General features: G+C 40.3%; 50 protein-coding genes and 1 tRNA gene (2 of these 51 running past the window's edge). 49 read left to right on the plus strand and 2 right to left on the minus strand.

What is annotated here, in order from left to right; genetic code table 11:
* From G596_RS0100460 to G596_RS0100600, 29 genes are all read left to right on the plus strand, one after another.
* Positions 1 to 48 carry the end of an insulinase family protein gene (locus tag G596_RS0100460; RefSeq protein ID WP_022759857.1) on the plus strand. 2,901 nt of this gene lie to the left of the window's left edge, so the window shows 48 of its 2,949 coding nt (coding positions 2,902-2,949); its start codon lies beyond the left edge, outside the window; it ends in the stop codon at positions 46 to 48.
* Positions 26 to 1,108 (plus strand): GTPase Era, encoded by a 1,083-nt coding sequence (gene era, locus G596_RS25440; protein ID WP_022759858.1) that lies wholly within the window; start codon positions 26 to 28, stop codon positions 1,106 to 1,108. The genes G596_RS0100460 and era overlap by 23 nt, the downstream gene beginning before the upstream one ends.
* Positions 1,108 to 1,758 (plus strand): DNA repair protein RecO, encoded by a 651-nt coding sequence (recO, locus tag G596_RS0100470; protein ID WP_022759859.1) that lies wholly within the window; start codon positions 1,108 to 1,110, stop codon positions 1,756 to 1,758. The genes era and recO overlap by 1 nt, the downstream gene beginning before the upstream one ends.
* A gap of 131 nt (positions 1,759 to 1,889) precedes the next feature.
* Positions 1,890 to 2,504: a hypothetical protein gene (locus G596_RS0100475; RefSeq protein ID WP_022759860.1), complete on the plus strand. Its 615-nt coding sequence runs from the start codon at positions 1,890 to 1,892 to the stop codon at positions 2,502 to 2,504.
* A gap of 60 nt (positions 2,505 to 2,564) precedes the next feature.
* Positions 2,565 to 3,974 carry a glycine--tRNA ligase gene (locus G596_RS0100480; RefSeq protein ID WP_022759861.1) on the plus strand — a complete coding sequence of 470 codons (1,410 nt, stop codon included), beginning with the start codon at positions 2,565 to 2,567 and terminating at the stop codon, positions 3,972 to 3,974.
* A gap of 14 nt (positions 3,975 to 3,988) precedes the next feature.
* Positions 3,989 to 6,643 carry an alanine--tRNA ligase gene (gene alaS / locus G596_RS0100485; protein WP_022759862.1) on the plus strand — a complete coding sequence of 885 codons (2,655 nt, stop codon included), beginning with the start codon at positions 3,989 to 3,991 and terminating at the stop codon, positions 6,641 to 6,643.
* 146 nt (positions 6,644 to 6,789) lie between these two features.
* A complete protein-coding gene (rpsU, locus tag G596_RS0100490) occupies positions 6,790 to 6,966 on the plus strand; it encodes a 30S ribosomal protein S21 (protein ID WP_022755619.1) in 177 nt (58 codons plus the stop codon).
* A 150-nt stretch (positions 6,967 to 7,116) separates the two neighbouring features.
* Entirely contained in the window at positions 7,117 to 7,917 is an 801-nt protein-coding gene (locus G596_RS0100495; protein WP_196805169.1) for a metallophosphoesterase, read from the plus strand.
* Between the two features lie 17 nt (positions 7,918 to 7,934).
* Positions 7,935 to 8,684, plus strand: coding sequence for a segregation and condensation protein A (locus G596_RS0100500; protein ID WP_022759864.1), 750 nt, complete (start codon positions 7,935 to 7,937; stop codon positions 8,682 to 8,684).
* A 7-nt stretch (positions 8,685 to 8,691) separates the two neighbouring features.
* Positions 8,692 to 9,261: an SMC-Scp complex subunit ScpB gene (gene scpB, locus G596_RS0100505; RefSeq protein WP_022759865.1), complete on the plus strand. Its 570-nt coding sequence runs from the start codon at positions 8,692 to 8,694 to the stop codon at positions 9,259 to 9,261.
* Positions 9,262 to 9,426: 165 nt separating this feature from the next.
* Positions 9,427 to 10,857 carry an acyl-CoA carboxylase subunit beta gene (locus tag G596_RS0100510; RefSeq protein WP_022759866.1) on the plus strand — a complete coding sequence of 477 codons (1,431 nt, stop codon included), beginning with the start codon at positions 9,427 to 9,429 and terminating at the stop codon, positions 10,855 to 10,857.
* A gap of 13 nt (positions 10,858 to 10,870) precedes the next feature.
* Positions 10,871 to 11,707, plus strand: a complete 837-nt coding sequence (locus tag G596_RS23325; protein WP_022759867.1) for an OadG family protein — start codon at positions 10,871 to 10,873, stop codon at positions 11,705 to 11,707.
* A 26-nt stretch (positions 11,708 to 11,733) separates the two neighbouring features.
* The gene (locus G596_RS0100520) at positions 11,734 to 12,093 is read left to right on the plus strand and encodes a biotin/lipoyl-containing protein (protein ID WP_022759868.1); all 360 of its coding nucleotides are present in this window, start codon (positions 11,734 to 11,736) and stop codon (positions 12,091 to 12,093) included.
* A gap of 29 nt (positions 12,094 to 12,122) precedes the next feature.
* Positions 12,123 to 13,274 (plus strand): sodium ion-translocating decarboxylase subunit beta, encoded by a 1,152-nt coding sequence (locus G596_RS0100525; protein WP_022759869.1) that lies wholly within the window; start codon positions 12,123 to 12,125, stop codon positions 13,272 to 13,274.
* A 21-nt stretch (positions 13,275 to 13,295) separates the two neighbouring features.
* Entirely contained in the window at positions 13,296 to 14,696 is a 1,401-nt protein-coding gene (locus G596_RS0100530; protein WP_022759870.1) for an oxaloacetate decarboxylase subunit alpha, read from the plus strand.
* 159 nt (positions 14,697 to 14,855) lie between these two features.
* Complete coding sequence (gene glgX / locus G596_RS0100535) at positions 14,856 to 17,027, plus strand: glycogen debranching protein GlgX (RefSeq protein ID WP_022759871.1); 2,172 nt, start codon at positions 14,856 to 14,858, stop codon at positions 17,025 to 17,027.
* On the plus strand, positions 17,017 to 17,682 hold the full coding sequence (locus tag G596_RS0100540) for a hypothetical protein (protein WP_022759872.1): 666 nt from the start codon (positions 17,017 to 17,019) through the stop codon (positions 17,680 to 17,682). The genes glgX and G596_RS0100540 overlap by 11 nt, the downstream gene beginning before the upstream one ends.
* Positions 17,683 to 17,737: 55 nt before the next feature.
* Positions 17,738 to 18,412 (plus strand): response regulator transcription factor, encoded by a 675-nt coding sequence (locus G596_RS0100545; protein WP_022759873.1) that lies wholly within the window; start codon positions 17,738 to 17,740, stop codon positions 18,410 to 18,412.
* A 67-nt stretch (positions 18,413 to 18,479) separates the two neighbouring features.
* Positions 18,480 to 19,976 carry a sensor histidine kinase gene (locus tag G596_RS0100550; RefSeq protein ID WP_330361210.1) on the plus strand — a complete coding sequence of 499 codons (1,497 nt, stop codon included), beginning with the start codon at positions 18,480 to 18,482 and terminating at the stop codon, positions 19,974 to 19,976.
* 18 nt (positions 19,977 to 19,994) lie between these two features.
* A complete protein-coding gene (locus G596_RS0100555) occupies positions 19,995 to 21,071 on the plus strand; it encodes a hypothetical protein (RefSeq protein ID WP_022759875.1) in 1,077 nt (358 codons plus the stop codon).
* Between the two features lie 184 nt (positions 21,072 to 21,255).
* On the plus strand, positions 21,256 to 21,780 hold the full coding sequence (locus tag G596_RS0100560) for an adenine phosphoribosyltransferase (RefSeq protein WP_022759876.1): 525 nt from the start codon (positions 21,256 to 21,258) through the stop codon (positions 21,778 to 21,780).
* 22 nt (positions 21,781 to 21,802) lie between these two features.
* Positions 21,803 to 24,082 (plus strand): RelA/SpoT family protein, encoded by a 2,280-nt coding sequence (locus tag G596_RS0100565; protein WP_022759877.1) that lies wholly within the window; start codon positions 21,803 to 21,805, stop codon positions 24,080 to 24,082.
* 60 nt (positions 24,083 to 24,142) lie between these two features.
* A complete protein-coding gene (locus tag G596_RS0100570; protein WP_026497560.1) occupies positions 24,143 to 24,832 on the plus strand; it encodes an MBL fold metallo-hydrolase in 690 nt (229 codons plus the stop codon).
* Between the two features lie 15 nt (positions 24,833 to 24,847).
* Positions 24,848 to 26,383 (plus strand): coproporphyrinogen dehydrogenase HemZ, encoded by a 1,536-nt coding sequence (hemZ, locus tag G596_RS0100575; protein ID WP_026671136.1) that lies wholly within the window; start codon positions 24,848 to 24,850, stop codon positions 26,381 to 26,383.
* A gap of 77 nt (positions 26,384 to 26,460) precedes the next feature.
* Positions 26,461 to 27,795, plus strand: coding sequence for an MATE family efflux transporter (locus G596_RS0100580; protein ID WP_026671137.1), 1,335 nt, complete (start codon positions 26,461 to 26,463; stop codon positions 27,793 to 27,795).
* Between the two features lie 24 nt (positions 27,796 to 27,819).
* Positions 27,820 to 28,485: a TVP38/TMEM64 family protein gene (locus tag G596_RS0100585; RefSeq protein ID WP_139176152.1), complete on the plus strand. Its 666-nt coding sequence runs from the start codon at positions 27,820 to 27,822 to the stop codon at positions 28,483 to 28,485.
* Positions 28,486 to 28,612: 127 nt separating this feature from the next.
* Complete coding sequence (locus tag G596_RS0100590) at positions 28,613 to 29,251, plus strand: orotate phosphoribosyltransferase (RefSeq protein ID WP_022759880.1); 639 nt, start codon at positions 28,613 to 28,615, stop codon at positions 29,249 to 29,251.
* Positions 29,252 to 29,537: 286 nt separating this feature from the next.
* Positions 29,538 to 30,218 carry a DUF6553 family protein gene (locus G596_RS0100595; protein ID WP_022759881.1) on the plus strand — a complete coding sequence of 227 codons (681 nt, stop codon included), beginning with the start codon at positions 29,538 to 29,540 and terminating at the stop codon, positions 30,216 to 30,218.
* Between the two features lie 6 nt (positions 30,219 to 30,224).
* Positions 30,225 to 30,602, plus strand: coding sequence for a hypothetical protein (locus tag G596_RS0100600; protein ID WP_022759882.1), 378 nt, complete (start codon positions 30,225 to 30,227; stop codon positions 30,600 to 30,602).
* A 32-nt stretch (positions 30,603 to 30,634) separates the two neighbouring features.
* Here G596_RS0100600 and G596_RS0100605 read toward each other — a convergent pair whose 3' ends face one another.
* Complete coding sequence (locus G596_RS0100605) at positions 30,635 to 31,222, minus strand: hypothetical protein (protein WP_022759883.1); 588 nt, start codon at positions 31,220 to 31,222, stop codon at positions 30,635 to 30,637.
* Between the two features lie 196 nt (positions 31,223 to 31,418).
* Here G596_RS0100605 and G596_RS0100610 point away from each other — a divergent pair, with 196 nt between their 5' ends.
* From G596_RS0100610 to G596_RS0100685, 15 genes are all read left to right on the plus strand, one after another.
* On the plus strand, positions 31,419 to 31,736 hold the full coding sequence (locus G596_RS0100610; RefSeq protein WP_022759884.1) for an ArsR/SmtB family transcription factor: 318 nt from the start codon (positions 31,419 to 31,421) through the stop codon (positions 31,734 to 31,736).
* Positions 31,737 to 31,757: 21 nt separating this feature from the next.
* Positions 31,758 to 31,973, plus strand: coding sequence for a cation transporter (locus tag G596_RS0100615; protein WP_022759885.1), 216 nt, complete (start codon positions 31,758 to 31,760; stop codon positions 31,971 to 31,973).
* 31 nt (positions 31,974 to 32,004) lie between these two features.
* On the plus strand, positions 32,005 to 33,927 hold the full coding sequence (locus tag G596_RS0100620; protein WP_022759886.1) for a heavy metal translocating P-type ATPase: 1,923 nt from the start codon (positions 32,005 to 32,007) through the stop codon (positions 33,925 to 33,927).
* Complete coding sequence (locus G596_RS20380) at positions 33,908 to 35,863, plus strand: serine hydrolase domain-containing protein (RefSeq protein WP_022759887.1); 1,956 nt, start codon at positions 33,908 to 33,910, stop codon at positions 35,861 to 35,863. The genes G596_RS0100620 and G596_RS20380 overlap by 20 nt, the downstream gene beginning before the upstream one ends.
* 2 nt (positions 35,864 to 35,865) lie before the next feature.
* A complete protein-coding gene (locus G596_RS0100630) occupies positions 35,866 to 36,690 on the plus strand; it encodes a purine-nucleoside phosphorylase (RefSeq protein ID WP_022759888.1) in 825 nt (274 codons plus the stop codon).
* A 167-nt stretch (positions 36,691 to 36,857) separates the two neighbouring features.
* A complete protein-coding gene (locus G596_RS0100640) occupies positions 36,858 to 38,165 on the plus strand; it encodes an amidohydrolase family protein (RefSeq protein ID WP_022759889.1) in 1,308 nt (435 codons plus the stop codon).
* Positions 38,166 to 38,177: 12 nt separating this feature from the next.
* Positions 38,178 to 39,869, plus strand: coding sequence for a MutS-related protein (locus G596_RS0100645; protein ID WP_022759890.1), 1,692 nt, complete (start codon positions 38,178 to 38,180; stop codon positions 39,867 to 39,869).
* Positions 39,870 to 39,904: 35 nt separating this feature from the next.
* Positions 39,905 to 40,393 (plus strand): ribonuclease HI, encoded by a 489-nt coding sequence (gene rnhA, locus G596_RS0100650; RefSeq protein WP_022759891.1) that lies wholly within the window; start codon positions 39,905 to 39,907, stop codon positions 40,391 to 40,393.
* Positions 40,394 to 40,572: 179 nt separating this feature from the next.
* Entirely contained in the window at positions 40,573 to 41,226 is a 654-nt protein-coding gene (gene fsa, locus G596_RS0100655) for a fructose-6-phosphate aldolase (protein WP_022759892.1), read from the plus strand.
* Positions 41,227 to 41,397: 171 nt separating this feature from the next.
* Positions 41,398 to 44,517, plus strand: a complete 3,120-nt coding sequence (locus G596_RS0100660; protein WP_022759893.1) for a bifunctional diguanylate cyclase/phosphodiesterase — start codon at positions 41,398 to 41,400, stop codon at positions 44,515 to 44,517.
* A 4-nt stretch (positions 44,518 to 44,521) separates the two neighbouring features.
* Positions 44,522 to 45,481, plus strand: coding sequence for an ROK family protein (locus G596_RS0100665; protein ID WP_022759894.1), 960 nt, complete (start codon positions 44,522 to 44,524; stop codon positions 45,479 to 45,481).
* A gap of 4 nt (positions 45,482 to 45,485) precedes the next feature.
* A complete protein-coding gene (locus G596_RS0100670) occupies positions 45,486 to 46,793 on the plus strand; it encodes an alpha-amylase family glycosyl hydrolase (protein ID WP_022759895.1) in 1,308 nt (435 codons plus the stop codon).
* A 51-nt stretch (positions 46,794 to 46,844) separates the two neighbouring features.
* On the plus strand, positions 46,845 to 47,282 hold the full coding sequence (dut, locus tag G596_RS0100675) for a dUTP diphosphatase (protein ID WP_026671139.1): 438 nt from the start codon (positions 46,845 to 46,847) through the stop codon (positions 47,280 to 47,282).
* Between the two features lie 143 nt (positions 47,283 to 47,425).
* Complete coding sequence (gene glgB, locus G596_RS20385) at positions 47,426 to 49,996, plus strand: 1,4-alpha-glucan branching protein GlgB (protein WP_022759897.1); 2,571 nt, start codon at positions 47,426 to 47,428, stop codon at positions 49,994 to 49,996.
* Complete coding sequence (locus G596_RS0100685; RefSeq protein ID WP_022759898.1) at positions 49,996 to 50,904, plus strand: mechanosensitive ion channel family protein; 909 nt, start codon at positions 49,996 to 49,998, stop codon at positions 50,902 to 50,904. Before glgB ends, G596_RS0100685 begins: the two co-directional genes overlap by 1 nt.
* A gap of 47 nt (positions 50,905 to 50,951) precedes the next feature.
* On the opposite strand, the gene G596_RS0100690 is transcribed toward G596_RS0100685, so the two are convergent.
* Positions 50,952 to 51,024 (minus strand) — tRNA-Thr (locus G596_RS0100690).
* Between the two features lie 145 nt (positions 51,025 to 51,169).
* Between G596_RS0100690 and argH the strand changes: the two genes are divergently transcribed.
* From argH to G596_RS0100715, 5 genes are all read left to right on the plus strand, one after another.
* Complete coding sequence (gene argH / locus G596_RS20390; RefSeq protein WP_022759899.1) at positions 51,170 to 52,585, plus strand: argininosuccinate lyase; 1,416 nt, start codon at positions 51,170 to 51,172, stop codon at positions 52,583 to 52,585.
* 47 nt (positions 52,586 to 52,632) lie between these two features.
* The gene (gene asd / locus G596_RS0100700) at positions 52,633 to 53,718 is read left to right on the plus strand and encodes an aspartate-semialdehyde dehydrogenase (RefSeq protein WP_022759900.1); all 1,086 of its coding nucleotides are present in this window, start codon (positions 52,633 to 52,635) and stop codon (positions 53,716 to 53,718) included.
* Positions 53,719 to 53,758: 40 nt separating this feature from the next.
* A complete protein-coding gene (locus tag G596_RS0100705) occupies positions 53,759 to 55,138 on the plus strand; it encodes an ATP-binding protein (RefSeq protein WP_022759901.1) in 1,380 nt (459 codons plus the stop codon).
* Complete coding sequence (locus tag G596_RS0100710) at positions 55,131 to 57,188, plus strand: DNA topoisomerase (protein ID WP_022759902.1); 2,058 nt, start codon at positions 55,131 to 55,133, stop codon at positions 57,186 to 57,188. Before G596_RS0100705 ends, G596_RS0100710 begins: the two co-directional genes overlap by 8 nt.
* A gap of 66 nt (positions 57,189 to 57,254) precedes the next feature.
* Positions 57,255 to 57,671: the 5' portion of a UDP-N-acetylglucosamine pyrophosphorylase gene (locus tag G596_RS0100715; protein WP_022759903.1), read on the plus strand. It continues 261 nt past the right edge of the window; only the first 417 of its 678 coding nucleotides appear in the window; the start codon lies at positions 57,255 to 57,257; its stop codon lies off the right edge, out of view.

A 57,671-nucleotide genomic window follows, 5' to 3' on the forward strand; every position in this document is an offset into this window, starting at 1 on the left:
TTCGGGAAAGTGGAGCAGCTTATTTATGCAGGAAAATCAAATGAATAATTGTATGAAGTGTGGCTATGTAACTCTTATAGGAAGACCGAATGTTGGAAAGTCTACACTTATGAATCATCTCATAGGACAGAAGATAGCCATAACTTCGCATAAGCCTCAGACAACAAGAGGAAGGATTCAGACGGTTTATACTGATGACCGCGGACAGATAGTTTTTCTTGATACTCCCGGTATTCATGAATCCAAGAATAAGCTTGGGGAATATATGGTCAAGGTCGCGACCAAGACTATAGAAGAAGTTGATCTTATTTTGTGGCTTGTGGAACCGAGTACTTTTATCGGTGCAGGGGAGCATATGATAATTGATCAGCTCAGGGAGTGCAGTAAACAGGTTATCCTTGTTATTAACAAGATTGATACTGTATCTGCTAATGAGCTTCAAAGTTTTATCGATGCTTATAAAAAGGAGATGGATTATGCGGATATAATTACCGTCTCAGCTTTAAAGAGCGATAATCTTGAGGAGCTTATGCAGACGATTTTTGACAGACTTCCCTACGGAGATCCTTTCTATGATGAGGAGACACTTACGGATCAGTCAGAAAGAGATATTGTAGGAGAAATTATTAGAGAAAAAGCACTTAGACTTCTATCGGATGAAGTTCCTCATGGCATAGCGGTAACTGTCGTGACTATGAAGACAAGAAAAGCTGCATCTCCATTAAAAAAGAAGAAGTCAAAGCATGTGCATCCGCCAAAGAAGAATAAAGCTGCCGAGAATGTACAGGACACTGCGGATGGTGCGCCTGATCTCGAAGCTATGTTAGCGGCATTAAAGGGCGGAGAAACTGATGCTGCCGATGTGTCAAATGAAACAGAAATCATGGATATAGAAGCCTCCATCATTTGTGAGCGTGATTCTCACAAAGGAATAATTATTGGCAAAGGCGGTTCTATGCTGAAAAAAATCGGTTCTCAGGCAAGAACCGATATCGAGAAGATGGTGGGCTGCAGAGTTAATCTTCAGTTATTTGTAAAGGTGAGGAAGGACTGGAGAAACGATACAGTACAGATGAAAAATTTTGGTTATAAGGATTCAAAGAAATAATGGTAGAATTAACCACTGTGAACGGAATTATTATTAAGAGGTCGCCTGTCGGAGAATACGACTGGGTGGTAACAATTTTAACTTCCGAACGTGGTAAGATTTCTGCTTTTGCAAAAGGTTCAAGACGTCTGGGAAATCCACTTTCGGGCGAGGTTGAACCTTTTTCCTTTGGCGAATTTAAGTTATATGAAGGGCGAACCTCATACAACATACAGGAAGCAAATATCAGAAACTATTTTGAATACTTCAGACAGGATTTTAATGCTTCTCTTTATGGTATGTATTTCATGGAGCTGGCGGATTATTACACAAGAGAGAATAATGACGAGCGAGAGGTATTAAAACTTCTATATCAGTCTCTTCGTGCGCTTGAATCAGATAAACTTGATAACAGACTCGTCAAATGTGTCTATGAAATAAAGGCGCTGGTAGTTAACGGAGAGTTCCCCGGAATACCCACAGACAGAGATTATGTGCAATCAACTGCATATACTCTGGAGTACATTAGGAATACGAACGTTGAGAAGCTGTTTTCTTTTGCTGTAACCGATGAGGTATTGCATGAACTTGAGCATATATGCGATATTTACAGGAAGCGATTTATAGACAGAAAACTAAACAGTCTTGAAATGATAAATATGATTACATAAATACGAACAGGCTTCATGAAAAGAATTAATTATAGAAATTGAAAAACAAGAAAATGCGGTATATAATCTAAAAAGTATGCGCACATATATCGTGCGCCTACAAAGTTTCATATTTATAAGGGGAAAAATAAGTGAATAAAGTGATGTGTAGAAAAATCCTTATTTTATCGCTTACGACTGTTATACTTTTTGCTTTTTCCGGATGTGGCAAAAAAAGTGATGTGTCAAAGCTTGATAAGTCATCTGTTCAGGTGAATAAGGATGGATCTGTAGTAAGTACTATGATTGAGGATTTTTCCGAGAGCTACTACAGCGTTGATGAACTGCGAGAAATGACTGAGAATGAAGTCAATGCTTTTGTTGTGAAGAACGGTGAAGGCACTGCAGAACTTAAGTATGTTGATGCAGAGTCCGGGAAAATAAAGATGGTCATGAGTTTTGGCAATTCCGATAATTTTTCGGATTTTAACAGTGAGAAACTCATTTATGAGACTGTTGCAGATGCAAAATTGAACGGCCATATCGAAACCGGTTTGCTTGTTGATGCAGACGGTAATCCGATAGAGAGTGACAAAGCGTCAGATCTGTCGGATGAACATATTGTAGTTACGGCTATGAAGAATATTGTAGCAGCTCCGTATAAGATAAAATATGTCTCCAGGGGAGTGAAGATAATTGATAATTACCTCGCGGATTTATCTGAAATTGCGGATGACAGTATGGCTTGTATAGTTTTGAGTAAGTAAAAAATGAGCATTTGCTCTTAAAAATACTTGGGCGTAATGCTCGGAAAGAGGTTTTGTATTATGAAAGCTAGAGAGAAGACAATGGACAAAATAATTGCTCTTGCGAAGGGGAGAGGCTTTATCTATCCCGGAAGTGAGATTTACGGCGGTCTTGCCAACACATGGGATTACGGAAATCTCGGTGTTGAGTTTAAGAATAATGTAAAAAAGGCTTGGTGGCAGAAGTTTGTTCAGGAGTGCCCGTACAATGTCGGCGTTGACTGTGCAATTCTTATGAATCCTCAGACATGGGTTGCATCAGGACATCTTGGAAGCTTTTCAGATCCGCTTATGGATTGTAAGGAATGTCATGAGAGATTCCGCGCAGATAAGATTATTGAGGATTTTGCGGCTGAGAATGGAATCACTCTTGAGTCTTCAGTCGATGGTTGGTCTCATGAAGAGATGGAGAAATTTATAAATGATCACAATGTTCCTTGTCCTTCCTGTGGTAAACACAACTTTACAGGAATCAGAGAATTCAACCTGATGTTCAAGACCTTCCAGGGTGTTACCGAGGACGCAAAGGACACTGTATATCTCAGACCTGAGACAGCGCAGGGTATCTTTGTTAATTTCAAGAACGTACAGAGAACTTCACGTAAAAAGCTTCCTTTCGGTATCTGCCAGATCGGTAAGAGCTTCCGAAATGAGATAACTCCCGGAAACTTTACATTCCGTACAAGAGAGTTTGAGCAGATGGAGCTTGAGTTCTTCTGCAAACCCGGAACACAGACTGAGTGGTTCACATACTGGAGAAAATTCTGCTATGAATGGCTTCTTTCTCTTGGCATAAACGAAGAGAATCTCCGCCTTCGTGATCATGATCCTGAAGAACTTTCATTCTACAGTGATCATACAACTGATATTGAGTATGCATTCCCCTTCACAGAGTGGGGTGAGCTCTGGGGTATCGCTTCCAGAACTGACTACGACCTTACAAGGCATCAGGAGACTTCCGGCGAGCCTATGGAGTACTTTGACGATGAGACTAAGGAAAAATATATTCCTTACGTTGTTGAGCCTTCACTCGGTGCTGACCGTGTAGTTCTTGCATTCCTTTGTGAAGCATATGATGAGGAGAATCTTGGTACCGAAGAGGCACCTGATATGCGTACAGTACTTCGTTTCCATCCTGCACTTGCACCTATTAAGATTGGTGTTCTCCCTCTTTCAAAGAAGCTTAACGAGGGCGCAGAGAAGATTTATGCAACTCTTTCAAAGAAGTATAACTGTGAGTTCGATGACAGAGGTAATATCGGTAAGAGATATAGAAGACAGGATGAAATCGGTACTCCTTTCTGCGTAACGTATGACTTTGATTCAGAGACAGACGGAAAGGTTACGGTTCGCTTCCGTGACAGCATGGAACAGGAGAGAATCGCTATCGACGAGCTTGAGGCATTCTTCGCTGATAAGTTTGAATTTTAAGAGGAGTTTTAATTATGAAACAGTTTACAGCTAATGAACTGCGTAAAGCGTGGAAGCAGTTCTATATAGACAGAGGCCATGTGGATTGTGGCGCAGTATCACTGGTATCAGACGGTTCAACCGGTGTTATGTTCAACGTTGCAGGTATGCAGCCGCTTATGCCGTATCTTCTTGGTAAGAAGCATCCTATGGGAACAAGACTTTGCAATGTTCAGGGATGTGTTCGTACAAATGATATAGATTCAGTCGGAGATAAGAGCCACGGAACATTTTTTGAGATGATGGGAAGCTGGTCTCTTGGGGATTATTTCAAGAAAGAACGTTGCCAGTGGAGCTTTGAGCTATTGACAGAGCTTTTCGGATTTGACGCAGATCATCTTGCAGCTACTGTTTTTGCAGGTGACGAAAACGCACCAAGAGATGAAGAAGGCGCAAAATATCGTATAGAATCCGGCTTTAAGCCCGAAAACATATTTTATCTTCCTGCCGAGGATAACTGGTGGGGACTTGAATATGGCCCCTGTGGTCCTGACAGTGAGATGTTCTATGTGAAGGATATCCCGGATTGTGGCCCTGATTGCGGCCCCGGATGCCATTGCGGTAAGTATACCGAGATCGGCAACGATGTATTTATGCAGTATGAGAAGCATCATGATGGCAATCTTACACCTCTTTCTCAGAAGAACGTTGATACAGGCTGGGGTCTTGAGCGTATTCTTGCTTTCCTTAATGGCGTAGATGATGTCTATAAGATTGATCTTCATGCACCGGTTATTGCATATATTGAGAAAGAAAGCGGAATAAAGTACGAAGCAGATGACAAGACCACAAAATCAATGCGTATTCTTGCTGATCACACACGTACAGCCGTTATGCTGATCGGTGACGAGGCTAAGCTTCTTCCCTCTAATACAGGTGCCGGATATATTCTCAGAAGACTTATCCGTCGTGCCGTAAGACATGCGAGAACACTTGGCCTAAACAAGGATCAGATACTTGGCGTTGCTAAGATTTACATTGATGAGTACAAAGAGAGCTATGAGCATCTTAACAAAAATCAGAAGTTTGTACTTACTGAGCTCGAAAGAGAAATAGTCCGTTTTGAGTCTACACTTGAAAATGGAATGAAGGAGTTCAAAAAGATTCTTGATAAGACTTCTTCAGACGGTAAGAAACAGATTGAAGGTAAGGATACATTCTTCCTTTATGATACATTCGGTTTCCCTGTTGAGCTTACAATTGAGCTTGCAGAAGAAGAAGGCTTTAGTGTTGATGAGGAGGGCTTCAAGGCTTCGATGGAAGAACAGAAGCAGAAGGCAAGGGAGAACCAGAATTTCTCAGCCAACCTCACCACAGGCGCCGGAGTATTTGACAGCCTTGATGAATCTGTAAACACAGAGTTCCTTGGCTATGACGCGATTAACTGCGAGGGCACTGTTGTTGCAATGGCAGATGCAGAGGCTCTTACAGATGAGCTTAAGGAAGGTGAGCAGGGAACAATCATCACAGATAAAACTACTTTCTATGGCACAATGGGTGGCCAGGTAGGCGATATCGGTGAAATCGTTGGTTCCGAGGGCTCTAAGTTTGTTGTTTCTGAAGCTATTAAGGTTTCAGGCGGAAGAACAGCTCATGTCGGTAAGGTTGTAAGCGGAAACTTCAAGACTTCAGATAAGGTTACTCTTAATGTTGATGCTGAGAATCGTGCTAAGACATGCCGTAACCACTCAGCTACACACCTTCTTCAGAAGGCACTGCAGGAAGTTCTTGGAGATGGCGTAGAGCAGGCAGGTTCATATCAGGATCCCGATAAGACCAGATTTGACTTTAGTTATCATCAGGCTATGACTGCTGAGGAGATTCAGAAGGTTGAAGAGATTGTTAATGCTAAGATTTTAGAAGCACTTCCTGTTGTTACTAAGGAAATGTCTATTGAAGAAGCTAAGAAGACCGGAGCAATGGCTCTTTTTGGTGAGAAATACGGCGAGACAGTAAGAGTCGTTAATATGGGAGACTTCTCAATCGAGCTTTGCGGCGGTACTCATGTTGCAAACACAAGTCACATCGGAGTATTCAAGATCCTTTCAGAGAGCGGTGTGGCTGCAGGTGTTCGCCGTATTGAGGCTCTTACAGGAAACAATGCAAGAGCATATTATAAAAATGTAGAGACAAATCTTGGAGAGGCTGCAAAGGCTCTTAAGACAAATCCTTCTGATATCGTTGAGCATATCAAGAAACTCCAGGAAGAGCTCAAGGCTCTTAGGAGCGAGAATGAGTCCTTAAAGAGTAAGGAAGCTCAGGCAGCTCTCGGTGATGTTATGGACAGCGTTTTAGATGTCAAAGGCGTTAAGCTTATCGCTCAGAGCGTTAAGGGCGTTGATATGAACGGCCTTAGAGATCTTGGTGATCAGCTTAAAGCTAAGCTCGGTGAGGGCGTAGTTGTTCTTGTTTCGGAGAATGATGGTAAAGTTAATCTTATGGCCATGGCTACTGACGGTGCTATCGCATCCGGTGCTCATGCAGGTAATCTGGTAAAAGCTATTGCAGGTAAAGTCGGTGGCGGCGGCGGTGGTCGTCCCAACATGGCTCAGGCAGGCGGTAAGAATCCTGCCGGCATTCCTGATGCTATTGCTGAAGCAGCAAAGGCTTTGGAGTCACAAATAAAATAAAAATATAAACCTTTAAAATTTTTGCTTGACGGTGTGGAAATATATGGTATAATCTATAGATGTTATGTGGGTGAAAGCCTAGAGACATAACAAATAACCCTGGTCACCCGTTAAGGAAGGGTCTGAAGGGAGGGTGAGAGTAAAGAATGTCAACAGTTATTGTAAAAGAAAATGAAACTTTAGACAGCGCGCTTCGTCGCTTCAAGAGAAGCTGTGCCAAGGCTGGCATCCAGCAGGAGATTCGTAAAAGAGAACATTACGAGAAGCCAAGCGTAAAGCGTAAGAAAAAGTCTGAAGCAGCTAGAAAACGTAAATATAATTAATAAAAACAGGTCCTTGGTTTTATAAATCAAGGACTATTTTTATTTCATAGAAAAACTATGAGATAAAAAATGGGATAAGATATGCATATTTTCTTGGTAGTAGCCGCTATTTTGATAATAATTCTTATAGTATTGGTTATTCATCATGATATGAATAACTTTGTTATAAGAAACTATGAGATACATTCGGACAAACTAAAAAAAGATGGTGTTTTCTGCCTGCTTTCGGATCTTCATGAGAATAGTTTTGGGGAAGGAAACAGCAGACTGATACAAGCTATAGATGATATATCTCCTGACGTAATTCTTCTTGCAGGTGATATGCTGACTGCTTATCAGGAACTGGGGAAAGAGCGATACGATGAGATAGCTGACTTCATATCGCAGTTGTGCTCAAGATACCCTGTGTATGCCGCAAATGGTAATCATGAGAATAAAATGGATATTCTCGGAGGCGACAGGAAGCAGGCGTATGATAAATATGATAAAAAAATCAGAGATGCAGGATGTGTTGTGCTGCGAAATCAGGGGACGTATCTTGAAGACTACAATATGGAGATTCATGGACTCGAGATTGGGCGTGAATTTTTCAGAAAGTTTATCAGACGCGAGTTGCCTGATGGATACATTGAGGATTTCTTCGGTGTACCCTGCGCAGAAAGATTTCAGCTTTTAATAGCTCATAATCCTATATATTTTGACAGATATAAGGCATGGGGAGCTGATCTTACCGTATCAGGACATGTTCATGGCGGAATTATTCGACTTCCGTTGCTTGGAGGCGTAATATCTCCCGCACTGGTTCCATTTCCGAAATATGATGGCGGTCTCTATGAGATTGAAGGCTCAAAGATGATTCTCAGCAGAGGACTTTCAACTCATTCCATAAGAGTGAGATTCAATAATCCCGGGGAATTGTGCGTGATACATCTTATCTCAGACAAAAACTAAACACACGAGGAATAATAATGGCGCTTGAAGTTAAACTGCAGGTTTTTGAGGGGCCTCTGGATCTGCTTCTTCACCTTATAGATAAAAATAAAATAGATATTTATGATATTCCGATTGCTGTGATCACTGAGCAATATATGGATTACATTAGAGCCATGCAGAAGGATGACATGGAAGTTACCAGCGAGTTTTTGGTAATGGCAGCAACTCTTGTGGATATAAAATGCAAAATGCTTCTTCCTAAGGAAGTAAACGAAGAGGGAGAAGAGGAAGATCCCAGAGCTGAACTTGTTGAAAAGCTTTTGGAATACAAGATGTATAAATATATGGCGGATGAACTCAGAGACCGCCAGATGGATGCTGATACTCATATGTATCGCAAAAAGAATGTTCCGGATGAAGTAATGTCTTATGAAGAGCCTATAGATTATGATGCACTTTTGGGAGATGCGAATCTTTCGAAGCTTAACGAAATTTTCCAGGCCCTTCTTAGGAGACAGGAGGATAAAGTCGATCCGATAAGAAGTAAATTCGGAAAGATTGAAAAGGAATCGGTTGATCTTGATCAGAAGACACTGTATGTGAAGGCTTATATCAGAGAACATGACAGATTCAGTTTTAAGCAGCTTCTTGAAAAGCAGGGAAGCAAGGTTGAGATTATTGTTACATTTCTGGTTATTTTGGAAGCTATGAAAGTCGGGGACATTCAGATTGAGCAGGATGAGACTTTCGGCGATATTATGATTACTTCCAATAGAGCAAAGTGAGGATGAGATGACAAGAGAAGAGGGAGCGGCAGCTATCGAAGCAATCCTTTTTACAATGGGAGATTCAGTAAGCGTAGCATCTATATGCAATGCTACTGATCAGGACCTTAAGGATGTAAGGGATGAAATAAGCTATCTGAAAGAAAAATATGAAAAGAGCGACAGCGGAATAGGCCTTATTGAACTTGAAGATTCTATTCAGCTTTGTACGAAAAGTGAGATGTATGAGTATCTGATAAAGGTGGCTAAAACACCTAAGAAGATAACACTTACGGATGCACTTATGGAAACGCTTTCAATAATAGCGTACAAACAGCCTATTACAAGACTTGATGTGGAAAGAATAAGAGGCGTAAACAGCGATCATGCTGTGAATCGTCTTGTTGAATTCAATCTTGTTCAGGAACTTGGAAGACTTGATGCACCGGGAAGGCCGCTGCTTTTTGGCACAACCGAGCAGTTTCTTAGAAGCTTTGGTGTTAAGTCTCTGGAGGAACTTCCTTCTCTTGATGCGGTTAGAGTTGAGGAGTTCAAACAGGAGGCTGAACAGGAAATCAGTGTCAAGCTTGATATCTAAAAATGGCAGGTTTAATTTGCAATTTTTGCCCGCTGATAAAAAATGTATAAAAAGCGCAGAAAATAAGGGTATGGAGTATTCTCCATGCCCTTATTTTGTGTTATACTTTAACATGACTTAAGTTGTGGTTTTATACACTTAATAATAAATTACGGAGGTGAAGAAATGAGTAGTTCTTCTCAGGCAAGCCAGAGAATCTTTTCTCTGCTTGATGAAAACAGTTTCGTTGAAATCGGCGCTCAGGTTAAGGCCAGAAGCACAGATTTCAATCTGAAGCAGACAGAGACACCCTCTGATGGTGTAGTAACCGGCTATGGCGTTATCGGCGGTAAGCTTGTATACGTATATGCTCAGGATGCATCAGTTCTTGGTGGCTCTGTAGGAGAGATGCATGCTAAGAAAATAGCTGGTCTCTATGATATGGCTCTTAAGATGGGAGCACCTGTAATCGGCCTTATTGATTCTGCAGGTCTTCGTCTTCAGGAGGCAACTGATGCGCTTAATGCATTCGGCGAGATCTATCGCAGACAGGTTAGCGCTTCAGGAGTGGTTCCGCAGATCACAGCTATTCTTGGATCATGCGGTGGCGGTCTTGCACTTTTCCCCACAATGACAGATTTCACATTTATGGAAGAAAAGAGTGGAAAGCTCTTTGTTAATTCTCCCAATGTACTTGAAGGTAACAGCAAGGAGAAGTGTGATACTTCAGCAGCTGCATGGCAGGGCAGTGAAGTAGGAAACGTTGATGTAATAGGTGACGAACAGACACTTTATGCTCAGATTAGAGAACTCGTTTCAATTCTTCCTTCCAATAATGAAGACACAGAGAATTTTGATGAGTGCGCAGATGATCTTAACCGCGCATGTGAGAACCTTGAAGGTTCTGTTAATGATCCTGCTCTTATGTTCAGACAGATTTCCGATAACGGAATCTTCTTTGAGACAAAGAGAGATTTTGCTAAAGAGATGGTTACAGGATTCATCAAGCTCAATGGCGCTACTGTTGGCGTTATCGGTAACAGAAGCGAACTCTACGATGAAAAGGGTGAAGTAGCTGAGAAGTTTGATAATGTTCTTACTGCTCATGCTTGTGATAAGGCTGCTGACCTTGTAAGCTTCTGTGATGCTTTTGAGATTCCGGTTCTTTCTCTTACAAATGTAAATGGATTCGGTGCAACAAAGTGTGATGAGAGACATGTAGCTAAGGCTGCTGCTAAGCTTGTGGCTGCTCTTGCCGCAGCTACAGTTCCGAAAGTAAACGTAGTAACAGGTAAGGCTTTCGGAAGCGCTTATGTAATCATGAACTCTAAGGCAGTTGGTGCTGATATGACATTTGCTTGGCCTGATGCCGAGATCGGTACCATGAACGCTGAGCATGCAGCTAAGATCATTGCTGACGGCAAGGATTCAAGCACAGTTGCAGACACAGCTGCTGCATATGAGAAACTCCAGAATAATGTTGAAAGTGCTGCAGCAAGAGGATATGTTGATACAATTATCAATGCTGCAGATACAAGAAAATACGTAATAGGAGCTTTCGAAATGCTTTACAGCAAGCGTGAAGAACGCCCTGTAAGGAAGCACACTACAGTATAAGGAGGAGCGGACAGTGAAGCATAAGATTTTAGCTTTAGGTGTTACGCTGATCTGCATGCTGTCTCTTGCAGCCTGTGGTAATAGTATTCAATATAATACAGTTGCCGGTAGCAGGTATGACGAGAATGTATTTTCAAAAGATGGTTTGATGCAGTACGCACAGACTATTGAAGATTCTTATTTTGAGACCATGTATTTACAGGGTATTACACCTGAAAATTTTGAAGAGCAATTAGAGGACAGCTTTGATGAGTCTACTTATGATGTTTTCTATGCCGGATATAAAAACTGGTATGATGCCATTGATGAGCTTGGCTTCCAGAGCAAAGAGACTATTGCTGAAGACATAAGTGTTAAGGACCTTACATATTATGTCAATAAAGATGGTGAACTTATGGTAGACGCTACCATACAGGGAACAGGAAGCAATGCTCATACTGCAGTCCTTGAGTACAGCCTTGACAGAAAGGGCGTACCGACACTTATCTCTGTAAATGTAAATCATACACTCGGAGAGAAGCTTAGAAGTGCCGGACTTAATACTCTTCTCGGAATGGGTATGGCATTCACCGTACTTATTATCATTGCTCTTGTTATTTCAGCTTTCCCGCTTATTAACAAGATTACTGAGAAGAAGCCCGAGAGCGCTAAAGAAATAGCTCAGAAGTCAATGGATAATGTGACATCTCAGATTGCTGAAAAAGAAGAGCTTTCAGATGATGCAGAGCTTATAGCAGTTATTTCTGCTGCAATTGCTGCATATGAAGGCAGTAGCAGTGCAGGCGGAGACGGATTTGTTGTGAGATCTGTTCGTAAAGTCGGCAAGGCAAGTAATTGGAAAAAGGCTTAAGGCTAATATTTAGGAGGATATAGATAATGAAAAATTATACAATTACCGTTAACGGAAACGTATATGATGTAACCGTAGAAGAAGGCGCAGGCGGTGCTGCTCCTGCAGCAGCTCCCGTAGCAGCTCCCAAGGCTCCCGCAGCACCTGCAAAGAAGGCAAGCGCTGGCGCAGGCGGCGTTAAGGTAACTGCCGGTGCAGCAGGTAAGGTTCTTAAGATTGAGGCATCTGTAGGCCAGGCTGTTAAGAAGGGTGATGCTGTTGTTGTTATGGAATCTATGAAGATGGAGATTCCTATGGTAGCTCCTCAGGATGGAACTATCGCAAGTATCGACGTTGCAGTAGGCGATGCAGTTGAGGCCGGCGGCGTTGTTGCAACAATGAACTAATTTTAGGAGAGACTCACGGAGGTCGTTAAATGGATTACATTGTAAACACATTATCGAATCTCTGGCAGCAAACTGCATTTACAACAATGACTCCCGGTAACTATATAATGGTTGTCGTAGCATTGATTTTTATGTATCTTGCAATTGCCAAAGACTTCGAACCACTTCTTTTGGTGCCTATCTCCTTCGGTATGCTTTTGGTTAATATCTATCCGGATATTATGCTTTCTATTGATAAGTCATCCAATGGTGTAGGCGGACTTTTGTACTATTTCTACCTGCTTGATGAGTGGGCAATCATGCCGTCACTTATCTTCATGGGTGTTGGTGCGATGACAGACTTCGGTCCCCTCATTGCCAACCCTAAGAGCTTCCTTATGGGAGCAGCTGCTCAGTTTGGTATCTTTTCAGCTTACTTTATGGCTATTGCTATGGGCTTTAACGATCAGCAGGCTGCAGCTATTTCAATCATCGGAGGAGCAGATGGCCCTACATCTATCTTCCTTGCTACAAAGCTTAATCAGACCACAATCCTTGGTCCGATTGCCGTGGCTGCATATTCGTACATGTCACTTGTGCCGATTATTCAGCCCCCTGTTATGAAGCTTCTTACAACTGAGAAGGAGAGAAAGATCCGCATGCAGCAGCTGCGTCCGGTATCAAAGCTTGAGAAGATTCTCTTCCCTATCATCGTTACAATAGTTGTAAGTATGATTCTTCCTACAACAGCACCCCTTATCGGTATGCTTATGCTTGGTAACCTTTTCCGCGAGAGTGGCGTTGTTCGTCAGCTCCAGGAGACGGCTTCCAATGCTCTTATGTATATCGTAGTTATTATGCTGGGTACTTCAGTAGGTGCTACAACAAGTGCTGAGGCATTCCTTAATATCACAACAATTAAGATCGTTGTTCTTGGTCTTATTGCATTCGTTATCGGTACTGCCGCAGGATGTCTGTTTGGTAAGCTGATGTGCGTTCTTACAGGTGGTAAGGTTAATCCTCTTGTAGGTTCTGCCGGAGTTTCAGCTGTTCCGATGGCAGCCAGAGTTTCACAGAAGGTTGGTGCAGAGTATGATCCCAGCAACTTCCTTCTCATGCATGCTATGGGTCCCAACGTTGCAGGTGTCGTAGGTACCGCAGTCGTTGCCGGAACATTTATGGCGGTATTTGGAGTATTCTAATTCGGAAAAGGAGAACTAATTATGGCAAAGCCAATTAAGATTACAGAGACAGTTCTGCGTGATGCACATCAGTCACTGATTGCAACCAGAATGCCTACAGAGCTTATGCTTCCCATTATCCCTACGATGGATAAGATTGGTTATAACTCAGTTGAGTGCTGGGGAGGCGCAACATTTGATGCTTCCATGAGATTCCTTAAAGAGGACCCGTGGGAGAGACTTCGTAAACTCAGAGATGGTTTCAAGAACACAAAGCTTCAGATGCTTCTTCGTGGTCAGAATATCCTTGGTTACAAGCATTATCCTGATGACGTAGTTGAATATTTCGTACAAAAGTCAATCGCTAACGGTATTGATATTATACGTATTTTTGACTGTCTGAATGACCTTCGTAACCTTGAGACATCAGTTAAGGCTACAAAGAAAGAGGGCGGCCACGCTCAGATCGCTCTTGCTTATACACTTGGTGATGCTTATACAGAAGAGTACTGGATGAACATCGCTAAAGAAATCGAGTCAATGGGTGCAGATTCCATCTGTATCAAGGATATGGCAGGACTTCTTCTTCCTTACGAGGCAGAGAAGCTTGTTAAGGCTCTCAAGAGCGCTACAAGCCTTCCTATCGATCTTCATACTCATTACACTTCCGGTGTTGCAAGTATGACATATATGAAGGCTGCAGAGGCAGGGGTTGATATCATCGACTGCGCTATTTCACCTTTCGCACTTGGTACATCACAGCCTGCAACAGAGGTTATGGTTGAGGCCTTCAAGGGTCAGGAATTCGACACAGGTCTTGATCAGAAGCTTCTTGCTGAGGTTGCTGATTACTTCAGACCTTACAGAGAAGAGTGCCTCCAGAGCGGACTTATGGATGCTAAGGTTCTCGGTGTAAACATTAAGACTCTTATGTATCAGGTTCCCGGCGGTATGCTTTCCAACATGGTTAGCCAGCTTAAAGAGCAGAACGCAAGCGATAAGTACAATACTGTGCTTGAGGAGATTCCTCAGGTTCGTAAGGACTTCGGTGAGCCTCCGCTTGTTACACCTTCTTCACAGATCGTTGGTACTCAGGCCGTTATGAATGTGCTTATGGGTGAGAGATATAAGGTTGCTACTGACCAGACTAAAGACCTTCTTGCAGGTGAGTATGGTAAGACAATCAAGCCTTTCAATCCTGAAGTTCAGAAGAAGATCATCGGCGACAGAGAAGTTATCACATGCAGACCTGCAGATAAGCTTGCTCCCGGACTTCCTAAGTTCGAAGAGGATGTTAAGCAGTGGAAGCAGCAGGATGAGGACGTTCTGTCCTATGCTCTGTTCCCTCAGGTTGCTACTGATTTCTTCAAGTATCGTCTTGCACAGCAGGAAAAGGTTGACCTTTCAGCTGCCGACACTAAGAACGGTGCATATCCTGCATAAACCTTAAAAACTTAGCGAGGTTTTTAATGGACAGATATTCATTATCGAATATCTGTCCATTTTTTTGTTTTTTATGGTAAAATTAAGATAGTATTTTATTGGAATTTTTAGATTCTATGAAAATGAGGGGTTCGGAGCGTTTGCTTCATACAATTTTATATGGCTGAATTTAGAAGACAAAGACCAAAACAGAATAATTTTGGATATGTTCATATCAGGGACAATAGAAAATCCAGCGAGAACAGACAGTTAGTAGCTTCTGATACTATTAACGGCTTCAGGGTCCGTCCCGGATACTATGATATAAATGGCGCCACAATTATGCCTGATGGCGTTAATTTTACTGTATACTCAAACGGAGCTACTAAGGTAACGCTCCTTCTTTATCACAGAGGCGAAGAAAGACCCTTCGTTTCTCTTAATTTTCCGGACAATTACAGAATAGGAAAGGTTCATTCAATGCTCGTTTTCGGCCTTCAGGTTGAAAATATGGAATATGCGTACCGTATAGATGGACCCTGGGATGAGGAAAAAGGGCTATTATTTGATTACAACCATGTTCTTCTTGATCCCTATGCGAAAGCTGTTGCCGGGCAAAGAGTATGGGGACAGACAATAAAATTTGAGGAGGCCTACAGAGCGAGAGTTGTAAGAAATGACTTTGATTGGGGCGAAACAAGCTGGCTTAAGACTCCAATGAGTGATTCTATTATATATGAGATGCATGTAAGAGGATTCACCATGGACGAATCTTCGGGCATTAAGTGCAGAGGTTCATTTGCCGGTATCATGGAAAAGGTTGATTACCTGAAAAGACTTGGGGTAACAGCCCTTGAGCTTATGCCTATTTTTGAATTTGATGAAACAAGAGATAAGAGAGTTGTAAATGGAAGGACTTTGCTTGATTACTGGGGATATAATACCGTAAGTTTTTTTGCTCCCAACACAAGCTATGCTTCGACAGAGGAATATAACAAGGAAGGCTTTGAATTAAGGGAGATGATAAAGCTCCTTAAGGAAAACGGCATTGAAGTAATACTTGATGTTGTTTTCAATCATACCGCAGAGGGCAATAAGAACGGTCCATTCATTTCCTTTAAAGGATTTGACAATAATATCTATTACATGCTTACTCCCGATGGTGATTATTATAATTTCAGTGGATGCGGAAATACCTTGAACTGTAATCACCCTATGGTACAGCAGATGATAGTTGAGTGCCTGCATTATTGGGTCGAGGAATATAAGGTTGATGGTTTTAGATTTGACCTTGCAAGTATTCTCGGAAGAGATCAAAACGGAGCACCTATGGAGGCGCCTCCGCTTTTGCAGCGCCTTGCATTCGATCCGATTCTCGGTGACGTAAAGCTTATAGCCGAGGCCTGGGATGCAGGAGGTATGTACCAGGTTGGTTCGTTCCCTTCCTGGGGCAGATGGGCTGAGTGGAATGGAAGATACAGGGACAGTATCAGATCATTCCTTAAAGGTGAATACTGGGCTGCTCCGGAGGCTGTTTGCAGAATAACAGGCTCTATGGATATGTATGGCAGAAATTATGCTGGATATGATTCTTCTGTAAACTTTATAACCTGTCATGACGGATTTACTTTATATGACATGTTCGCTTACAACGAAAAACATAACGAAGCGAACGGCTGGAATAATTCTGATGGTGCCAATGATAACAGAAGCTGGAACTGCGGAGTTGAAGGTGAAACAGATGATCCTGCAATAAATGACCTTCGTTTTAAAATGATGAGAAATGCAATAACAGTACTTATGTGCAGCCGCGGCACCCCGATGATTCTTGCCGGTGATGAATTCGGCAATACTCAGTTCGGAAATAATAATGCGTATTGCCAGGATAATGAAGTTTCATGGCTTAACTGGGATCTTTTTACTAAAAACAGACAGTATTTTGACTTTTACAGGGATATGATTCAGTTTAGAAGAAAACACCCCTGTATACGTAAAGATCTGAAGCCGGCAATGTCAGGACTTCCGCATATTTCAGTATTTACGGATCATCCTTATCACACGGATATAAATGATAATACAAAAGTAATAAGCATTATGTTTGCCGGATTTATCAGAAAAAAAGGCCATGATGATGTAGTTCTTATGTCCGTAAATGTATTTTGGGAAGATATACAGATTACGCTTCCGGAACCGCCGGAAGGAGCTTATTGGACACTTGTTGTTGATACGGCAGCCGAGGATAAGAGATATTTTAATAATAGACCTAAGCCGCTGCCGGTACCGAATTGGCGGTTAAAGGCAAGAAGTGTTAGCGTTTTTATAGCTGCGTATGGAGAAGGCTATGGCAGATGAAAAAGTTGACGAAGTAAAAAGCGAAGCGGAGAATGCAGACGTTCCTAAAAAGGAACCGGAAAATCTTGTTGTGGATGGTTACGAATTTCTATCTGCTGAGGATGTAAAAAAGGCTGAACTTGATAAACAGAAGATAGAAATTATCGGGAAAAAGGTTCATTCGACAAAGGTTTCAGATCTTGAAGCCGTTTATGAGAAAGCTATAACAAACAAGATTTTTTCAACGCCTATTGGGTGGTATTACCTTGCAAAATTGCGCGACAAATTGATTGGTGCAGGAGTAAAGGAAGAAGATCTGATACCCATTCCGATCAATTTAAAAATAACCAAGGTTGATTTGAAGGATGAATATCATCCGCGTCAGTATATCACACCGCCACCGCCCAAAAAGAAAAAGAATGTAAAAGCTGTAGCTTTTGTAATGGGTGTTATGAACCTCATTTTGCTTGCTATGGTTATTACAATGTTTTTTATCGCGTTATCAGCTGAAAGCGACAATATTATCAACTACAAGCAGAATGTTACCAACCGCTATGCCGAGTGGGAGGATTCGTTAAAGGAACGTGAGAAAGCTGTAAGGATAAAGGAACGCGATCTTAAAATTCAGGATGATACAGAATACGGAAAAGATATAGATATTGATGAATCCGAATGAAACGGAAACAAAATGGACACAATATGCGTATATCATTATTTCCGGAGGGCTAAAAATGGATAAACTGAAAATATTGGTAGTAGATGATGAAGCAAGAATGAGGAAGCTCGTAAGAGACTTTCTTGTTAAAAATAATTTTGATGTTGTAGAGGCTGAAGACGGACAGAAAGCGCTGGATATTTTTTATGAACAAAAAGATATAGCGCTTATTATTCTTGATGTCATGATGCCTAAGATGGATGGCTGGCAGGTATGTAGGGAAGTCAGGGAATATTCTAAGGTTCCGATAATTATGCTCACAGCAAAGACTGAGGAAAGAGATGAACTTCAGGGCTTTGAGCTTGGGGTTGATGAGTATATAGGAAAACCCTTCAGCCCTAAGATTCTTGTGGCAAGAGTAGAAGCTATACTGCGACGAACTTCACAAGGAAGTGCTGATGAAATTGTTGAGGCAGGCGGAATTGTGATAAATAAAGCAGCACATAGTGTCTCGATTGATGGAAAGGAAATTGAGCTTTCGTTTAAGGAATTTGAGCTTCTTACATTCTTTATCGAAAATAAGGGCATAGCATTATCAAGAGAGAAAATTCTTAATAATGTCTGGAACTATGATTATTTCGGGGATGCCAGAACTATAGATACCCATGTTAAAAAACTTCGCGGAAAAATGGGCGATAAGGGCGATCTTATTAAGACTATCTGGGGCATGGGATATAAGTTTGAAGTGTAATGCTTTCAAGGTACTAAGAACGACAAGAAACGAGATATAAGAATTGACAAATGAAAATGAGAGGAAAGTGAAACTTTCCTTAAGAACAGAGCTTAATATATTATTCCTGCTGGTTATGACCGGTATGATAGTTTTTCTAATAATTATCAATCAGGTCTTTCTTGAGAGAGTATATCTTTCTCATCAGCTTGGAGTTGTAAAGAAAGCTTATAACAGCATAAATGAGGCATCATCGGATGGCAGTTTTGCAACAGAAGAATATGATATTGAGCTGCAATCCATATACGATACTTATGGTATTGAGCTGGTTGTTCTTGATGCGGATTCACAGATGCTAAAATCTTCCTCGAGCGATGCGGATTATATGGCTCGGATTTTATGGGATAACCTTATCGGTGACAGCATTATGGCATCAGATGTCGTAGGGCAAAAGAGAATCATTGAGAAGACTGAGTCCTATACTGTTCAAATAGAGACTGATAAAAGGCTTAATACGGAATATCTTGAAATCTGGGGCGTAATTGATACCGGATATATTGTCATGGTACGAAGTGCGCTCGCAGGAATAAGGGAGAGCGTAGGAATATCCAACAGATTCATGCTGTATGTTGGCCTCATAGCAATTGTTATTGGCTCAATCAGTATTTTGTATTTGAGTAACAGAATTACTAAGCCTATTCTTCAGCTTACACGAATTTCAGACGAGATGAAAAACCTCAATTTTGAAGCAAAATATCAGTCAAAGAGTGGTAAGAAAAATACAAACGAAATAGATATCCTCGGTGATAACATAAATGAATTATCCGAGACTCTTGAAGCCACCATCAAAGAACTTAAGACGGCCAATAATGAATTAAAACAGGATATTGCCCGCAAGGAAGAAATTGATGAGATGCGAAGAGAATTCTTATCGAACGTATCACATGAACTTAAGACTCCGATCGCTCTTATACAGGGCTATGCGGAGGGACTTGATGAAGGAATAACGGATGATCCGGAGAGCATGGCTTTCTACTGCGAGGTAATAAGAGACGAAGCATCGAAGATGGATGTACTTGTTAAGAAGCTTCTGACTCTTAATCAACTTGAATTCGGTAATGATGTAACGCAGATGGAACGCTTTGATATCACTGAAACTATTAAGAATTACGTGAAATCTGCCGATATATTAACGAAGCAGAAAAATGCGACAGTACAAATGTCGGATTATCCTCCGATATATGTATGGGCTGATGAATTTAAGACAGAAGAAGTTTTGATGAACTATTACAGCAATGCTCTTAATCATATCAGCGGTGATTGCATAATTGAAATAAAGCTTACCAGAAAAGATGATAAGGTAAGGATTTCTGTATTCAATACCGGAGAACCGATTCCGGCTGATAGTATTGATCATATCTGGGAGAAATTTTATAAGGTTGATAAGGCCAGAACCCGCGAGTATGGCGGAAGCGGTGTGGGTCTTTCTATTGTAAAAGCTATTATGGAATCCATGCATCAGGAGTATGGTGTTAACAATTACGACAATGGTGTTGAATTCTGGTTTGAGCTTGAAACAAGGTAATACCTTATGGAGGCGTTTATGAAAAAACGTGGTTTAAAAGCTTTAATAACCGGTTGTATAATGGGAATGCTTCTTACGGGTTGCGGATCGGGCTTTCCTGAGATGACTCAGGAAGAACATGATCAGATTGTTCAGTATGCGGTAAGCGTTTTAATGAAAAATTCCAATAACGGAGTTGAAAAGCTTTCATCTTTAAGCTCTCTTGAACTCGAAAAGCAAATGCAAAAAGAGGATAGAGAGGCTAAAAAGGCAGCGCGAGATGCTGAGAATGCTGAAAAGATTGCCAATATGCCTGAGAATCCGGAGGAGGAAGAAGGTAATGATGATTCCGGAGAGGCACTGACAGTAGATGAAAGTCAGACTGCGACTGAGCTTGCACAGACGGAGGAACCATTGCAAAATCCCGAGGTAGATGATGAGGGTGAACAATTAAATAATGATACTGCTCCCGAAACTGATGACGGTAACACTGAAAATAAAGATGATATTGACTCTCTTCTTGAAAAGTTCGGAGATGATCTTGATGAGGGAATAGAAAACGCCGGACTTGAAACAGAAACAAAGCCGGAGGAAGATACTCAGGATATCGCGGAACCTTTGCCTGAAGATAGTAGTAATACCGAAATTACAACTGAGCAAAGTAGCGAAAATGATGCTCCTTCCACAGAAGCCGATAAGACTGTTGATGGTATGAGACAGGAACTGTCAAAGGGAATTTTCCTTACCTATTCAGGCTATAGTGTAGCGGGGACTTATCCTGATAATGATGATATTTTTGTTATAAATGCTACACAGGGTAAGAAACTTCTTATTCTCAAATTTAGACTTGCAAATACGAGCGGTATGGATGTTTCCGTGGATATGGAAAAGGCAAATCCCCATTTCCAGGTCATTTTGAATGGTACAAATGTCGGATATACCAATGTTACTATGCTTGATAATGATCTTAGTTCCTACAAGGGAACAATCCCTTCCGGCGCTAAGCTCAGTATGGTGCTTATAAAGCAGATGGATGCATCAAAGCTAAAAAATGTTGAATCTATTGGGCTTATAGGTGATATGGGAACAGAGACGATTCAGTTTAATCTTGAATAATTTTATAATTTTAAAGAGTAATGAACCCCGAAATATTATATTCTGATATTTGGGGTTCTTTTTATACAAAACAGAGCTTAAAATTTTATGAATATTGTATAAATTTTTCTTCATTACCCCACATTTCGTGATATACTTATTTAGTTATAATAATTTATAATTTTCATTACGATGAGGTGAAAATATGAAACAGTTAAATGATTATGTTAGAACTATACCTGATTTCCCTGAACCGGGAATTATGTTTCGCGATATTACCACAGTAATACAGGATCCTGACGGACTTCAGCTTGCAATAAATGAGATGCAGGATCTTGTAAAGGATCTTGATTTTGATGTAGTTGTAGGTGCTGAGTCCAGAGGATTTATTTTTGGAACAGCTCTTGCATATAATCTTAAAAAAGGATTTGTCATGATTCGCAAAAAGGGTAAGCTTCCTTGCGAGACAATTTCTGAGGATTATGAACTTGAGTATGGCACAGCTACACTTGAGATACATAAGGATGCTATCAAACCCGGCCAGAAGGTAATTATCGTAGATGACCTTATTGCAACAGGCGGTACTGTTAAGGCTATGATCAAAATGATCGAAAGACTTGGCGGTGAAGTTGCCGGCGTTCTTGTATTGTTGGAACTCAAGGGCCTTAATGGAAGAGAAGCTCTTGGCGATTACAAGCTTTATTCAGCACTTGCGTACGAAGGAAAATAATATTTTTTAATGGGATGTAAATATGGGACAGACAGAATTTGATGATGGCAAAATTGAAGCGATAGACGAATTTCAGTCTCCCGAAGCCCTCTACAAAGGGCTTATTTCCCGTGTCCGCAGATATCATCCATCTGATGATATAACTTTGATTGAGAAGGCTTATCAGGCAGCGTTCGAGGCTCACAAGGAGCAGCGACGCAAGTCTGGTGAGCCTTATATTATTCATCCTCTTTGTGTATCAATTATCCTTGCCGATCTCGAAATGGATAAGGAGACAATTGCTGCAGGACTTCTTCATGATGTTGTAGAGGATACCATTTATACCAAGGAACAGGTAGAAGAGCAATTCGGCGCTGATGTAGCACTTCTTGTTGATGGTGTTACAAAGTTGCAGGGATTGGAACTTTCCGGTGACTATGCGACCAAAACTCCGGATCAGATGGAGCTCCAGGCTCAAAATCTCAGAAAAATGTTCCTTGCTATGGCAAAGGATATCCGAGTAATCCTTATTAAGCTTGCAGACAGACTTCATAACATGCGTACCTTAAAGCACATGCCCGAAGTTAAGCAGCAAAGAATCGCACAGGAAACGCTGGACATTTACAGCCCGATTGCCGGACGACTCGGCATAAGTAAGATTAAGATTGAACTGGATGATCTTTCATTAAAATATCTTGAACCTGACATCTACTACGATCTCGTAAAACGTGTTGCTCAAAGGAAAATTGAGAGAGAAAAATATGTAGATGAAATCTGTGCTGAGGTTAGACAGCACATAGCCGACGCAGGAATTCCCGGAGAAGTAAACGGAAGAGTTAAGCACTTTTTCAGTATATATAAAAAGATGCATAATCAGGGCAAATCGTTGGAACAGCTCTACGATCTTTTCGCTGTAAGGATTATAGTTGCTTCCGTTAAGGATTGTTATGCGGCACTTGGTGTTATCCACGAGATGTATAAACCAATTCCGGGAAGATTCAAGGATTATATCGCCATGCCTAAGCCCAATATGTATCAGTCATTGCATACGACACTTATTGGCGCTACCGGCCAGCCCTTCGAGATTCAGATCAGAACATATGAAATGCATCGCGCCGCTGAATACGGTATCGCTGCACATTGGAAATATAAAGAGGCTTCTGACGGAAAACATGTTGAGGGCCAGGAAGAAGAGAAGCTTACGTGGCTCCGTCAGATACTTGAGTGGCAACAGGATATGTCAGACAATCAGGAGTTCATGAACCTCTTAAAGAGCGATCTGAATCTGTTTTCTGAGGATGTATATTGCTTCACGCCGAATGGTGAAGTAAAGAATCTTCCTGCAGGTTCAACTCCTATCGATTTTGCCTACAGCATTCACAGCGCTGTCGGTAATAAGATGATCGGAGCCAAAGTCAACGGAAAGCTTGTGCCCATTGATTACAGAATTCAGAATGGTGACAGAATAGAGATCCTTACCAGCCAGAATTCCAAAGGACCAAGCAGAGACTGGCTCAGCATTGTCGGCAGTACTTCGACAAAAAATAAAATAAATCAGTGGTTCAGACACGAGTTTAAAGAAGAGAATATCAATAAAGGTAAGGAACTTCTTGTTGAATATTGTAAATCCAAAGGTATTGATATTTACAATATCATGAAGCCTGAGTACCAGAATCTTATAGTGAGAAAGTACGGTTTCCACAGCTGGGATGCTGTAATGGCTGCTATCGGACATGGTGGTCTTAAGGAAGGTCAGGTTGTTAATAAGATCCTCGAGCTGTATGAGAAGGATCACAAACAGAACATGACCGACGAAGAAGTTCTTGCGGCTGTTGCTGAGTCCAGTGTCACACCAAGAATCAGCAGCTCAGGAAGTGCCATTATTGTTAAGGGAATCCATGATGTAGCTGTCAGGTTTTCAAAGTGCTGTAATCCTGTTCCGGGAGATCCGATTGTAGGATTTGTTACCAGAGGACGAGGAGTATCAATCCACAGAAAGGATTGTATCAATGTCCGCGCTATGCAGAATGAGGACAGAACAAGACTCATTGAAGCTAAGTGGGAAAGCCATGCTCTCGGCGAAAAGTATGTAGCTACTATCAACATATTTGCCAATAACAGATCAGGACTTCTTGCTGATGTATCCCGAGCTCTCACTGAGAAGAATGTAGATATTCTCTCAATGAATACCAGGACAAGTAAGCAGGGACTAGCTACAATGGAGACTTCATTCCAGGTATCAAGCAGAGAAGAGCTGGGTGAGATTGTTGATAAGATAAGAAATATTGACAGTGTTATTGATATCGAGAGAACCACCGGCTAAGCCTTCCCCCCACTGGGGAAGGTGGCACGAAGTGCCGGATGAGGTTAGAAAGGTAAAAAGATGTCAAATAAAGAAATAGGAACTGCGGCAGTTGGATCAATGTGCCTTGGAATGGTACAGACTAACTGCTATTTTGTTTATAAGGAAGATGGTAAAGATCATAGTGAAAATGCTCCGGTTACAGATGAAAATGATCTTACGCCGGTAGTTTTTTTTGATCCTGCCGATCTCGGAAAACTGATATACGAAAAGTTAAAAAATCATGGATTTAAGGTAGATGCTATCTACCTTACTCATGCACATTTTGACCATATAGGCGGTGTTGATGAACTAAGAAAGCTTTCTGGAGCTAAAGTTTTTATCTATGAAAAAGAAAAGAGACTTTGCGAGGATCCTGATTATAATCTTTCCAGTCAATTCGGAGAAAATTTAACTGTTAAACCTGACAAGTATCTATGTGACGGGGATGAGTGTGAGGCTGCCGGTTTACGATTTAAACTTATTGCTACGCCCGGACATACAGAAGGCAGTTGCTGCTATTATTTTGAAGAAGACCATATTCTGATTAGCGGTGATACGCTATTTGAAGGCTCTGTCGGAAGAACGGATTTCCCCGGAGGATCTATGTCTACACTTGTCCGTTCATGTCATGAAAGGTTATGGGGGCTTCCGGATGATACAGAAGTGTTCCCCGGACATGGACCTTCAACAACAATAGGTTATGAAAAAATGAATAATATGTATTTATAAGGTTTTAGGTTAGTTATGATTCAGGTTTTGATAAATAAAGATAAATTTAAATACGATATACATTCACTGGTTAAGGCTTTCTATCCAAAAGAGGATGTGAGTGTTCTTACTTTTGATGAGCTGAGTTCTAAGGGTGATAATGAAAATATTCTTTTCAAAATTGAGATTATTCTGGAAGAGGAAGCCGGAAAAATCTCGATGAAGATTATTCATAGTGATGGAGTTTGTAAGGAAGCAGAAACAGTATGCGATATTGCTTCGAATGGTGTAAGCGGCAACGAAGAAAGCGCTGAGGTTAGCAGTGAAAGCTCTACAAACGGAAGCACGGCTTCTCTATCAACACCCAAGAATTCATTAAAGCAGATGATGTATAGGGAGCTTTCCCATGAAATAGGTCATGAGCTTCCCTGGGGATCACTTACCGGAATAAGACCTACAAGAATTCCGATGCAGATGCTTGAATCCGGAAAGAATGAAGCTGAGATTAGAAAATATATGCAGGAGACATTCTTTGTATCTGATGAAAAGACTGATCTGGCCTATAATATTGCACTCAGAGAAAAGAAAATCCTTGATGATATCAACTATGAAAATGGATACAGCATATATCTTGGAATTCCCTTTTGCCCTACCACTTGTCTTTACTGTTCATTTACTTCTTTTCCTATAGTTACATGGAAAAAGAAGGTAAGTGATTATATAAGGTGTCTCGAAAAAGAGATTGATTATGTGGCAGAGACCTTTCAAGGAAAGGTTGTTAATTCCGTCTATATCGGAGGCGGTACACCTACAACTCTTGAACCTGATGAGATGACAAGACTAATCACTTATCTCAGAGAAAAGATAGACCTATGCGAGTGCAGAGAGTTTACCGTTGAATCCGGCAGACCTGATTCCATTACCAGAGAGAAGCTTCGTGCAATGAAAGAGTGCGGAGTTGACAGAATATCCGTTAATCCCCAAACGATGAGCGATGAGACTCTTAAACGTATCGGAAGACAGCATACCGTTGAGCAGTTCATAAATGCATATAACATGGCCAGAGAAGAAGGCTTCGACAATATAAATATGGATATCATACTTGGGCTTCCGGGTGAAACTGAAGCTGACGTTGAACATACAATGCAGGAAATCATAAAGCTTAATCCGGATGATCTTACTGTACACAGTTTATCTGTGAAAAGAGGTTCAAGGCTTGCTGAGCATATAAGAAACAATGGCTTCTTTGTTGCAGGCGATACCGGAAGAATGATGGAGATAGCAAAAGAAGGTGCTGCAAATATGGGGCTTACACCTTACTATCTTTATAGGCAGAAAAATATATCAGGAAATCTTGAAAATACCGGATATGCTCGTGAAGGTAAAGCCGGGATTTACAATATTCTTATGATGGAGGAAGTGCAATCAATAGTAGCTCTCGGTGCGGGAACTGTAACCAAGAGGGTTTACGGTGATGGTAGAATTGAGCGTTGTGACAACGTCAAGGACGTCACACTCTACATGAATAACATCAATGACATGATTGAGAGAAAAAAGAGTTTGTTTACATAGTAATGCCTTCCCCCTATGGGGGAAGGTGGCACGAAGTGCCGGATGAGGGGGTATAAGAAAAGGAGCGTTTCATTAAAGTGCAACAGAACAGATACGAGATGATGACAACAACACCGGTTCCAAAGCTTATTCTGAAAATGGCTGTTCCGACCATTATAAGCATGTTGGTAACCGGTATATATAACACTGCTGATACCTTTTTTGTAGGAAAAATATCAACACAGGCGACCGCTGCAGTTGGAATAGTTTTTACGGTTATGGCACTTGTTCAGGCTACAGGCTTTTTCTGCGGACATGGTTCAGGAAATTTTCTATCCAGAATGCTTGGTGCAGGGAAGACCAAGGAAGCAAATGAAATGGCATCAACAGGATTTGCTCTTGCTATAATTCTCGGAATTATAATTGCCATTGTTGGTAATATTTTTGTTGATGATATAGCAATGATGATTGGTTCTACACCGACAACCCTTGAGGACACCAGAAAGTATATGAGAATCATTCTTATCGGTGCTCCTTTTATGACAGGACAGTTTGTTATAAACAATCAGCTCAGGTTTCAGGGTAGTGCTGTGTATGCCATGGTAGGACTGATGTGCGGCGCCGCTATGAATATGGTACTGGATCCCCTTCTTATTTTTGTATTTAACATGGGAGTGACTGGTGCGGCGGTTGCAACAATTATGGGACAGATTACCAGCTTTATAGTTCTACTTGTCGGAAGCAGCAAGGGCGAAAATATAAGACTAAGCTTTAAAAATATTCATATTAACAGCTATTACATTAAAGAGATAACCAATGGTGGTGCGCCATCGCTTTTCAGACAGGCTCTGGCGGCAATTGCGTCTCTGTTGATGAACAAGGCGGCAGGAACCTTCGGCGGGGATGCAGCTATTGCAGGAATGTCAGTGAATACAAGAGTTATGATGATGATGTCCTCAGCGCTTATTGGATTTGGACAGGGTTACCAGCCTGTATGCTCATTTAATTATGGAGCAGGGCTAAAAAAGCGTGTTAAGGAAGGGTATTTTTTCTGCGTGAAGTATTCCACAATCTTTTTATGTATAGTCGGAGCTGTCTGCTTTTATTTTGCTCCGCAGATTATAGCTGTTTTCAGGGATGATCCCGAAGTTATAGCAGTAGGATCCGTGGCCCTTAAATGGACTTCGGCAACAATCCCTCTTAGCGGATGTATAGTAATGACAAACATGATGCTTCAGTCCATAGGACGAGGTGTAAAGGCTTCAATTATGGCCTCCTGCAGAAATGGAATATTCTTTATTCCCATGATTTTATTACTACCACAACTGTTTGGCCTTTTCGGAGTAGAAATCACACAGGCAGTTGCTGATATTTTTTCGATTTTAGTGTCGATTCCCATGGCCTATTCAGAGATAAGACATTTTAAAGAGTAAACTATTTGTAAGGATTTTGCTGATTTGAAAAGAAAAGATTTAGTTCGAAGAATTTTGATCATTACCTTCATAGTATTGTTTTTGCTCGCAGTTTATTTTTTTGTGGGCAGACCAATGATTGATTTTGTCGGTAATCCGGATGAACTAAAGCAATATATAGAGTCTAAAGGAATAAAAGGACTTTTGGTATTTTGCTTTCTTGTGATGATACAAACAATGTCAACTTGTATTCCCGGGACACCGTTCTATATGGGAGCAGGTTATGTCCTTGGTGGTTTTAAAGGAGCACTATTATGTGATGCCTCAGCAACGGCAGGAAATACAATTGCTTTTTTAATCGGAAGAAAATTTGGCAGAAAGTTACTGGAGAATCTGTTTTCAGAAAAGAAGATAGAATCTGTGGAGAAGTATATAAAAAAAGGGAACCCTAAGCTTATACATATAATGTTTATGCTTCTTCCACTTCCTAAAGACACCTATGCCTGGTTTGGGTATTATTCCGAGGAAAGTGTATTTCTATGGATCCCTCTTACTTTTATAGCGAGATTTACTCATATTTTTATATATTCCTTTGGCGGTAATAAGATTCAGGAGAAGCAATATGGTGTTCTTATTCTTGGAGTAACCATTGCAGTGATTGTTTATGCCGTAATTTTTCTAAAGATGCATAAGGCACGAAAAGGTGACTAATAATCTAAAATTTGTATAAATAATTCACTAATTTAAGAATATTATCTTCTTTGTTATGTTATTATGTTTATGTGAATTCTTTCAGTAGAATTGCTTTACTTAGAATAAATTTCAAGGAGGAGGAATTATGCAAGGCTATACCAAGATTGAGTATTCGAGAAATACTGATGTAATTCTTCGTAACACCAAGGGACATTTTATTACCCCTAATGCACATGTTAATTACTTCATTGACCTGTGTGATACCAAGGCCAGAATGAAGGAAGCAAGAGCTGCCGGTGAGTCGCTCGCTGAGTTCTATATTGCGTCAGAAGTGATTGATACAATTCTTTGCCTGAACGGTATGGAAGTTGTTGGATCTTACCTTGCTGATTCACTTACAAGAGCCGGGGTTATTTCCAAGAATGCACATAAGACGATGTATATCACAGGTCCCGAGTATAACGTAAACGGACAGATCATGTTCAGAGATAATAATAAGCACATGATCACTGACAAAAAGGTTCTCATTTTGTCTGATTCAGTAACCACCGGTGGTATGCTTAAGAGTGCTCTTGATTCCGTAAGGTTCTACCAAGGTGAGGTTGTCGGAATTGCCGCTTTCTTCTCTGTAGCTACTCAGATAGAGAATTATCCGATAAGGTCGCTTTTCTCATCAAGAGAGCTTCCTGATTATGCTTGCTATCCTCCGGATGGATGCCCGCTTTGTAAGGAAGGCCATCCCGTTGATGCTATATGTAACGGCTTTGGTTATTCTACTTTATAAAAACAAATTGATAATATACGTAATCCCCGGATTAGTGTCCGGGGATTATTTATGTCATGATATTTCTGTATTTTGAATAGCGCGTTTTAATGACTTTACTCGCGAAGGCTTAAGCTGAGTAAGTACTCATTATTAAGGATATTATACTGTCTTTTCTTGTCTCTGAATGTTTCATGTTTATTAGCTTATTACGGATAGCAAATTACGTCAAATATGATAGAATATAAGTCATGTCAAAAATGATTAATAACATTTTTGATCACGTGCAAATTGGTAGAGGACATATATGCTTAGGAATACAGATATATATAATGACAGTCATCAAAGAGATATAAATAATTATCATGAGATTGAGGATATTGCAGAGAGGAGAGATTACCTTCTGTCTGTAATTGCAGGGACAGATGAAATCCATGAAGCAGCAATAAAGTATAACTGTTTAAATCCGCCGGCGTCAGCAGACGAGGCTGCTATGCGAATTCAGGTGCTTGACCACAGATATGAAAATAAAGGTGGCCAGTGGATTGACAGATATATGCATGCATTTATGATGCTTCTGACTATGAACAGAGCATCGGGAATAAGCCTTTTTAACAAGAAAAGAAAAGCTCAATGCGCCGGTTACCTGTCAGAGCTTGGATTGGTTGATAATGCAGCGGCAAAAGAGGAAGATTATCTTTCATTACAGCTTGAGGAATGGGTTGACTTTGCGGTAAGTTACATTAAAGTCTGCATAAATGATAAAACCTATGGCTCTGCTTTTGGTGGTATGATCCACATGCAGGATAAGGATGCGGCTATGAAGGTTATATCTGATATAGATACAGCATTATATGAAATTCCTATGGATTATGAACTGATTGAAGAAGCGAAGCCACTATATAAGATTTTCAAGGAAACTTACTGCAGACTATTGGAAAGCGGTACATCCTTGTGGCAGGAATATATGAATGGAAAGGATCACTGATTTATAATGATACACCGTCTGGTTGATATTTTTAAAACCGGCAAATTAGTTCACAAGCTATTTTCAGCTATTGGAATCATCGCATATTACATCATATGGGTAAGAGTCTGGTTTTCATTAACTATGTTTATTTTACAAAAAGTGGCTGATTATATAGATGCAGCATTTCCGATGATTGTGCTGGGAACAATACTTATACCTTTAATGGTGTTTGGGCCATTTTATGTCTACCAATTACAGGACATCGGTCCTTCTTATACAAAGAGAAATGACATTTTATCCTCTAACGGACAAGAGGTATTTACCGAAGAATTTGGAAAACTTCCTCATTTTGATAAAATGCTTGGAAGATCTCATATAGTTAAAGTCCTTAAAAATTTGTAATGACAAAGCCCGGAGCATAAGCTGTATAAAGCTTAATTGGAGTATGCTATCAGAACTCCTTCTATTCCTAAATCGCATAGAATTATATTATCTGTAGGTATGTTTGTTTCTTCAACATACCTGTTTTTGTATTCTTCCAAGGAAAGGGAGCTTTTTATACTAAAATCAGGGCAGGAGTCAGCATATCCCGGTTTTAGCTTATCGGCTTTGGGGATATATTCTTTTACGTAATGATTATAGATATCATCAGGAGATGCGCAGAGCCATAAGCAGTAGTTAAATCGAGAGGTAAGTTTATTTACAACGCGTCTTAGCTGATCGTTTTTTATTGAATCTATTATAGGAAAACCCGTAGTTTTAATTTCATAGACAAGGTTAGCCAGAAGTCTGTAATCACGATATGACAAAGATGATGAATAGTGGTTGATAATAAAGTCACACACTTCATATTTGCCGCAGCGCATTATCTCGGTGGTGGCAACATCTATAGGATCACGTTTGTCTGTAGAAAGCGCACTTATTTCGGGAAAGAGTGTATTGTCACGATAGCCCTTTCCTGAATCTAAGATTAAACGTGCTTTATTCGTAAGATATTCATATCTATTTGAAGTTTCATTCATAAAACAAGTCCCATAATTCCTTCAAAAATCTATTTAATAAATTTTATCATGTTTTTTCTGAAAAATATTTAAAAGTAGTGTTGACATATAAATTCGATGGGGGTATATTTGAATCAACATATGAACAAATGCTCATATGTAATATAATAAATTTTTGTAAAACATTATGAAATATACAGAAAGGAGACCGGAACCGATGACAAAACTATCATGTAATCTGGATGAATTGCCGGATGAGGAAGAAATGTACGATCTCGCTGAACTGTTCAAAGTTTTTGGCGATTCAACCAGAATCAGAATATTGTTTGCCTTATTTGTGTCTGAATTCTGTGTGAATGATCTTGCTGAAAATCTTGGAATGACTCAATCGGCTGTATCACACCAGCTGAAGATTCTTAAGATGAACAGCCTTGTAAAGAGCAGACGTGAAGGCAAGCAGATGTACTATTACCTGGCAGATGATCACGTTAGAACAATTATTTCAATGGGACGTGAACATATAGAAGAAAAATAAAAAGAAAAGAGGAAAAAAATCATGAAAAAAACCTACAAATGTGAAGTTGACTGTGCTAACTGTGCTGCAAAGATGGAAGAAGCAATTAATAAGATTGATGGTGTAAAGAGTGCCAGAGTTAATTTCATGACCCAGAAGCTTACACTTGAAGCCGATGATGACAAATATGCAGAGATTCTTGATGCAGCAGTTAAGGCATGTAAAAAGGTTGAGCCTGATTGTAATATCGAAATCTGAAAATACTACATAATATGAAAGCGTGATCATTATGACTAAGAAGATGAAGAAAACCAGAAATAGAATAATAGGAGTACTTATTGCTTTTATAGTACTCCTTATAGCAGAGCATATGGGAGCCTTTGAAGCATTTCCATGGTATGTCAGCTTTGTGATATTCCTTATTCCATATCTTGTAATCGGATATGATGTCCTCCGAAAGGCATTTATAAATATATCCCACGGACAGGTTTTCAATGAGAATTTTCTTATGATGATCGCCACCTTTGGAGCATTCGCCATCAGTGAATATACAGAAGCTCTTGCGGTTATGCTGTTCTATCAGATTGGTGAGCTTTTCCAGAGCTATGCAGTCGGAAAATCAAGAGCATCTATTACAGAGCTCATGAGTATTGCTCCTGAGTATGCAAATGTAATTCAGGATGATGGAGAGGCTGTAGAAACTGATCCAGAGGAAGTTGGGATCGGAACAATGCTTCTGATAAAGCCCGGTGAGAAGATTCCGATAGATGGTGTTGTTACTGAAGGAGAATCTTTTGTAGATACTTCTGCAATAACAGGTGAGTCAGTTCCAAGAAGAGTTTCAGAGGGCGAAGAAGTAATAAGCGGATGTGTTAATAAGGACAGTGTTCTTAAAATCCGCACAACCAAGAATTATGAGGATTCAACAGTTTCTAAGATTTTGGAGCTTGTGGAAAACGCAAGTAATAAAAAATCAAGAATGGAGAACTTCATCACACGTTTTGCAAAATATTACACACCTGTTGTTACAATCGGAGCTGTTCTTCTTGCAGTAATACCGCCACTTCTCGGAATCATGCCTTTTTCTGATTCAATAAAAAGAGCATGTATTTTCCTTATTGTATCCTGTCCTTGCGCGCTTGTGATTTCTGTGCCGCTTGGCTTCTTTGGAGGCATTGGTGCAAGCTCTAAGATGGGAATACTTGTAAAGGGCAGTAACTATCTTGAAGCAATTGCGGAGGCAAGTACTCTGGTTCTTGATAAGACAGGAACCATTACAAAGGGGGAATTCAAGGTTTCTGAGATAATTCCTGCTGCAAATCTTTCAAAAGAAGAGATTGTTTGCCTCGCTGCAGGTGCTGAGAAATTTTCAAACCATCCTATTGCCAGATCAGTAATTGAGTATCATGATGAAATTCATAAAAATAATAGCTCTCTTACTGATGATAAAACTGAACTTACTGATATTAAGGAAGTTCCCGGTCATGGCATTACTGCAAAGCTTGGTGCTGAAGATATTTATGTAGGAAATGCCAAACTTCTTAAGAGCAATAATATTGAATTTAAGGAATCAGACTTGCCGGGAACCATTATTTATGTGGCTAAAGGAAAACTTTTTGTTGGAACAATCATAATATCTGATACAATAAAAGAAGGCGCGGCAGAGTCTATATCCAAAGCTAAAAGAGCCGGTGTATCACAGGTGATTATGCTGACAGGTGACAATGAAGATACAGCTATGGTTGTTGCCGATAAGGTTGGAATAGATAAGGTATTTGCACAGCTTTTGCCCGCAGATAAAGTGGAAAGAGTTGAGAGCCTTCTTGATGAGAACAAGAACGGAAAGGTAGCCTTTGTCGGGGATGGTATAAATGATGCTCCTGTTCTTATGAGAGCGGATGTCGGAATCGCCATGGGAAGCATGGGGTCAGATGCAGCTATCGAAGCGGCGGATATTGTCCTTATGGATGATGATATAGGTAAAATTTCCGCAGTTATACAGATAGCCAGAAAAACACTCAGAATCGTCAAGGAGAATATTGTCTTTGCTCTTTTCGTAAAAATATTGATACTGTTTCTTGGAGCTCTTGGATTCGCAACCATGTGGATGGCTGTATTCGGAGATGTCGGTGTAGCAGTTCTAGCGATTCTCAATTCCATGAGAGCCATGAAATGGACGAAAGAGGACATGAATGGCAAAGTCAGAGCTTGAAGTTATCCAGCTTTTAATGAAACTTATCGGGCATAAGACCGGTGAGATCAGCAAGGTTACTTATACTCCTCAGAAGATGGCTTTCCCTATGGATTCGGAGGGAGAGACTCATCTTCCAAGATCCACACCTGAGGAGCAGGGTGTAGACAGTGCTTTTATAGAGAAGCTTTTTAAGAGTCTCTATGAAAACAACAGCTGCCATATGCACAAAATTATGGCAGTTCGAAACGGACATGTTATCGGAGAATGTGCTTTTAAGCCATTTGATATGGACTATTGGCACGTTACTCATTCTATGTGTAAAAGCGTAACGGGAATGGCAATAGGCCTTCTTATCTACGAAGGAAAAATTAAATTAGACGACAAAGTTGAAGATATATTCGGCAGAACGGGGCCTCTTCAGTATTTCTTTTCAAAAGGACTTACTGTAAGACATCTCCTCACCATGAGTAGCGGCGTTGAATTTAATGAGGCAGGTTCTGTATATTCAAATGACTGGAGAAAGCAATTTCTCGAATCTCAGACAAAATTCACTCCCGGTTCTGCTTTTGAGTATAATTCAATGAATTCATACATGCTCTCAGCAATTGTGACCGAGGTTACAGGCGAGAGCATGTTTGATTATCTAAAACCGAGACTTTTTGAACCTCTTGGAATTAAGAGAGTATTCTGGGAAAGCTGTCCGCAGAATATCACAAAAGGCGGATGGGGATTATATCTTCGTATTGAGGATATGGCCAAACTTGGACAGCTATATTTGAATAATGGAAAATATGACGGCAAGGAAATTTTACCTGAAGAGTGGGTTAGAGACGCAACTTCTATGCAGATAGCAACAGGCGAGGTGACTTCTCCCGGTTACGGATTCCAGCTCTGGAACAGCAGTTCCAGACTTGGTGCCTATACCTTTAACGGAATGCTGGGACAGAACGTATATGTATTCCCGGACATCAACATGATGGTGGTAACAAATGCAGGAAATGAAGATCTGTTTCAGAAGGGTAATATGTCCGGTACAGTTCATAAACTCATGTCTGAAGCTGAAGTTTCTGATGAACCAATACCTGTTACAAAAGAGGTTCTGGCAAAGCAGAACAGCCTTAAAGAATTCATAAGAAGTGCAGAGGATCATCCCGAATGCAGGACAAGTATCGCGGGTGGCGGTTGGAACAAGAAGAAAAAGCGCAGCACTTATGGTATGAGCCCTAAATTCAGATATCTTCTAATGAAATGCCTTGATGGAGTTTCATACGATATGGACGATGAAGGTGTCGGTTTTATGCCGCTTCTCGTTCAGGTTATGCATAACAATTACACTGACGGTATAAAGTCAGTTGGTTTTAAGCTGGATGGTCGAACAGGTGCATTTTTCCTGCTTATAAAAGAAGGCGATACAACGCATGAGATAAAATGCGGTTTTGATGGATACAGGGCAGTAACAGATATAGATGAGCATGGTGAAATCTATACTATTTCTGTTGTGTCAGAATTCTCTATAGATGAATATGGCAGACCTGTTCTCAGGAATGAGTTTTATCTGATGGAGGATTCTACTGCGAGAGTTATGAATATATATCTTGGTAAGAGAGAACCGCTTCAGCATGATACATGTTTTTCATTCGGAAAAGTGAAACCACCTAAAAATATAGGCATAAGGTTTGATGAAATTCCCGGAAGTGGAATGCTTGTTGATATTCTTAACCAATTCGGTCATCTTGATGTTGGTAAAGGCATGAGTGGTTTTGTGATAAACAGACTTTCTGATTACGGAGCGATTGATGCGCTTATACTTGCCATAAGAGATACGGTAAGACCGAAACTGCACGGCAGAATACATGACAAACAGGAACCTCTGGAGTATGATAGTAATGGTGGAACTTTGACAGATACAGAAGCTTTCGCCGATGAAGATGATGCAATAATGGAGGATGATTAAATATGGCAAATGCAATTTACGAAAAAGTAAACAACTGCGTTGAGGCAATCAGAAAGGTTACCGATTTTAAGCCCAGGGTTGCAATTACGCTTGGTTCCGGACTTGGTAATTATGCAGAGCAGATTGATATAAAATGTGAGATATCTTATTCCGATATTCCCGGTTTTCCTATTTCTACCGTTCCCGGGCATGCAGGAAAATTTATTTTCGGATATGTGGGAGATGTTCCGGTTGTATGTATGAAGGGAAGAGTTCATTACTACGAAGGATATGATATCAACGATGTAGTTCTTCCCGCTAGGGTTATGAGACTTCTCGGTGCCGAGATTCTTTTCCTTACAAATGCAGCAGGTGGAATAAACTATACCTTTGATTGTGGTGATCTCATGCTTATAGCTGATCACATTTCTGTTTTCGTACCAAATCCGCTTATCGGTCCCAATATTGAGGAATTTGGAACCAGATTCCCGGATATGTCCTGTGTTTATGATAAGCAGCTTAGGGATATAATACAGCAGACTGCTCTGGAAAATGCCATTCCTCTTAAACAGGGTATTTATGCGCAGCTCACAGGACCATCTTTTGAAACACCTGCTGAGATCAGAATGCTCAGAATTCTCGGAGCGGATGCTGTTGGCATGAGTACGGTTGTAGAAGCTCTTGTCGCTCATTATATGGGTATGCGCGTGTGCGGTATTTCATGTATAAGTAATCTTGCTGCAGGAATGAGAGAAAAGCCTCTTTCGCACGAAGATGTACAGGAAGCTGCTGATAAAACAGGACCGTTGTTTGAGAAACTTGTAACTGAGTGTGTGAAGAAATTTTAAGGACCTCATCCGGCACTTCGTGCCACCTTCCCCTAAAAGGGGAAGGCAGATGATATAGCCTTCCCCCTATGGGGAAGGTGCCTGCAAAGCAGGCGGATGATATAGCCTTCCCCCTCTGGGGGAAGGTGCCTGCAAAGCAGGCGGATGAGGGTTAATGGGGTGAATAAATGAGGATTAGATTTTATAATGCCAGAATTCTCACTATGAGAGAAGGACAGGAAATCTTTGAGGGTGAATTGTGGACAAGCGGTGACAGAATTATTTACTGTGATACCACTGATCAGATTGAAGAATATTACAAGGAAAATCCCGGTGCAATGCTGGTTTTTGACAGAGAGATTGATTGCAAGGGAAATCTTCTCATGCCTGGCTTTAAGAATGCGCATACGCATTCAGCCATGACTCTTTTAAGGTCGAGAGCGGATGATTTGCCGCTTGCGGATTGGCTTAATAATGCGATTTTTCCTGTGGAGGCAAAGCTTACAGCAGAAGATATCTATTATCTTACTAAGCTTGCTGTACTTGAATATGTAAGTGGCGGTGTTACCAGTATTTTTGATATGTACCTCACTCCCGAATCTATAGCTGATGCTTGCAGAGACACCGGAATGCGTTGCGTTCAGGTTGGCGCTGTTAATAATTTCAGCCAGTCTCCTGAGCTTGTTGAGGAAATGTACAACAAGCTTAACGGAAAAGACGAATATAATTCCTATATTCTCGGATTTCACGCAGAATATACATGTACCAAGGAACTGCTTCAAAAGATAGCTGAACTTGCGCATAAGTATAAGGCGCCTGTTTTCACTCATATTTCGGAAACTGCACATGAGGTTGCTGAATGCAGAGAGAGATACAATATGAGTCCTGTTGAATTCCTGGACAGCCTGGGAATGTTTGACTATGGCGGAGGCGGATACCACCTTGTACATACCGATGAGAAGGATATGGATATTTTGAAAAAGCGCGGAATGTTTGTGGTAACAAATCCCGGTTCAAATACCAAGCTTGCTAGTGGAATCGCTCCGATAAACGACTATTTGAAGAAGGGAATTCCGGTGGCTATCGGAACGGACGGACCCGCAAGCAACAATGCCCTTAGCATGTTCAGGGAGATGTTCCTTGTTACCGGTCTTGGAAAGCTTCGCGAAAATGATGCTGCATGTATTGATGCCATGGACGTTTTAAAGATGGCTACAGTAAACGGCGCTCATGCTATGGGACTTAATGATGCAGATGTTCTTGATGCCGGAAAGCTTGCTGATATCATTATGCTTGATTTGAACAAGCCTAATATGCAGCCTATAAATAATATTTGCAAGAATATCGTCTACAGCGGGTCTGATTCAAATGTTATTCTGACAATGATTGGCGGCATCATTCGCTATGAAAAGGATGAATATAATATCGGAGTAAGTCCTGAGGAAATATATAGAAAGGCTTCTGAGATAAAGGCAAGAATAGACAAAGAATTATAAGATGAGGACTCTATGACCGGAGCTTATATATTGGGGATAATAGCTTCATTTATTGCGGCTGTTTTTCTCATTGGATTGCAAAACAGAAAAAATGAAGAGAGATCATTTAAAAAGAAGTGCGCAGACGAATATGGTGCTGCGCCTTCGTCTCGTATAAAGAAACAAAGAGCCGACATCAGTGGATATTATAAAATGGCTGATAAGGATTTCAGTATTGATGACATTACCTGGAATGACCTTGCGATGGATGAGGTTTACGACCGAATAAGCTATTGTGAGACTTCGTCAGGTGAGGAGTATCTGTATTATTTACTAAGATGCCCCCAAATCTGTGATGACGGTTCTTTTAATAAGCTCGAAAATGAATTATCGGCTTTATCAAAGGATGAAAGTGAAAGAATCCATTTGAAGGAAAGTCTGCATGGCATTGGAAAAAGCGGTAAGTATTCAATCTATGATTATCTGCCACTTATTGATAAAAATTCTGCAGGATCCAATCTTGTCCATGTGTTGATGCTTATACTAATGGTTCTTTCTGTACTTTTGATGAGCTTCTTTAATTTCACTCTAGGATTTTTGATTCTAATTATTGCATTTGCAGTAAATATGGTCACCTATTTTAAGATTAAATCAGCGCTTGCACCTTATCTTATGACTTTTTCTTATGTCCTTAGACTCATGAAGGGTGGAGAGGCTTTAGCTCTGACGGAAAGTGATATTTTCAAAGATGATATCAATAAAATAAAGGAATGTGTCTCAAAGCTTAAAGGCTTTTCAAGAGGCTCCTGGATTTTGTCCAAGGGGTATGGAGCAACCGGCAGCGGAAATCCTTTTGACATAATAATGGATTATGTCAGAATGCTTACCCATATTGATCTAATCAAATTCAACAGCATGTATAAGAAACTTAAGCAGGAGATACCAAGTGTCCAGAAACTGACCGAAATTATCGGATATATCGACTCTGTCATATCTATTGCATATTTTAGAGCGTCTTTTTCCGAATATACTGTGCCGGAATTGATGGAAAATCACGGCGAGTATCAGATCGAAAACGGCAGGCATCTGCTTATGGATAACCCTGTTCCAAATTCCTTTGCTGCTAAAAAGGGATTTTTGATAACAGGCTCTAATGCTTCGGGCAAATCAACTTTTCTTAAGATGTGTGCAATAAACAGCATTATGGCACAATCTATTCACACCTGTACATGTACTTCCTACAAAGCTCCGTTTTTCAGAGTATTTACCTCAATGGCGCTTAGGGATGACCTTACCCTGGGAGACAGCTATTATATGGTTGAAATTAAGTCATTAAAGAGAATCCTTGATTCTGCAGCGTATGATGGGGCTCCGGTTTTGTGCTTTATTGATGAGGTTTTAAGAGGAACAAACACAATTGAGAGAATTGCTGCGTCCTCAAAAATATTAGAATTTTTTGCTTCACACAAGGAAAGGGTTTTGTGTTTTGCTGCCACCCACGACAGAGAACTGGCAGAGGTTTTACATGATCACTTTGAAGTACATCATTTTGAGGGTGACATGGAGAATGGCGATGTTACATTTGATTACAAACTAAAGGTAGGTCCTGCCACAAAAAGAAATGCAATAAGCCTTCTTAAGTCCATAGGGTATAATGATGATATTGTTTGTGAGGCAGAGTCAATGGCTAAGCGATTCGAAGAGCATGGTTTATGGACTCTTTAAAGTATAAAATAATAAGCAATGCGGAGATTTAAGAAATGAAAGTTACTATATATTCGGATGGTTCAGCAAGAGGTAATCCTGACGGACCGGGGGGCTACGGAACAGTAATTCAATATATTGACGGTAAAGGCGTACTACATGAAAAGGAGTTAAGTGCCGGCTATGATAAGACAACCAACAATCGAATGGAGTTGATGGGTGCAATCATGGGACTTGAAGCGCTTAACCGCCCCTGTGAGGTTGACCTTTATTCGGATTCAAAGTATGTTATCAGCGCTTTCAATGAAAACTGGATATCCGGATGGTTGAAAAAGAATTGGAAAAAATCTGACGGAAAGCCGGTTAAGAACGTAGAACTATGGAAACGCCTTCTTGATGCGGTAAATAAACATAATGTCACCTGGCATTGGGTAAAGGGACATGACGGGCATCCTGAGAATGAGCGATGTGATACACTTGCTACCACGGCGGCCGACCAGGAACCCGGGGCCTTGCTTCATGATGATGGAGGAGCATTAAGGTAACCCCTCATCCGCCCTCCGGGCACCTTCCCCCCCAAGGGGAAGGCTTTTATGGCAATAATTGAAAATAAGTGAGCATAATCTGCTTTGTAAAATTTGTAAGATGTGTTATCATTTTTAACGGTTGAAAAATATATTTAATCAAATGCTTAAGAATAATCTTAAGCGGAATGGAGTGTATTATGAAATTCTTCTTGGATACTGCTAATGTTGAGGACATTAAAAAAGCAAATGACATGGGTGTTATCTGCGGTGTTACAACCAACCCTTCTCTTATTGCCAAAGAAGGCAGAGACTTTAATCAGGTTGTTGCAGAGATCGCATCTATCGTAGACGGACCTATCAGCGGCGAAGTTAAGGCTACAACAGTTGATGCCGAGGGCATGATCAAAGAGGGCCGTGAGATCGCTAAGATTCACAAAAACATGGTAGTTAAGATTCCTATGACAGAAGAGGGACTTAAGGCTTGCCATACACTTGCAGCTGAGGGTATCAAGATCAACATGACTCTTATCTTTACAGCTAACCAGGCTCTTCTTGCAGCAAGAGCAGGAGCTGCTTTCGTAAGTCCTTTCCTTGGAAGACTTGATGATATAAGCACAAGAGGTACAGACCTTATTTCTGAGGTTGCTCAGATATTCGACCTTCACGGTATTGATACTGAGATCATCGCTGCATCTGTTCGTCATCCTATGCACGTTACAGATTGCGCACTTGCAGGTGCTCACATCGCTACAGTACCTTATGGTGTTATCGCACAGATGGTTAACCATCCTCTTACAACAGCCGGAATTGAGAAATTCCAGAAGGATTACAAGGCTGTATTTGGTGAATAATCTATAATATGCTTTAAAATGCCTTAATAATAGCGCTTTGGATATTCATAGTAGTATCCAAAGCGTTTTATTTTTATTTTTTTAACATTTTTTTATAAGCGATTAATAGTTTTGTCCACCCCTGTTTGTTAACATAAAATAGTAGAATACTGAAAAGGAACTGGTATTAGTATGGCAAAAATTGAAGGCGAGGGGCTTCCATCAGACCTATACCAGAAAGATGAATTTTTAAATATCATTAATTCAAAAGCGGAAAACGATGAGCTTTCGGCTTCTTTTTGCTGTGTATTTTTCGATATCAAAGGCTTTAGATCATATTATATGAATAATGGCTTTGATGAAGGCTATCAGGTTCTTGTATTTCTGAAGAATAAGATAAGAGATTCATTTCCTTTGGACATTGCATGCAAACTAGATGATGGTGAGTTTGTTGTTGTAACCGATATTGATGATATTGAGAGATTTATATCCAGAATTCAGCGAGATTTCGATGAGGTTTATATACATACAGGAATGGATCTTCATGCAGGAATCTATTATATCAATCCTGATGATAAATTAGCTGAGGAGATAATTGAAAAAGCAGTGCTTGCGTGCTCATCCGGCGATTCTGTTGGAAATGGCATCTTTAAGTATAATAGTGAGAATATAGACGATGAGATATTGATGAAGCATTATGTGGTTCATCATATCGAAGATGCAATAGAGAATGGTGAAATTACAATCGCTTATCAAGCGGTTTTCCATACACTATCAGGTAAAGTATGCGGAAATGAAGCTCTGGCAAGATGGAATACAACAGAATACGGAGTTCTGATGCCAAAAGATTTCATCTCAGTATTGGAGCATTCGAAAAAGATATACCTTCTGGACAGTTTTGTAATAAAGCAGGTATGTAAGGACCAAAGTGAGATCATAAAAATCGGCATGGATCCGCTTCCTGCTTCAATCAACCTTACAAGGCTTGATTTTGCTCTTGTTGATATAGTTGGCCTTTTGGAGGAAGAACTTGAAAAAAATAAGCTTCCCAAGAGTCTTATTCGAATTGAAATCAGTGAAGCGGAAATAACCAATGATAAAGATGGCATAAAAGCTGAGCTTGAAAGACTTAAAGATCATGGGTTTAGCTTGATATTCGATGATTTCGGAAGTGAATATTCTTCACTGCATATCCTGAATGATATGCCTTTTAATGCTGTCAAAATAAACAGTAATTTCTTATCTGGATATAAAGATGATGTTAAGCCAAGAGTTATGCTTAAGAATATCATCAATATGTCGAAGGAACTTGGCATCCAAACGATAATGGGCAGTGTTGAGGACGAAAAGATTCTTGATTTCCTTAAGCAGTCCGGATGTGAACAGTCTCAGGGACATCTATATAGTGAAGCTCTTAAAATGTTTGATTATCCGATTGAACAATTTCCTCATCAGTTCGAATCGGATGAGGAGACTGTTTTTTATGATGCCATAGGAAAAGTGAATGTGCTATCACAGACACCTATGCAGGATATAGGCAGATTTGATCCGGACAATGCTTACTACAATCACAGACCTATCGCGATATTTGAATTTGACGGCAAAATCCTTAAGCCACTCATGTGTAATAATGACTTTTATGATATTTTTAAGCTTTTGTTTACTAGTGATGTGAAGTCGATTCAGGAGCTGTTTAATTCGCCTGCAATCATATTTGCAAAAGACATTAAAATGCTTGCATCTCAATGTGTGCAGGATGATGAAATACATTCCATGGAATTTGTTACCAGTAACGGTTTTAACAGGATAATGCTAAGAAAAATTACGCAGAGTAAGGCTCTTGGTAAAACAGCTATTTTGGCTACTGCGGAGATCATGACAGAAAATGATGCGGGCACAAGAGTAATGCAACTCAACTCGTATCTTAAGTTCCTCTATATGATTTATAACCGTGTGGATATTGTATCTGTCGTTGATGATACCTTTGAAACTGTTTATGAAAATACTGCCAGATACAGCCAGAAGATGAAGAAAGGCAGTTTCTCTGATGCAATAAAGAAATTTGCGGATGAAGCAATTTATAATGAGGACAGAACGGATTTTATAGAATTTTATAATCTGAACAGCCTTGATGAGAGAATCAGTGAATACGGGACAAATCATATAACAGATTATTTCAGGACAAAGGATATAAACGGCGAATATGACTGGCTTATGTATCTGCTTATTCCAATTGTCTCGGAAGGAGACAGAATGTTTATCATGTGCTCCAGAACGCTTGACGCTGAGCGCATGAGAAAGCTTCCTGATATAAGTCAGAGTGGTTCTGAATATTATGATATGCCAAGCGATCCGACATTCCTTTTGCTTGCCAGTGATGCTTTTACGGAGACACTTGGATATGGTTCGTTTGAACAGTTTATCAGAAATACCTTTTATCTTGAAGCAAATCTTACCGAGGATAAGACTGTATATATGCATCTTGGACAGACCGGTCTTATTTCTGATTTCGGTGAGACGGGCTATATACAGCTTCCTTTTGGAGAAGTTACAAGGAGCATGGTATTTTCACAGGCTGAACCCGAAGAACATGAAAAGATGTATGAGTTTTATAACAGGGACAGACTTCTGAAAGAATATGAAAACGGCAATACTTCAGGACGTATCGTATATCTTGAAAAGACCGGTTCCAGCGAAAAACCAAGATATCAGAATGCATGTTATCAGATAAGAAGAAACAGGCAGGATGATGGTCTGCATATTTATATTCTTAAATATGACATTGATCAGTTTAAGAGAACAAATGAAACTATACGCAACCTTGCTGAGAGAGATACTTTGACAGGTCTGTTCAATCGTATGACCATCGGTAAGGTTTATGAAGCGTTTATCTCTGACCCGGAGACAAAGAGTCTGGCTATGATATTGCTTGATCTTGATTTCTTCAAGCAGATAAATGATAAGTATGGTCATCATTGTGGCGATAAGGTACTTCAGGATGCTGCAAACCGTATGCAGAACGACCTTGGCAGCGATGTTTATCCTTCGCGAATCGGCGGTGATGAATTCCTTGTTATAATAAGAAATCATACTGACAAAGAGGTTGATGCAGCGCTGAAAGCCTTCTCAGAAGCGGAAAAGACAGTTGATTATAACGGTGAAAAAGTAAAATATACGATGTCTGTTGGATATGCTGTATACCCTGAAGACGGAAAAGCGTATAATGATTTATATAGAAACGCAGATAATGCACTTTACTATGTGAAAGAAAACGGCAAAAACAACTATGGGAAGTACGATAAACGGAGGTAGTGAGATGTCTGGTAAGTATAATATCTGTCTTGATATCGGTGGAACAAAGATTCTTGGCGCTATTTTCAATGAGAAGAAGGAGATTGTTTATCGACTTAAGAAAAAGACCAAGGAAGCCGGTGACGATGCAGCTAATGTTGAGAAAATGATCATTAGCGTAGTTGAAGACATGATTAAGGATTCCGATATTAAGAAGAAGGATTTTAATGCCATTGCAGCTGGCGCTCCCGGTGTTATTGATCAGGGCTCCGGTATAATTCTTACTTCGCCCAATCTTCCCTGGACAAATTATGACATCAAATCCTCAATAGAGAAGAAGTTTGATATTCCGTTTTTTATCGGCAATGATGTAAATGTCGGTGTTCTCGGTGAATGGAAATATGGTGTTGCGAAGGGCTATAAGAATGTAGTCGGATTCTTCGTAGGAACCGGTATGGGCGGCGGTCTTATTCTTGATGGGAAGATGTTTACGGGAAATAAATATAAAGCTGCGGAATATGGTCATATGATTCTTGATCCCGAAGGTCCTCTTTGTGGTTGCGGACAGAGAGGATGCCTTGAGGCCTTTTCAAGTAAAAAGGGCATGAGCGCTTATATCATGCAGCAAACTGCAAGAGGACGTAAGAATATGCTCTCAGAGACCATTGAGAATGGTGTGTTTAAGAGTAAAAACTTAAAGAAAGCAATTGCAGCCAAGGATCCGGTTACACTTGAGGCGGTTGACAGAGCATGCCATTATCTTGCTGTAGCTACCGGCAATATGATTAACACTATAAGCCCTGACATAGTTGTTTATGGCGGCGGTGTTATGGAAGCAGTTGGTGACTTCTTTATGGAAAAAATCCTGGCTGAGGTAGATCGCTACTGCATGCCTTCAATCAGAAGCACTGTTGAACTTAAAAAAGCAGCACTTGGAGATGATTCCAATATCTATGGTGCTCTTGCTATGATAGAGGATAACTGAGATTATGTGGGCTTATGAAAAAGGTTTCTATCAAATATATCCGCTTGGATTTTGCGGAGCACCTTTTGAAAATGATGGTAAATTAGAGCATAGAATTCTTAAGGTTATAGATTGGATACCGCACCTGAAAAAACTCGGAGTGGGTGCGGTACTTTTTAATCCGATTTTCGAGTCTGATACACATGGCTACAATACGAGAGACTACAAAAAGATTGATGTTAGACTCGGAACAAATGATGATTTTAAAAAAGTTAGTAAGGCTCTCCATAAAGAAGGCATAAAAGTTGTCCTGGATGGAGTTTTTAATCATGTAGGAAGAGGGTTCTTTGGCTTTGAAGATGTTCTTCAAAAGAAGTGGGACAGCTCTTATAAAGACTGGTTTCACATAAATTTTGACGGGAATGATGCCTACAATGACGGACTCTGGTATGAGGGCTGGGAAGGTAATTATGATCTTGTAAAATTAAATTTATGGAATGAGGATGTTGTTAATTACCTTCTTGATGCAGTAACAAGCTGGATAAAAGACTACGATATAGATGGACTCAGGCTTGATGTTGCATATTGTCTTGAGCAGAATTTTATTAAAAGGCTCAGAAATCATGTTCTTTCACAAAAGGAAGATTTTTATCTTGTCGGAGAGATGATCGGCGGTGATTACCATAAAGTAATGGGACCTGAGCTTTGTCACTCGGCAACCAACTATGAGTGTTACAAAGGGCTTTATTCCAGCTTTAATTCACTCAACATGTTTGAGATTGTTCATTCTTTATTAAGACAGTTTGGACCGGAAAACTGGTGTCTGTACAGAGGAGAGCACCTTTTATCCTTCGTTGATAACCATGATGTCAGCCGAATAGCAAGTACACTTACAAATGAAAAACATCTTCCGCTTATATATACAATGATGTTTGGAATGCCGGGAATTCCTACTGTATATTACGGATCAGAATGGGGAGCAAAAGCTCATAAATCCGAGGGAGACCCGGCACTTCGAGCCTCCTTTGATAAGCCTCAGTGGAATGAACTTACTGACGTAATTGCAAAGCTTTATAAAGCAAAAGGCGAGAGTAAAGCTTTGCAGTATGGCGACATGAAACAGCTCGTATTGCAGAATAAATACTGTATAATAGAACGTGAATTTGAAGATGACAGGGTTATGATAGCTGTCAATGCGGATGAAAATTCCGTACATATAGACTGCGATTTCAGAGCAGGAAGAGCGCGTGACATGATTTCGGGGGAGGAAATCGACTTCGGAGGCGGATTGGAACTTCCGGGGTACACGGCTTATATATTAAGACCATTTTGAAAGCCTTCCCCTTGGGGGGAAGGGCGGATGAGGGGTCATAAGGAGGAGAAAATGCTGGTAAAAATCAAGAAATTAAGTGACACGGCAACCATGCCGACAAGGGGGAGCCTTGCGGCTGCAGGTTATGATCTTTATGCAAACGTAAGTGAGGATACGAAGATAGCACCTCATACAACAGCTAAAATCGGAACAGGGCTTGCTATGGAGATTCCGGACGGATACTTCGGGGGGATTTACGCAAGAAGTGGTATAGCGACAAAAGAGGGGCTTCGTCCTGCGAATTGTGTCGGAGTTGTCGATTCCGATTACCGTGGTGAGATTATCGTTGCGGTACACAATGATTCTGATACGGAAAGAATTATTACTCCTGCTGAAAGAATAGCCCAGATTATCATTCAGCCGTATCTTTCGGTAGAGTTCGAAGAAGCAGAAGAACTAGCTGATTCCGAGAGAGGCGCAGGTGGATTTGGATCTACTGGAAAGAAATGAATTTATGAAGAAGGTATCATTTTATCGTGATACCTTCTTCTTTTTTATGTGAAACATATTATAAACGTGCTATAATAATTTGATGGAATTTTATAACGATTATCAGTTTATTTTCAGAAAATCATCATATATGGAGGACTTTTATGAATAATAAGCTTTATAAACTTATGAACTGGCCTGAAATCGAAGAGATTATCTATTCCGATGGCGATGATCCGCATCGAATTCTTGGTGCACACAAGGTTGGTTCCAATCTTCTTATTCAGACTTTTTACCCTATGGCTGAAGAAATTGAAGTTGTTCCGAGTACCGGAACCAAGAAATACAAGATGGAGCTTGCTGATGAAGCAGGTTTTTATGCTGCGCTTGTTCCTTATAAAGAAGGCTTCAAATACAAATATCGCATAAAGCTCGAAAATGGTGACATTAAGGAAATATATGACGCCTATAATTTTGACGGACGTATGGACCGTGAGGACTTCATAAAGTTCAATAGCGGTATGCATTACAATATCTATGAAAAATTCGGCGCGCATCTAATGGAAATAGATGGCGTAAAGGGGTGTGCTTTTGCTGTATGGGCTCCGGATGCTGCAAGAGTAAGTGTCATCGGTGATTTTAATGACTGGGACGGAAGAGTAAATCAGATGCGAAGGGTTGATCATGACGGTGTATTTGAGATATTCATTCCGGGTGCAGCAGAAGGTGACGGCTATCAGTTTGAAGTTAAAACAAAAGGCGGAGTTATCTTTAAAAGACCCGATCCCTACGGATATGCTTTCAAGGATAAGGAGAGCCAGGTTTCCAAGATAACTTCCCTTGGCGATATTAAATGGAACGACTCAGCATTTATCAAAAACAGAACAAAATTCAACAGAGACTCAGATCCTCTATCAATCTGTGAGCTTTCTCTCGAGAGCTTTGCTGCTAAACATAAAAATCATATTCCGGATTATGAAGAACTTGCAAAGGAGATTCTTTCATACGTTCAGGATCATGGCTTTAATACGATAGAACTTAAGCCAGTCATGGAACATATTCAGGGGCACCCATTCCATATTACCGGATTTTTCGCTATTCAAAATAAGTACGGTGATCCCGTAGGCTTTAAGAAATTTGTTAATATAATGCATGAAGCGGGCATAAGGGTAATAATGGATTTTGTTACTACATTTTTCCCGAAGCTTCAGTGCGGACTTAATTCCTTTGACGGTCAGGCATTGTATGAATATCCGGATCCGAGAATGGGTGTACATCCAAGAACAGGCGATCTGATTTTTGATTTCGGAAGAAAACAGGTTACCAATTTCCTTCTTTCAAGTGCACTATTCTGGGTTTCAACATTCCATTTGGACGGACTAAGAGTAGCTGATATAGCAAAAATTCTGTACCTCGACTATGATAGAAAGCCCGGTCAGTGGATTCCGAATATGTATGGTGGCAATGAGAATCTTGAGGCTAAGGACTTCCTCTGCAATTTTAATGCTGTATTAAAGCAGGCATATCCGGGATTACTCACGCTTACGAAAGAGACATCATGTTGGCCGAGAGTTACCGGTGAGCTTGATGATGGCGGACTTGGATTTGATTACAAGTGGAATAACGGATGGACAAAGGATTTCCTTGATTATATTCAGAATGATCCTTTATTCAGATCCGGAAATCATAACGAGCTTACATTCTCCCTTGTTTATTGCTATACAGAGAGATTTGTACTTGCGTTTACTCATGAAGAGATTGGAAAAGGTCTTGAAGGTCTTTATGATCTGATGCCCGGTGATACAGCTCAGAAAATGGCGGGAGTTCGTCTTGCAATATCTTACCTTATGACACATCCCGGTAAGAAGATGATATATATGGATCCCAATGAACTTAGCATTGATAATGCTGTTTTCCTTGAGAACATGATCCATTCGCTAAATGAGATTTATTATAGCAGACCGGCACTATATCAGATCGATACGAATGACAGCGGCTTTGAGTGGATAAACAGTATGGCTGCTGAGGAATGCATGATGTCCTTTATGAGAAAGGGCGAATCCGACAAGGATATGCTTATAATAGTTGTTAATATGGCAGGTGTCGACAGAACCTTTGAGGTCGGTGTTCCTGCTGATGGCAAATATTATGAGATATTTAATTCCGATGATACCTGCTACGGCGGTAGCGGCATGGTTAATCCCGGCAGAATAGAAGCAGACTTTAGCGAAGCAGACGGAAGACCTTATTCCATTCCGGTTAAGGTTGCATCGTCTTCACTTGCGATTTTCTCTTATACTCCTTATACAACACAGGAGAAGAAGATTAGAAAGATCCGTGAGGAAGAAGCTAATAATAAGATGCAAGAGCGCGAAAAGACCTTAAGGGAGCTCAAAAACCGTCAGGAGAAGGAAGAGGCTGAGCTTCTTAAAGAACTTCATGAGCGCTATGAAAAGGAACTTGCAGCTCAGGAGGAGGCTATCGAAAAGAAATATGAACAAATTGAAGAAGAGCGTATTTCAAGCATAGTTTCGGAAGCAGCGCTTAAATCAATTTCAGGCGGAAAGAAAACTGCTGCTAAAAAGACAGCAACTCCCAAAACTGCAGCAAAGGGACAGAAAACTGCGGCTTCGAAGTCTGCCGTAAAGAAAGCACCTGCGAAGAAGACAACAAGAAAAACTTCAGGTACAAAGACTTCAAATACTAAGACTAATAAGAAGGATGACAATAAATAATGAACTTTAAGTTACCAATATTACTTGCAACTGCTTCTGCTGAAAATGCTATTGAAACCATAGCTGAGGTAACAGGAAACGAAAACTTAAAACCGGGAGTTATTGAAAAATATTTTAAAGAACTCCCGGATAAAGCTTTCGCCCTTTTGGTGAAGGCTGTTATTGCAATTATAATTCTCATAATCATGTGGGAGCTGATTAAGGCGTTATCAAATGTTGTTGATAAATCCTTGAGAAAGACAAAGATAGAGGACGCTACCGCAAAATTTCTTGCCAAGGTAGTAAAGGTATCCCTTGATATAGTCCTTTTGTTTTCACTGGCATCCTATTTCGGCATGGATACAGCAAGCCTTGTTGCTCTGCTTGGTTCGGCCGGAGTTGCTATAGGTCTTGCTATTCAGGGCACTTTGTCCGATTTTGCAAGTGGAATTCTTATTCTGCTGGCAAAACCTTTCAGAGTCGGTGATTACATCGTTGTCGGCGGAACAGGAATTGAGGGCAGTGTTACAGAGATATCACTTATAAACACAAGGATGCTTACAGCTGATTACAGACGTGTTGTGATGCCAAATAAGACCCTGGCTTCATCTACCATAACCAATAATAACGGTAACACAATGCGTATTCTTGATACTATGGTTGGAATCTCTTACAACGCGGACATTGACAAAGCAAGGGCTGTTGCTATGCGAACAATGGATGCCAATGAGTTTATTTCGGATAAACTAGAAAAGAATGTATTTGTGGATGAACTCGCTGACAGCAGTGTAAACCTTCGTATAAGAGGTTGGGTGAAGCCTACAGATTATCTGAAGGCTAAATGGTCTATGAACGAGGCTATAAAAAAAGCATTTGATAAAGAGGGGGTAGAGATACCTTTCCCTCAAATGGATGTACATATGAGATAAATGAAAAAGAGAACCGGCCTATGCCGATTCTCTTTCTGAATATAAAGAGCTGGAAAAGGGACTTGAACCCTCGACCTACTGATTACGAATCAGTTGCGCTACCGACTGCGCTATTCCAGCAACTTTGTGCTATCAGAAGCACAAATATGATTATAAAGGTGCATGCATTATTTGACAAGAGATTTTTACATCTTGTTTTCACTTTATTACTGTGATATGGTAAAGAGAAAATTGCGATTGTATACATGTATAAAAGGAGAAATTTATGGCTCAGCTTTGGGGAGGAAGATTTGAAGGCGAAATAAATGAACTGGCATGGAAGTTTAATGCATCGATCTATTTTGACAAACGCCTTATAAAGCAGGATATTCAGGGAAGTAAAGCACATGTAACGATGCTTGCTAAGCAGGGAATCATATCAGATGAAGAACGTGATCAAATAGTTAACGGTCTTGATACTATTTTTGCGGATGTAGAAGCCGGAAAACTCGACATTACCGACAAATATGAAGATATACACAGCTTTCTTGAGGCAAATCTTATAGACAGAATCGGTGATGCGGGAAAGAAAATGCATACCGGAAGATCAAGAAACGATCAGGTCGCTCTTGATATGAGATTGTATATAAGAGAAGAAGTAAGAAATACCGCCAATGTCATTTATGACATGCTGGATACTCTTAATGGAATCATGAAGGATAATCTTCATACCTATATGCCCGGATTTACACACCTTCAAAAAGCGCAGCCGGTTACACTGGCCCATCATCTAGGAGCATATTTTGAGATGTTTTATCGTGACTCACAACGCCTTATGGATGTTTTTACGAGGCTGAACTTCTGTCCTTTGGGAAGCGGCGCTCTTGCAGGAACAACTTATCCTTTAGACAGAGAGTTTACCGCGGAGCTTTTAAAGTTTACAGGACCTACCAATAACAGTATGGATTCCGTGTCGGACAGAGATTATCTGATTGAGTTTTTATCTGCGCTTTCTATGATAATGATGCATCTTTCCAGATTTTCAGAGGAAGTTATTATCTGGAACTCAAATGAGTATGGTTTTGTTACTATAGATGATGCTTATTCAACAGGAAGCAGCATCATGCCACAGAAAAAAAATCCCGATATTGCAGAGCTTGTAAGAGGCAAAACCGGAAGAGTATATGGAGCATTAAATTCGCTTCTTGTTACCATGAAAGGCATTCCACTTGCATACGATAAGGACATGCAGGAGGATAAGGAAGTAAGCTTCGATGCTATAGATACCACAAAGAGCTGCCTGATTCTTTTTACGGATATGCTTAGAACCATGAAATTCAATAAAGAGCAGATGGAAAAGAGTGCAATAAGAGGATTTACCGATGCGACCGATGCTGCCGATTATCTTGTAAATAAGGGTGTACCTTTTAGGGATGCACATGGTATTATAGGAAGAATAGTTTTACATTGTATTGATAAAAATTGCGGAATCTCAGATCTTAAGATAGAAGAACTTAAAGGCTTTGCAATGGAATTTGATGAAGATGTCTATGAAGCAATCAGTCTTAAGACCTGTGTTGAAAAAAGACTTACTGCCGGTGCTCCCGGTCCGGAAGTTATGAAGAAGTCAATTGCCAGAAACGATAAGAGACTTAATGCATATTGGACCAAAGTTAAGAGCTTTGAAACTCTTGACGCCTAATAGTTGTTAGTTATTTTTTTATTTATTTATAAGAGGAGAGTGAAAAAATGAGCGAGAAATTGAAAGTAGCAGTTCTTGGTGCAACAGGTATGGTTGGTCAGAGGTTTATTACAATCCTTGATAATCACCCTTGGTTTGAGGTTGCTGTTGTAGCAGCAAGCCCCAGAAGTGCCGGAAAAACCTATGAAGAGTCTGTTGGCGACAGATGGAAGATGGAAGTTCCCATGCCTGAGGCTGTTAAAAAGCTTGTAATTAAGGATGTTACAAATGTTCAGGAAGTTACAAAGGATGTTGATTTTGTTCTTTCTGCCGTTAATATGTCTAAAGATGAAATCAAGGCAATTGAGGAAGAGTACGCAAAGACTGAGACTCCGGTAGTTTCAAATAACAGTGCTCACAGATGGACTCCCGATGTTCCTATGATTATTCCGGAGGTTAACCCCGGCCATGCAGATGTTATTGAGTTCCAGAAGAAGAGACTCGGTACAACAAAGGGATTTATCGCTGTAAAACCCAATTGCTCGATTCAGAGTTATGCTCCCGCACTTTCAGCATGGAGAGATTTTGAGCCCTACGAAGTAGTTGCTACAACATATCAGGCAATTTCCGGTGCAGGTAAGAACTTTAAGGAGTGGCCCGAAATGGAGGGCAATATCATTCCGTTTATCTCAGGTGAGGAAGAAAAGAGCGAAAAAGAGCCTTTAAGAATTTGGGGTAAGATTGAAAATGGCGTGATTGTTCCTGCAGAAAGCCCGATTATTACATGTCAGTGTATAAGAGTTCCAGTTTTGTATGGACATACGGCCGCAGCTTTTGTAAAATTTAAGAAGAAAGCTACAAAAGATGAACTTATTAATTGTCTTGTGAATTTTAAGGGTAAGCCTCAGGAGCTTGGTCTTCCCAGTGCACCTAAGCAGTTTATCCAGTATCTTGAGGAGGATAATCGTCCCCAGATAGCTCTTGATGTAAATTACGAGGGTGGCATGGGTGTAAGCATCGGCAGACTCCGCGAGGATACAGTTTACGACTGGAAGTTCGTCGGCCTTTCACATAATACACTTAGAGGAGCTGCTGGCGGCGCTGTAGAATGTGCAGAACTCCTTAAGGCACTTGGATACATCAGCAAGAAGTAACTTAACATTATAGTCGTCTATCTAAGATAAGGAAAATTGTATGGAAAAAACAAAGAGTCTGGAATTGCAGGAACTAAATGGTTATTACAACAGTGGGGCCAATCAGATAGTTATTGTTTATGGACATGTTAGTACAGGCAGTGAAACTGTTATCACAGAGTTTGCGAAGGACAAAGACGCCATCTATTATTGCGCAGCTCCTGCTTCAGAGAGACTTCAGCAGAACATAATAGGTCAGCGTATACGCAATAAGGGATATGACATTTCTGAGTATCCATCTTACAAGGAAATATTTGAAGTGGCTAAAAAGATGGCTAATGATAGGGAAAAGCCTTTTGTTCTTATTATTGACCGCTTTGAGGACATCATAAAAGCATCTCCTGATTTCATTGAAGAGATAAGTACGATTGTCTACGGAGAAGGACATCCCCAGATGATGATTGTTCTTTTGGGATCCAATGCCGCATGGATTGAGAATTCAATGGTTAATAAAATCGGTGCTCAGGCTGCCAATATTTCAGGCTTCCTCAAGATAAAACCCTATTCCTTCCAGGAAATGAAAAAGAGAATGCCTAATATGACTAATCAGGATATCATTTCCACGTATGCTATTTTCGGAGGAAAGGGTCAACTATGGCAATACTTTGACCAAAATAAGACCTTTAAAGAGAATGTATGCGAGAAATTCCTTGATGTTAAAAATAGTGTGCTACTTAAAGCAACAATAAATCAGCTTGAAGAAAACCTTCGTGAAACTGCTGTATATAATACTATTCTTTACGGACTGGCCAATGGCAAGAATAAGCTTAATGATATACATCATGCAACGGGATTTTCCAGAGCTAAGATAATGGTATATTTAAAGAGTCTTATTGAGCTTGGCATGGTTGAAAAGGTATATTCCTTTGCAACTACGGGGCATGAGAATGTGCAGAAGGGTGTATATAGAATTTGTGATCCGCTTCCACACTTTTTCTACAGATTCTTTTATTCTCATTTAAGTGAAATAGTTGGATTAAATGCAGAAGATTTTTATGATACATACATAGCTCCCGGTTTAGGAGAGTTCGTTTCTACAGCTTATAAACTCATATGCAGAGAGTATGTTTGTAAACTCTCAGAGTATCATAAGCTTCCCTTTGAGATTGAAGATGAGGGTGAATGGGTTGGCAAGATTGATTCGCTTGATATCGTAGCTCAAAGTGAATCAGGTGATACACTTGTTGGAATCTGTAAATGGGATTCTGAGATGGATGCTTCTTCAATAGATGATATTCGAAGCTGCTGCAAGAGAGCAAGGCTTAATCCTGATTACTATTATTTGTTCTCAGCTGTTGGTTTTGATGAAGGTCTGGTCAACCTTGCAAAAGAAGAACCTTCCATCAAACTTATTGGATTGGAAGAAATGATGAATGACTAAAAGCGTTTTTATTGCCGAAAAGCCCAGTGTTGCAAGGGCTTTCGGCGCTGCTCTAAAATATAATTTTTCTAATAAAGACGGATATATGGAATCCGAAGAAGCCATCGTCACCTGGTGTGTAGGACACCTGGTGACGATGAGTTATCCTGAGGTGTATGATGAGAAAATGGCTAAGTGGTCTCTCAATACTATTCCATTTATTCCGTCTCAATTTAAGTACGAAATTATTCCACAGAGTGCGAAGCAGTTTAATATAGTCAAGGGACTGCTAAACAGAGAGGATGTGGATAAAATATATATATGTACCGACTCCGGACGTGAGGGTGAATATATCTACAGACTGGTTGATCAGGAAGCTCATGTTACAGGAAAGATCAAAAAACGTGTCTGGATCGATTCACAGACTGAAGAAGAAATTCTTAGAGGGATACGAGAAGCAAAGGATGACAGCGAGTATGACAACATTGGTGCTGCTGCCTATCTTCGTGCAAAAGAGGATTACCTCATGGGAATCAATTTCTCCAGGGCGTTAACTCTCAGATACGGTTATTCCATAAGACAATTCCTCGGACTTGATAAATGTGTTGTTGCCGTAGGACGTGTTATGACCTGCGTACTAGGGATTGTTGTTGACAGAGAGCGTGAGATAAGAAACTTTGTAAAAACACCGTTTTACAGAGTTATTGGTGACTTTTCTGTTGATGATAAGGTTATATCCGCAGAATGGAGAGTTACTGAGAAAAGTAAATATAACGGATCCTTTGATCTCTACAGCGAAAAAGGCTTTAAGGAAGAAAAGGGCGCTAAGGCTCTGATTGAATCCCTTGGGCAGCTTCCGGTGAATGCAAAGCTCACCAAAATGGAAAAGAAGAAGGAAACTAAGAACGCTCCTCTTTTATATAACCTTGCCGAGCTGCAAAATGACTGTTCAAAGTTTTTCAAGATTGATCCTAATCAGACCCTTGCAATAGCGCAAGAGCTTTATGAGAAAAAACTTACAACTTATCCCAGAACGGATGCCAGAGTTTTAAGTACTGCTATAGCCAAGGAAATTGATAAGAACATAAGAGGTCTAACTTCTTACGAACCTGCTTCAATTTTCGCTAAAGCAATCCTTCAGCACGAATCCTATAAAGGTATTGCTAAAACAAGGTATGTTAATGATAAGGCGATTACAGATCACTATGCCATCATTCCTACAGGCCAGGGATTGTCTGCTATAAGCTCGCTAAGTCCCACTGCGGCAAAGGTTTATGAGATAATTGTCAGAAGATTTCTGGCCGTCTTTTATCCTGCTGCACAATATTCAAAGATAAAGCTTGAACTTGCGGTAGATACAAGCGAAAACTTTATTGAAACCTTTTTTGCAGGCTTCAAATTACTAGCATCCAAGGGCTATTTACATGTTATGGATTACTCATTTTTCAAGAAGGATGAGAAAGAATCAGATGAAAAAGCTGATAATGATGCCGAGGATTCTGCAGCAGACGAGGGTCTTTTCGAAGCTCTTTCAAAACTAAAAAAAGGTGATACGCTTGAACTTAAACAAGCTTCGATAAAAGAGGGTGAAACCACGCCTCCCAAGAGATATAATTCAGGTACGCTTATTCTTACGATGGAAAATGCCGGTCAGTTCATTGAGGATGAGGAACTGAGATCCCAGATAAAGGGATCCGGAATCGGAACAAGTGCTACTAGAGCCGGAATTCTTGAAAAGCTTGTTAAGAATAAGTATCTTGAACTTAATAAAAAGACTCAGATAATCACACCAACTCAAATGGGTGAGATGATATATGATACGGTTTATGTATCAATGAAGCCTATGCTCAATCCCTCACTTACAGCAAGCTGGGAGAAGGGGCTCACACAGGTCGAGCAGGGTGAGATATCAGAAGATGAATACATGAAGAAGCTTTCAGATTTCATAACAAGACGCACTAACTACGTCAAAGAAAACGATATGAGATCGCATATGCAGCAATTCTTTGTGAACTCAGCACAGTACTATAAAAAGGTACAGAAAAAGAAAAATACAAGTAAAAAGAAATAAATAATAAGCCTTCCCCTAGGGGGGAAGGTGGCACGAAGTGCCGGATGAGGGGAAGGAAAGGAAAAAATGAAAGAATACTCAATCGAAAACTTATATGATTTAAACGAGACTATAGCGGCAGACATATTTAAGAATGTCACATACCCTTGGGAGGTACTTCCGAAGATAAAAGATTTTATTATCGAACTTGGAAATACACTTCCTTCAGAGAAATTTGAAAAAAGAGGAGATAATGTATGGGTTGCAAAAAACGCAAAGTTTTTATCCGATAATGTCTATATAGCAGGCCCCTGCATTATTGACGAGGAGGCTGAGATTCGTCCCGGTGCTTTCATAAGAGGAAACGCAATTGTTGGAAAAGGAGCTGTAGTAGGTAATTCCACAGAACTAAAAAATGTAATCCTTTTCAACAAGGTTCAGGTTCCTCATTATAACTACGTTGGCGATTCTATACTTGGATATAAATCGCATATGGGTGCAGGC

The organism is Butyrivibrio sp. AD3002 (assembly GCF_000420905.1).
Lineage (GTDB): Bacteria > Bacillota > Clostridia > Lachnospirales > Lachnospiraceae > Butyrivibrio.

Bases quoted from the DNA above. Each gene is read 5' to 3' on its own strand.
- era (WP_022759858.1), top strand. From the start codon at position 26: ATGCAGGAAAATCAAATGAATAATTGTATGAAGTGTGGCTATGTAACT.
- recO (WP_022759859.1), top strand. From the start codon at position 1,108: ATGGTAGAATTAACCACTGTGAACGGAATTATTATTAAGAGGTCGCCT.
- G596_RS0100480 (WP_022759861.1), top strand. From the start codon at position 2,565: ATGAAAGCTAGAGAGAAGACAATGGACAAAATAATTGCTCTTGCGAAG.
- alaS (WP_022759862.1), top strand. From the start codon at position 3,989: ATGAAACAGTTTACAGCTAATGAACTGCGTAAAGCGTGGAAGCAGTTC.
- rpsU (WP_022755619.1), top strand. From the start codon at position 6,790: ATGTCAACAGTTATTGTAAAAGAAAATGAAACTTTAGACAGCGCGCTT.
- G596_RS0100495 (WP_196805169.1), top strand. From the start codon at position 7,117: ATGAATAACTTTGTTATAAGAAACTATGAGATACATTCGGACAAACTA.
- G596_RS0100500 (WP_022759864.1), top strand. From the start codon at position 7,935: ATGGCGCTTGAAGTTAAACTGCAGGTTTTTGAGGGGCCTCTGGATCTG.
- scpB (WP_022759865.1), top strand. From the start codon at position 8,692: ATGACAAGAGAAGAGGGAGCGGCAGCTATCGAAGCAATCCTTTTTACA.
- G596_RS0100510 (WP_022759866.1), top strand. From the start codon at position 9,427: ATGAGTAGTTCTTCTCAGGCAAGCCAGAGAATCTTTTCTCTGCTTGAT.
- G596_RS0100520 (WP_022759868.1), top strand. From the start codon at position 11,734: ATGAAAAATTATACAATTACCGTTAACGGAAACGTATATGATGTAACC.
- G596_RS0100525 (WP_022759869.1), top strand. From the start codon at position 12,123: ATGGATTACATTGTAAACACATTATCGAATCTCTGGCAGCAAACTGCA.
- G596_RS0100530 (WP_022759870.1), top strand. From the start codon at position 13,296: ATGGCAAAGCCAATTAAGATTACAGAGACAGTTCTGCGTGATGCACAT.
- glgX (WP_022759871.1), top strand. From the start codon at position 14,856: ATGGCTGAATTTAGAAGACAAAGACCAAAACAGAATAATTTTGGATAT.
- G596_RS0100540 (WP_022759872.1), top strand. From the start codon at position 17,017: ATGGCAGATGAAAAAGTTGACGAAGTAAAAAGCGAAGCGGAGAATGCA.
- G596_RS0100545 (WP_022759873.1), top strand. From the start codon at position 17,738: ATGGATAAACTGAAAATATTGGTAGTAGATGATGAAGCAAGAATGAGG.
- G596_RS0100555 (WP_022759875.1), top strand. From the start codon at position 19,995: ATGAAAAAACGTGGTTTAAAAGCTTTAATAACCGGTTGTATAATGGGA.
- G596_RS0100560 (WP_022759876.1), top strand. From the start codon at position 21,256: ATGAAACAGTTAAATGATTATGTTAGAACTATACCTGATTTCCCTGAA.
- G596_RS0100565 (WP_022759877.1), top strand. From the start codon at position 21,803: ATGGGACAGACAGAATTTGATGATGGCAAAATTGAAGCGATAGACGAA.
- G596_RS0100570 (WP_026497560.1), top strand. From the start codon at position 24,143: ATGTCAAATAAAGAAATAGGAACTGCGGCAGTTGGATCAATGTGCCTT.
- hemZ (WP_026671136.1), top strand. From the start codon at position 24,848: ATGATTCAGGTTTTGATAAATAAAGATAAATTTAAATACGATATACAT.
- G596_RS0100590 (WP_022759880.1), top strand. From the start codon at position 28,613: ATGCAAGGCTATACCAAGATTGAGTATTCGAGAAATACTGATGTAATT.
- G596_RS0100595 (WP_022759881.1), top strand. From the start codon at position 29,538: ATGCTTAGGAATACAGATATATATAATGACAGTCATCAAAGAGATATA.
- G596_RS0100600 (WP_022759882.1), top strand. From the start codon at position 30,225: ATGATACACCGTCTGGTTGATATTTTTAAAACCGGCAAATTAGTTCAC.
- G596_RS0100605 (WP_022759883.1), bottom strand. From the start codon at position 31,222: ATGAATGAAACTTCAAATAGATATGAATATCTTACGAATAAAGCACGT.
- G596_RS0100610 (WP_022759884.1), top strand. From the start codon at position 31,419: ATGACAAAACTATCATGTAATCTGGATGAATTGCCGGATGAGGAAGAA.
- G596_RS0100615 (WP_022759885.1), top strand. From the start codon at position 31,758: ATGAAAAAAACCTACAAATGTGAAGTTGACTGTGCTAACTGTGCTGCA.
- G596_RS0100620 (WP_022759886.1), top strand. From the start codon at position 32,005: ATGACTAAGAAGATGAAGAAAACCAGAAATAGAATAATAGGAGTACTT.
- G596_RS20380 (WP_022759887.1), top strand. From the start codon at position 33,908: ATGGCAAAGTCAGAGCTTGAAGTTATCCAGCTTTTAATGAAACTTATC.
- G596_RS0100630 (WP_022759888.1), top strand. From the start codon at position 35,866: ATGGCAAATGCAATTTACGAAAAAGTAAACAACTGCGTTGAGGCAATC.
- G596_RS0100640 (WP_022759889.1), top strand. From the start codon at position 36,858: ATGAGGATTAGATTTTATAATGCCAGAATTCTCACTATGAGAGAAGGA.
- G596_RS0100645 (WP_022759890.1), top strand. From the start codon at position 38,178: ATGACCGGAGCTTATATATTGGGGATAATAGCTTCATTTATTGCGGCT.
- rnhA (WP_022759891.1), top strand. From the start codon at position 39,905: ATGAAAGTTACTATATATTCGGATGGTTCAGCAAGAGGTAATCCTGAC.
- fsa (WP_022759892.1), top strand. From the start codon at position 40,573: ATGAAATTCTTCTTGGATACTGCTAATGTTGAGGACATTAAAAAAGCA.
- G596_RS0100660 (WP_022759893.1), top strand. From the start codon at position 41,398: ATGGCAAAAATTGAAGGCGAGGGGCTTCCATCAGACCTATACCAGAAA.
- G596_RS0100665 (WP_022759894.1), top strand. From the start codon at position 44,522: ATGTCTGGTAAGTATAATATCTGTCTTGATATCGGTGGAACAAAGATT.
- G596_RS0100670 (WP_022759895.1), top strand. From the start codon at position 45,486: ATGTGGGCTTATGAAAAAGGTTTCTATCAAATATATCCGCTTGGATTT.
- dut (WP_026671139.1), top strand. From the start codon at position 46,845: ATGCTGGTAAAAATCAAGAAATTAAGTGACACGGCAACCATGCCGACA.
- glgB (WP_022759897.1), top strand. From the start codon at position 47,426: ATGAATAATAAGCTTTATAAACTTATGAACTGGCCTGAAATCGAAGAG.
- G596_RS0100685 (WP_022759898.1), top strand. From the start codon at position 49,996: ATGAACTTTAAGTTACCAATATTACTTGCAACTGCTTCTGCTGAAAAT.
- argH (WP_022759899.1), top strand. From the start codon at position 51,170: ATGGCTCAGCTTTGGGGAGGAAGATTTGAAGGCGAAATAAATGAACTG.
- asd (WP_022759900.1), top strand. From the start codon at position 52,633: ATGAGCGAGAAATTGAAAGTAGCAGTTCTTGGTGCAACAGGTATGGTT.
- G596_RS0100705 (WP_022759901.1), top strand. From the start codon at position 53,759: ATGGAAAAAACAAAGAGTCTGGAATTGCAGGAACTAAATGGTTATTAC.
- G596_RS0100710 (WP_022759902.1), top strand. From the start codon at position 55,131: ATGACTAAAAGCGTTTTTATTGCCGAAAAGCCCAGTGTTGCAAGGGCT.